Annotated in this window: 50 protein-coding genes (1 of these 50 running past the window's edge); 31 read left to right on the top strand and 19 right to left on the bottom strand. The window is 46.6% G+C overall.

All coding sequences use genetic code 11. The features are described from left to right. From UXZ23_RS13065 to UXZ23_RS13045, 5 genes are all read right to left on the bottom strand, one after another. On the bottom strand, nucleotides 1-600 hold the 5' portion of the coding sequence (locus tag UXZ23_RS13065; protein WP_320820999.1) for a DUF11 domain-containing protein. The gene continues 513 nt to the left of window position 1, outside the view; the window shows 600 of its 1,113 coding nt (coding positions 1-600); the start codon lies at nucleotides 598-600; the stop codon falls past the left edge of the window. 19 nt (nucleotides 601-619) lie between these two features. Continuing rightward, complete coding sequence (locus UXZ23_RS13060; RefSeq protein ID WP_320820998.1) at nucleotides 620-1,078, bottom strand: hypothetical protein; 459 nt, start codon at nucleotides 1,076-1,078, stop codon at nucleotides 620-622. A 14-nt stretch (nucleotides 1,079-1,092) separates the two neighbouring features. Continuing rightward, entirely contained in the window at nucleotides 1,093-2,091 is a 999-nt protein-coding gene (locus UXZ23_RS13055; RefSeq protein ID WP_320820997.1) for a hypothetical protein, read from the bottom strand. Between the two features lie 10 nt (nucleotides 2,092-2,101). Next, entirely contained in the window at nucleotides 2,102-6,715 is a 4,614-nt protein-coding gene (locus UXZ23_RS13050; protein WP_320820996.1) for a hypothetical protein, read from the bottom strand. A gap of 757 nt (nucleotides 6,716-7,472) precedes the next feature. Beyond that, nucleotides 7,473-8,582: a DcaP family trimeric outer membrane transporter gene (locus tag UXZ23_RS13045; protein ID WP_320820995.1), complete on the bottom strand. Its 1,110-nt coding sequence runs from the start codon at nucleotides 8,580-8,582 to the stop codon at nucleotides 7,473-7,475. A 363-nt stretch (nucleotides 8,583-8,945) separates the two neighbouring features. Between UXZ23_RS13045 and acs the strand changes: the two genes are divergently transcribed. Together acs and UXZ23_RS13035 are read left to right on the top strand one after the other, a co-directional pair. Further along, on the top strand, nucleotides 8,946-10,895 hold the full coding sequence (gene acs, locus UXZ23_RS13040) for an acetate--CoA ligase (RefSeq protein WP_320820994.1): 1,950 nt from the start codon (nucleotides 8,946-8,948) through the stop codon (nucleotides 10,893-10,895). Between the two features lie 120 nt (nucleotides 10,896-11,015). Beyond that, nucleotides 11,016-11,705, top strand: a complete 690-nt coding sequence (locus UXZ23_RS13035; RefSeq protein WP_320820993.1) for a response regulator transcription factor — start codon at nucleotides 11,016-11,018, stop codon at nucleotides 11,703-11,705. A gap of 47 nt (nucleotides 11,706-11,752) precedes the next feature. Here the strand turns inward: UXZ23_RS13035 and UXZ23_RS13030 are convergent, their stop codons facing one another. Continuing rightward, nucleotides 11,753-15,199: a PAS domain-containing hybrid sensor histidine kinase/response regulator gene (locus UXZ23_RS13030; RefSeq protein WP_320820992.1), complete on the bottom strand. Its 3,447-nt coding sequence runs from the start codon at nucleotides 15,197-15,199 to the stop codon at nucleotides 11,753-11,755. Nucleotides 15,200-15,448: 249 nt separating this feature from the next. On the opposite strand from UXZ23_RS13030, the gene UXZ23_RS13025 reads away from it, so the two are divergent. The 10 genes from UXZ23_RS13025 to UXZ23_RS12980 all read left to right on the top strand — a co-directional run bounded on the left by UXZ23_RS13025 (nucleotide 15,449) and on the right by UXZ23_RS12980 (nucleotide 26,034). After that, nucleotides 15,449-15,805: a DUF485 domain-containing protein gene (locus UXZ23_RS13025; protein WP_320820991.1), complete on the top strand. Its 357-nt coding sequence runs from the start codon at nucleotides 15,449-15,451 to the stop codon at nucleotides 15,803-15,805. Then, complete coding sequence (locus UXZ23_RS13020) at nucleotides 15,802-17,382, top strand: sodium:solute symporter family transporter (RefSeq protein ID WP_320820990.1); 1,581 nt, start codon at nucleotides 15,802-15,804, stop codon at nucleotides 17,380-17,382. Before UXZ23_RS13025 ends, UXZ23_RS13020 begins: the two co-directional genes overlap by 4 nt. 51 nt (nucleotides 17,383-17,433) lie before the next feature. Beyond that, nucleotides 17,434-19,233: a DUF294 nucleotidyltransferase-like domain-containing protein gene (locus UXZ23_RS13015; RefSeq protein WP_320820989.1), complete on the top strand. Its 1,800-nt coding sequence runs from the start codon at nucleotides 17,434-17,436 to the stop codon at nucleotides 19,231-19,233. Beyond that, nucleotides 19,230-19,853: a 3'-5' exonuclease gene (locus UXZ23_RS13010; protein ID WP_320820988.1), complete on the top strand. Its 624-nt coding sequence runs from the start codon at nucleotides 19,230-19,232 to the stop codon at nucleotides 19,851-19,853. The genes UXZ23_RS13015 and UXZ23_RS13010 overlap by 4 nt, the downstream gene beginning before the upstream one ends. A 90-nt stretch (nucleotides 19,854-19,943) precedes the next feature. Beyond that, on the top strand, nucleotides 19,944-20,636 hold the full coding sequence (locus UXZ23_RS13005; protein ID WP_320820987.1) for a methylamine utilization protein: 693 nt from the start codon (nucleotides 19,944-19,946) through the stop codon (nucleotides 20,634-20,636). A 4-nt stretch (nucleotides 20,637-20,640) separates the two neighbouring features. Beyond that, nucleotides 20,641-23,013 (top strand): putative bifunctional diguanylate cyclase/phosphodiesterase, encoded by a 2,373-nt coding sequence (locus UXZ23_RS13000; RefSeq protein WP_320820986.1) that lies wholly within the window; start codon nucleotides 20,641-20,643, stop codon nucleotides 23,011-23,013. A gap of 3 nt (nucleotides 23,014-23,016) precedes the next feature. Continuing rightward, entirely contained in the window at nucleotides 23,017-23,880 is an 864-nt protein-coding gene (locus tag UXZ23_RS12995) for a DUF3034 family protein (protein WP_320820985.1), read from the top strand. A gap of 31 nt (nucleotides 23,881-23,911) precedes the next feature. Then, nucleotides 23,912-24,334, top strand: coding sequence for a group I truncated hemoglobin (locus UXZ23_RS12990; protein WP_276666401.1), 423 nt, complete (start codon nucleotides 23,912-23,914; stop codon nucleotides 24,332-24,334). A 214-nt stretch (nucleotides 24,335-24,548) separates the two neighbouring features. Further along, nucleotides 24,549-25,043, top strand: coding sequence for a thiol peroxidase (tpx, locus tag UXZ23_RS12985; protein ID WP_320820984.1), 495 nt, complete (start codon nucleotides 24,549-24,551; stop codon nucleotides 25,041-25,043). A 112-nt stretch (nucleotides 25,044-25,155) separates the two neighbouring features. Beyond that, nucleotides 25,156-26,034 (top strand): alpha/beta hydrolase, encoded by an 879-nt coding sequence (locus UXZ23_RS12980; RefSeq protein ID WP_320820983.1) that lies wholly within the window; start codon nucleotides 25,156-25,158, stop codon nucleotides 26,032-26,034. A gap of 72 nt (nucleotides 26,035-26,106) precedes the next feature. Here UXZ23_RS12980 and UXZ23_RS12975 read toward each other — a convergent pair whose 3' ends face one another. The 5 genes from UXZ23_RS12975 to UXZ23_RS12955 form a co-directional block, all read right to left on the bottom strand. Beyond that, on the bottom strand, nucleotides 26,107-27,882 hold the full coding sequence (locus UXZ23_RS12975) for a sodium:solute symporter family protein (protein WP_015486276.1): 1,776 nt from the start codon (nucleotides 27,880-27,882) through the stop codon (nucleotides 26,107-26,109). Nucleotides 27,883-27,896: 14 nt separating this feature from the next. Continuing rightward, nucleotides 27,897-28,166, bottom strand: a complete 270-nt coding sequence (locus tag UXZ23_RS12970; protein ID WP_320820982.1) for a DUF4212 domain-containing protein — start codon at nucleotides 28,164-28,166, stop codon at nucleotides 27,897-27,899. A gap of 216 nt (nucleotides 28,167-28,382) precedes the next feature. Then, a complete protein-coding gene (locus UXZ23_RS12965; RefSeq protein WP_320820981.1) occupies nucleotides 28,383-28,814 on the bottom strand; it encodes a hypothetical protein in 432 nt (143 codons plus the stop codon). Continuing rightward, nucleotides 28,777-29,097, bottom strand: coding sequence for a cytochrome c (locus tag UXZ23_RS12960; protein WP_320820980.1), 321 nt, complete (start codon nucleotides 29,095-29,097; stop codon nucleotides 28,777-28,779). Before UXZ23_RS12960 ends, UXZ23_RS12965 begins: the two co-directional genes overlap by 38 nt. Continuing rightward, a complete protein-coding gene (locus UXZ23_RS12955; RefSeq protein ID WP_320820979.1) occupies nucleotides 29,094-30,236 on the bottom strand; it encodes a hypothetical protein in 1,143 nt (380 codons plus the stop codon). Before UXZ23_RS12955 ends, UXZ23_RS12960 begins: the two co-directional genes overlap by 4 nt. A 219-nt stretch (nucleotides 30,237-30,455) precedes the next feature. On the opposite strand from UXZ23_RS12955, the gene UXZ23_RS12950 reads away from it, so the two are divergent. Further along, nucleotides 30,456-31,088, top strand: coding sequence for a MarC family protein (locus UXZ23_RS12950; RefSeq protein WP_320820978.1), 633 nt, complete (start codon nucleotides 30,456-30,458; stop codon nucleotides 31,086-31,088). A gap of 38 nt (nucleotides 31,089-31,126) precedes the next feature. Here UXZ23_RS12950 and UXZ23_RS12945 read toward each other — a convergent pair whose 3' ends face one another. Beyond that, nucleotides 31,127-33,457 carry an efflux RND transporter permease subunit gene (locus tag UXZ23_RS12945; RefSeq protein ID WP_320820977.1) on the bottom strand — a complete coding sequence of 777 codons (2,331 nt, stop codon included), beginning with the start codon at nucleotides 33,455-33,457 and terminating at the stop codon, nucleotides 31,127-31,129. A 174-nt stretch (nucleotides 33,458-33,631) separates the two neighbouring features. Between UXZ23_RS12945 and UXZ23_RS12940 the strand changes: the two genes are divergently transcribed. Beyond that, nucleotides 33,632-34,981 (top strand): deoxyguanosinetriphosphate triphosphohydrolase, encoded by a 1,350-nt coding sequence (locus UXZ23_RS12940; RefSeq protein WP_320820976.1) that lies wholly within the window; start codon nucleotides 33,632-33,634, stop codon nucleotides 34,979-34,981. A gap of 120 nt (nucleotides 34,982-35,101) precedes the next feature. Beyond that, nucleotides 35,102-36,418 (top strand): hemolysin family protein, encoded by a 1,317-nt coding sequence (locus UXZ23_RS12935; protein WP_320820975.1) that lies wholly within the window; start codon nucleotides 35,102-35,104, stop codon nucleotides 36,416-36,418. 37 nt (nucleotides 36,419-36,455) lie between these two features. On the opposite strand, the gene UXZ23_RS12930 is transcribed toward UXZ23_RS12935, so the two are convergent. Further along, on the bottom strand, nucleotides 36,456-37,559 hold the full coding sequence (locus UXZ23_RS12930) for an alpha/beta hydrolase (RefSeq protein WP_320820974.1): 1,104 nt from the start codon (nucleotides 37,557-37,559) through the stop codon (nucleotides 36,456-36,458). Between the two features lie 29 nt (nucleotides 37,560-37,588). Between UXZ23_RS12930 and lepB the strand changes: the two genes are divergently transcribed. The 7 genes from lepB to UXZ23_RS12895 all read left to right on the top strand — a co-directional run bounded on the left by lepB (nucleotide 37,589) and on the right by UXZ23_RS12895 (nucleotide 43,559). Next, nucleotides 37,589-38,419, top strand: coding sequence for a signal peptidase I (lepB, locus tag UXZ23_RS12925; RefSeq protein ID WP_320820973.1), 831 nt, complete (start codon nucleotides 37,589-37,591; stop codon nucleotides 38,417-38,419). Between the two features lie 22 nt (nucleotides 38,420-38,441). Further along, on the top strand, nucleotides 38,442-38,570 hold the full coding sequence (locus tag UXZ23_RS12920; protein ID WP_320820972.1) for a hypothetical protein: 129 nt from the start codon (nucleotides 38,442-38,444) through the stop codon (nucleotides 38,568-38,570). 138 nt (nucleotides 38,571-38,708) lie between these two features. Then, nucleotides 38,709-39,074 carry a glutaredoxin family protein gene (locus UXZ23_RS12915; RefSeq protein WP_320820971.1) on the top strand — a complete coding sequence of 122 codons (366 nt, stop codon included), beginning with the start codon at nucleotides 38,709-38,711 and terminating at the stop codon, nucleotides 39,072-39,074. Between the two features lie 115 nt (nucleotides 39,075-39,189). Further along, the gene (locus tag UXZ23_RS12910; RefSeq protein WP_320820970.1) at nucleotides 39,190-40,194 is read left to right on the top strand and encodes a YheT family hydrolase; all 1,005 of its coding nucleotides are present in this window, start codon (nucleotides 39,190-39,192) and stop codon (nucleotides 40,192-40,194) included. Between the two features lie 136 nt (nucleotides 40,195-40,330). Further along, nucleotides 40,331-42,412, top strand: coding sequence for a M6 family metalloprotease domain-containing protein (locus UXZ23_RS12905; protein ID WP_320820969.1), 2,082 nt, complete (start codon nucleotides 40,331-40,333; stop codon nucleotides 42,410-42,412). 102 nt (nucleotides 42,413-42,514) lie between these two features. Beyond that, nucleotides 42,515-43,021 (top strand): rhombosortase, encoded by a 507-nt coding sequence (gene rrtA / locus UXZ23_RS12900; protein WP_320820968.1) that lies wholly within the window; start codon nucleotides 42,515-42,517, stop codon nucleotides 43,019-43,021. Then, nucleotides 43,002-43,559, top strand: a complete 558-nt coding sequence (locus UXZ23_RS12895; protein ID WP_320820967.1) for an NUDIX hydrolase — start codon at nucleotides 43,002-43,004, stop codon at nucleotides 43,557-43,559. The genes rrtA and UXZ23_RS12895 overlap by 20 nt, the downstream gene beginning before the upstream one ends. Nucleotides 43,560-43,617: 58 nt before the next feature. Here UXZ23_RS12895 and UXZ23_RS12890 read toward each other — a convergent pair whose 3' ends face one another. Both UXZ23_RS12890 and UXZ23_RS12885 read right to left on the bottom strand, forming a co-directional pair. After that, on the bottom strand, nucleotides 43,618-44,664 hold the full coding sequence (locus tag UXZ23_RS12890; protein ID WP_320820966.1) for an AraC family transcriptional regulator: 1,047 nt from the start codon (nucleotides 44,662-44,664) through the stop codon (nucleotides 43,618-43,620). A 304-nt stretch (nucleotides 44,665-44,968) separates the two neighbouring features. Further along, nucleotides 44,969-45,649: a hypothetical protein gene (locus tag UXZ23_RS12885; protein WP_320820965.1), complete on the bottom strand. Its 681-nt coding sequence runs from the start codon at nucleotides 45,647-45,649 to the stop codon at nucleotides 44,969-44,971. Nucleotides 45,650-45,991: 342 nt separating this feature from the next. On the opposite strand from UXZ23_RS12885, the gene UXZ23_RS12880 reads away from it, so the two are divergent. Continuing rightward, the gene (locus tag UXZ23_RS12880) at nucleotides 45,992-46,402 is read left to right on the top strand and encodes a hypothetical protein (RefSeq protein ID WP_320820964.1); all 411 of its coding nucleotides are present in this window, start codon (nucleotides 45,992-45,994) and stop codon (nucleotides 46,400-46,402) included. Between the two features lie 27 nt (nucleotides 46,403-46,429). On the opposite strand, the gene UXZ23_RS12875 is transcribed toward UXZ23_RS12880, so the two are convergent. Then, nucleotides 46,430-47,308, bottom strand: coding sequence for a MaoC family dehydratase (locus UXZ23_RS12875; RefSeq protein WP_320820963.1), 879 nt, complete (start codon nucleotides 47,306-47,308; stop codon nucleotides 46,430-46,432). 183 nt (nucleotides 47,309-47,491) lie between these two features. Here UXZ23_RS12875 and UXZ23_RS12870 point away from each other — a divergent pair, with 183 nt between their 5' ends. The 5 genes from UXZ23_RS12870 to UXZ23_RS12850 all read left to right on the top strand — a co-directional run bounded on the left by UXZ23_RS12870 (nucleotide 47,492) and on the right by UXZ23_RS12850 (nucleotide 51,211). Then, nucleotides 47,492-48,508, top strand: coding sequence for an AraC family transcriptional regulator (locus UXZ23_RS12870; protein ID WP_414491473.1), 1,017 nt, complete (start codon nucleotides 47,492-47,494; stop codon nucleotides 48,506-48,508). Between the two features lie 159 nt (nucleotides 48,509-48,667). Next, nucleotides 48,668-48,955, top strand: coding sequence for a hypothetical protein (locus UXZ23_RS12865; RefSeq protein WP_320820962.1), 288 nt, complete (start codon nucleotides 48,668-48,670; stop codon nucleotides 48,953-48,955). A gap of 116 nt (nucleotides 48,956-49,071) precedes the next feature. After that, complete coding sequence (locus UXZ23_RS12860; protein ID WP_320820961.1) at nucleotides 49,072-50,166, top strand: DUF5610 domain-containing protein; 1,095 nt, start codon at nucleotides 49,072-49,074, stop codon at nucleotides 50,164-50,166. A gap of 67 nt (nucleotides 50,167-50,233) precedes the next feature. Next, nucleotides 50,234-50,485 (top strand): glutaredoxin family protein, encoded by a 252-nt coding sequence (locus tag UXZ23_RS12855; protein ID WP_320820960.1) that lies wholly within the window; start codon nucleotides 50,234-50,236, stop codon nucleotides 50,483-50,485. Nucleotides 50,486-50,488: 3 nt separating this feature from the next. Next, nucleotides 50,489-51,211, top strand: a complete 723-nt coding sequence (locus UXZ23_RS12850; RefSeq protein WP_320820959.1) for a hypothetical protein — start codon at nucleotides 50,489-50,491, stop codon at nucleotides 51,209-51,211. 54 nt (nucleotides 51,212-51,265) lie between these two features. Here the strand turns inward: UXZ23_RS12850 and UXZ23_RS12845 are convergent, their stop codons facing one another. Next, nucleotides 51,266-51,553 carry a ComEA family DNA-binding protein gene (locus UXZ23_RS12845; RefSeq protein WP_414491472.1) on the bottom strand — a complete coding sequence of 96 codons (288 nt, stop codon included), beginning with the start codon at nucleotides 51,551-51,553 and terminating at the stop codon, nucleotides 51,266-51,268. Between the two features lie 156 nt (nucleotides 51,554-51,709). Then, nucleotides 51,710-54,391: a type I DNA topoisomerase gene (gene topA, locus UXZ23_RS12840; protein WP_320820958.1), complete on the bottom strand. Its 2,682-nt coding sequence runs from the start codon at nucleotides 54,389-54,391 to the stop codon at nucleotides 51,710-51,712. Between the two features lie 251 nt (nucleotides 54,392-54,642). Here topA and UXZ23_RS12835 point away from each other — a divergent pair, with 251 nt between their 5' ends. Together UXZ23_RS12835 and UXZ23_RS12830 are read left to right on the top strand one after the other, a co-directional pair. Then, nucleotides 54,643-55,431, top strand: a complete 789-nt coding sequence (locus UXZ23_RS12835) for a hypothetical protein (RefSeq protein WP_320820957.1) — start codon at nucleotides 54,643-54,645, stop codon at nucleotides 55,429-55,431. A gap of 12 nt (nucleotides 55,432-55,443) precedes the next feature. Further along, complete coding sequence (locus UXZ23_RS12830; protein WP_320820956.1) at nucleotides 55,444-56,364, top strand: 1-aminocyclopropane-1-carboxylate deaminase/D-cysteine desulfhydrase; 921 nt, start codon at nucleotides 55,444-55,446, stop codon at nucleotides 56,362-56,364. Here UXZ23_RS12830 and UXZ23_RS12825 read toward each other — a convergent pair. Then, on the bottom strand, nucleotides 56,330-57,199 hold the full coding sequence (locus UXZ23_RS12825) for a DUF1853 family protein (RefSeq protein ID WP_320820955.1): 870 nt from the start codon (nucleotides 57,197-57,199) through the stop codon (nucleotides 56,330-56,332). The two genes, UXZ23_RS12830 and UXZ23_RS12825, sit on opposite strands and share 35 nt — an antisense overlap. A gap of 138 nt (nucleotides 57,200-57,337) precedes the next feature. On the opposite strand from UXZ23_RS12825, the gene UXZ23_RS12820 reads away from it, so the two are divergent. After that, on the top strand, nucleotides 57,338-57,671 hold a 334-nt coding region (locus tag UXZ23_RS12820), incomplete at its 3' end, for an NAD(+)/NADH kinase (RefSeq protein ID WP_320820954.1).

Genomic DNA, 57,671 nt, shown 5'->3' with positions numbered 1-57,671 from the left:
GTTGTACGTTGTTCCATTAATTGTGGATGCAACGCCGTTAACCGTTAGATCGGTTACCGCAACATCACCATCAACACCGGTGATATTTTCTTTTGGTAAAACAACGAAAATAGTGACTGAATCGTCCGCAGGGATTTCATCTGTCACTGTGATCGCCGTGTCGCCGGCATCAAGTTGACCATCACCATTCACATCAACGTAATAGGTGTAGGTACCTGTTAGGTCGATCGTATCGGTGTAGTCAGTACCATTGGCATTAACCGTTGTTCCAGTTGCGTTTGCCGCTGCAACTGCAAAGGATGTTGGCGCGTTACCTGTGTTGTTGACCACGAAAGCGGCAACGATAACTTCGTCAGTTTCCAATGATGTTTGGTTTGCGTCGGTATTTAGACGCGCCAAATCGAAGTCGACTTTAATATCGACATTAAATTTATCTTCAGCCGTGACCGCAGTTTGGTCAATGCCGTTGATTTGGTAGTTAAGGGTTGCCGTGTTAGTAACTTCAGTACCCGCAGCAGTTCCTGCCGCATGTACATTCACTGCTAATCCACTTAACGTCCCCAGTAGTACTGGGGCAATCAGTTTTGAATATTTATTCATAAGTAGCTCCCACTAGGTATTAATTAACGCGAACCTTGAATTCAACCGAACCACTTTTTCCGGCAGCAACTGCTTGCTGTAGGACCCAACGGATTTGGTTGATATCTTGGGCTCGAGCCGGGCGTAATTGCCCATCCTCATCCACTTTCAAATCTTGCATACGAGCGAACAGCTCACCGTAAACCGAGTAGGTAACCGTTGCTGCTTGACCGTTTGCACTATTTGCCACGTACGTGGTGTTTTCGGGCACAGGGTTATTAATCACTACGCCACTAACGGCTTCACTGCCTGTGTTGGTGTAAGTGATCCGGTAGCCGATTTTATCGCCAGGGGCGATGGTTCCAGCGTCCTGCCATTCTTCCACAACACTGCCATCGGCTTGAGTCACAGGTGCAACCAGAAACACTTCAGTGTTCAAGTTAACCTGAGCAAAAACGGATAACGGCAGTAGTAACAGCAAAGTCGTTAATAAGCGCATGTTGTGCCTCTTTGTTATTTGATTTCAGCTTGTAACTGGATCACATAAGACGTGCCGCTAGTGACAGTACCGAGTGTTACGGTGACTGCACCTGCTGTTACATTGCTATTATCTGTAACATCATCAGCGTCTGTCTGTGATGCTGCATCCAAAGTCAACGTGCCTGCAACGTAGGTCATGTTGGTTGGGATAGCATCGGTGATAACTAGGTTATCAACGTCGCCACCAACGACTTCAACGTCGATTTGGTACGTTACGATGGTGCCTGGAACGTCAGTTGTGCCACCGAATGGATCAACGCGACCTGCGATTGTTTTAGAGATATTCACGCTAGCGGTCGTTGGCTCTGCACCAATAGTGAAGGTTGCTGAAGCAGTATCCGTTACGCTGTTACCAACTACGGCATCGCTAACACCAGTGCCTTCGCCTACTAATAAATCACCCGGTGCAGCAGTTGATGCTCCTGGGGTATCTGACATCGCTTCCAATTGAATTTTGGCAGTATCACCAATGGTGGTTGCGCCAGCAGGAATATCAACAACCACAAAAATAGTTTTTGCTGGGTTAGATGAGTTCGCATCTAGGTTGATCGAGCTACCAGATGTTAGCAGTTGGTCGCCAGCGCTGAATACGCCGTCACCGTCGGTATCAACGTAAACTTTGATATTTTCTGCATCGAATTGGTCGCCCGCCAAGTTAGTGGCATCGAGTGCAAATGCTTCACTACCGTTACCAGTGTTGGTTACGGTGTACGTTAATACCTGCGCGGTATCGCCTGCATTCGTCGTTACCGGAGTAACGTTTTCAGCAGTTACGTTAACGCTGATCAGTTCTAATACTATTAATTCAGCAGCATCACTGGTCGTTACGCCTGTTGTACCGGTCGCTGGATCATCAAAGGTCGCAACGGCGGTGTTAGTGATTTTAGTACCGGCTGGTGTGCCGATCGCCCATGTGGCCGAAGCCGATATAATCCCTGCGAATAGCAAGGCGCCTTTTACGATGGTCTTCATGGAATGCTCCTTATTGGACCTTTACTTTATAAATGAGAGTGAATTGCGGCGAGCCGCCTCCGGTACTGCCGGGCATAGTGCCTTTCGGAGTAATACGTATGTCCGTTACTAGTGGATCGAATCCATCGGCATCGGGATTAGGTACATAGGTAAAACTGGTGCCGCCGTCATTGGAGAAATCAATGTCATCGGAAGCAGAATCTAAACTTGTAAACGTCAACGTAAGAGTTGACGGCGGTGTACCATCGGCTAACTCAATAGGACTACCGTTCGCGAAATCTCCAACAAATAACGGGGTATTTGCGGCAAGGTGATCAATTAACTGAATGCTATCGGGATCACTTTCGCCTTCGCCTTGATTGACGACATTCAGTTGATAAGCCACTTCAGCACCCGGAATCGCTTTTGGATTGGTGCTGCCATTTAATGGGTCGGATAATACGTTCATAGTTTTCGTCAGAATTAATTCTGGCGGTAAACGTAGGCTGATCGTTTGGGTGCGATTATGGAATACCGTACCTTCGAAGCCTTCGTTGGCTTCTACAGTAATGGTCCACTCGCCACCATTAGCAGTCGTTGGTACTAAATATGGGTATTCGTAGGTATTAATTGCACCGCTACTGGCAACTGCAGATAGCGTCGCTGCAGAAATAGGCAGGTCGCCAGCGGTATTGGCGACGGTGAGTGTCGCTCCATTGATATCGTAGAAGCCGAACGGATCCGATACCTGGCTACGGAAATAAACTTGCTGGCCACGATCAATGCTGGTCAGCACATTGCCAGCCGGATACGGCGCGTCGAAGACGGAAATCGAGTTAACGTTAATGACTGTATTAGAAGTTAGTAGTACTGCGGCAGGAGTGCCGCTATGCGACGAATAAACATTCAAGTTGCGATACGTCGTAAATGCCTGAGAACCACCGTTACGTGATTGGCTGATAACGAGTTCAAGTAAATCGCCAGCTTCCAAGGTAACGGGATTGCTAATGGCTAAATCGAATTGGAAACTACGAATAGTATCTTGCCCCGAATTATTCCCCGCACCGATTAAATCAATGGCTTGAGACGCTGATGCAATGTTCGTAGTAGCGCCGGAGCGATTTCTACGAAGAGTCGCCGTGACCGTATGATTAAATGTGTTGTTTACAAACGTTCCACCAGTCGCTGAGTTTTCTAGAAACAGCTGTACCGGAATAGCTGAGTTATAGTTCAGGTTTACTAAAGTCTGTAAGGCTGGGTTAATTACCCAAGTATTACTCTGACCATCGTTGATAGTAACGAAGTTTTCATCAGTGCTTGCGATACGTGTAAGCGAACTATTGCTATGCAAATATAAAGGCTTATTACCTGATCCATCGATGACATTATTCACAGTCAGTGTAGGCGACGAGAATGTATAACTTTGACCATTATTGCCTGCGACTGCGGTGTTGGTAACGCTGTTACCGTTCTGAGCACCGCTAGACAAGATGGCTTCAATAAGGACTGTCACGCTACTCGCAGCACTAATACTGATATTGTCGATTTGAACGAGTCCACTGCTATTACTTCCTGCCGGCGCAATAGCACTGTTGTTGATACTTCCTGCAGGGATTGTTACTAACGTGTAGCTGCTAATCAACGCTGGCATATTGTCGGTTAACGACAAGTTGGTTGCATTGAAGTTACTGCTGTTTTTCAAAGTGATGGTGTAGCGCAGGGTATCGCCAGGTTCAACTAAGCCGCCATTCACATCAACAACTGATTTAGTGCTCGTTGATAGGTTGGCGTCTTGCAAAATAACCGCTAAATCATCACTGTTATCACTAGAGTCATTGTCAAAGTTACTACCACTTAACGTCGCAGAGCCAACGGTGGTTGCTTGGGTTGTACTAGCCGTGCCAATTTGCACAGACAGTGGAGTAGAGGATGCACCGTTATTGATACTTTGTGCATAAGTACAAACCACTTCAGTGAGTGTTGATGTGCAAGTCCAGTCCGTGCCACTAGCGCCGATGAACGTAGCGCCATCATTTAGGGGGATACGAATTTCGCTGCCAATAGGTGCTGTCGATGGACCATCGTTGCGCGCAGTAAAGGTGTAGTCAATCGTTGCACCACGAGATACTTTCGCCGGTGCAGTTGTAAGCAGGTGTAGATCGGACACTAACTCGTTAGGAACACTGATGATCTCGGCGGTCAAAAATACTTTGTCCTGACCAGATGAGTAAGTCGTTGATACTGACGTTGCACCGGGAGTTAGATAACTACCAATTTGGTAAGTGTCGATATCGACACCACTAGTGGCCGCGCTCACAGCGTTTGAATACGAGTTTAATTGATTGTCTGCGGGGTTGTTGGCGTCGGTTAAGTTGTTGCCTTCAAAGATCAAGGCTTCGCTGAATCCATTAGTGCTTTGTGAGTTCCCGGCATCACCTTCCCAAGTAATATGGGCATGCTGACCACCTAAAGAGGCAGCATTTTGCGCAATAACAAAATTATTCGGCGATAAGGTAATAGAACTTCCGGTAAAGCTCTTGAAACCGTCATATAAGTTTACAACGCGCAGAGGTTCTGAAGGGTTTTCGTAAATCGCCAGTATCGACCAACCACCGTATACGACAGCGTTATTACAATAAGTATTACTAGTATCGAAAGTGAGACCGGTAACCGTATAGGTGCCGCCTGTGCCGGTAATCCGGCTAGTAATATCAGCGCGTGCACTATAGAAAGTTTGGCTTCCTGAGCTTTCGTTATAGGTATAGCCTGCGGTGACTGTAGAGCCATTTAAGTTAACGGAATTATCAGTAGAGCCGGAACCTGACCAATATAAATAAGCCGCTTTAATAGTGCTACCCGACGGTATACTTAAGCTCGCACTTGAACTGGTCAGTGCATTACATTCGTTGCTGCTGGAACGCATTGAGTTGCCGGTTAATTTAAACGACAAATTTCCTGCTAAGCTCGAGCGCAAGACGATTTCACCATTGGATGCAGTGCTAGCTACAGACACGGTTGGCGCCGTAATCGTATAGGTGGTTGTGCTGTTACCAATAATTGCGCTGTTAGTAATATTGGTCCCTTGGGCTGCAGAACTTGAAACAATAGCGTCAATAACGACTTCTTCCGTCCCTTGAGCCGCAATCATTAAGTTATCAATAATGACGACACCCGCACTATTGGTGCCGGTAGGTGCTGCAGTACTGTTATTAATACTATCGACAGGTTGACGAACAACCTCGAAACTACTGATAGCTGCTGGCATATTGTCGGTTAAACGAATGCCTTCAGCGTTGAAGTTACTCGTATTATTGATATCAATTGTAAAGCGCAGCTTATCCCCTGGCTGAACAGTGCCGCCGTTGACGTCCAGCACACTCTTTACTGAGGTCGATAAATTAGGATCAGCAAGCGTTACAGCCATGCTGACACTATTGTCACCTTCGTTGTTATCGAAGTTGGAGCCTGCGGTCACGGCCGTTCCTGAAATTGTGTTGGTCGTAGCATTGCTGGTGCCAACAACAAGAGTGAGCACTGGTGCTGTTACGTTGTCGGTAAGTGCTTTGTTGTATGTACACAGCACTTGGCTGGTGGTGTTGGTGCATGACCAATCAGTTCCCGTGGCACTGATAAAGGTAACGCCATTATTTAATGGAATCGTTAACGTTGTACCAGTAGGTTCGTCAATCGGACCGTCGTTCTTCACTGAAAATTGATAGCTAACATTGCTACCGCGAGCGACAGCCGTCGTTGGGGCGGTAACCGTTAGTGACAGATCGCTGACCGGTTCATTTGGAATACTAATAATTTCAGCCGAAAGGAAAACTTGGTCTTGGCCGGACGAATACGTCGTCGTAACCGAACGAGATCCTGCCGTTAAAAAACTGCCAATGTTATAGACGTCGAGATCAACCCCAGATGTCGTGGCGCCAACAGCATTAGAGTATGAGTTAAATTGGTTACCACTTGGATTGTTCGTGCTGGTTAAACTGGTTCCGTTAAAAACTAACGACTCGCTAATACCGTTACGAGAATCAGAGTTGCCGGAATCACCTTCCCAAGTGATATGAGCGTGCTTGCCGCCAAGAGATGCAGGGTTTGGGGCTACCACGAAGTTATTTGGTGTCAGGGTAATTGAACTGCCCCAGTACACGCGGAAACCATCAAACAGGTTAACAACTCGTAATGGTTCCGAATTATTTTCGTATACCGCTAGTAGAGCCCAGCCACCGTATGCTCCTTCAGTGGAGCAATAGGCGTCTGCCGTACTAAAGGTCAAACCGGTAACTGTATAAGTAGAGGTAGAAGCTGATATTCGGCTGGTAACGTCAGCTTTAGCGCTGTAATAGACTTCGTTGTTACCTGTTTCGGTATAGCTAACGCCGGCACTAACGGATGAACCGTTTAAGCTCACGCTAGTATCAGGGGAACCCGAACCTGACCAATAGAGATAAGCTGCTTTTAAGGTACTGCCGGTTGGTATCGTTAGTGTTGCGCTTGAACTCGTCAGTACGCCACAGCCGTTAGTGCCATTGCGCATCGTGTTGCCGGTTAAGGCGAATGATAAATTACCGGCGAAGCTTTTGCGTAGCACTATGTCTTGGGCGTGAGAGATCGGCGTGACTAAAAAGCACAGCAACAGCACAAGCCCAGTGCAAAATCCGTTTCTAGGCAGGTTGTTTAGGTGATGTAAAATTTTGGAATTCCGTGTTTTCAAAAAATTAACCTGAACTTATATCGATAAAAAAAGTCATGTCTTGTTCATTGGCAGTGATCATAGGGTTTGTAACATCTTGCGTCAATTTACAGCCAGTATGTAGCCAAGGTTTTTCATCATGTGGTAAGCGCTTGATTTAGCAATGAATATCAGTTGCTCGCCGTTTGTGTTAATAAAACTACCGTACATCTGTTCATTCATCGTTTTTAAGCAACAAAAGAGGGTGTAGTGCTCCTTTGAGTTGGCGATCTGGACATAAAGTGACAAAAAAAGTCACTATGTAAATCTTGTGCAAGTCATGGCCAACCTTGGCTATTTTCGTTATTGACTCACATGTTAGTAACACTTTGTGTTCTGCGTTGTGATCAAGTAATTATCCGTTAACTTGGTGTATACGTTGTTAACATCGCGTTGGATGCGTTTAGTGCAATTATTTTTGACGAGGGGAGGGTGCCCTTGAAAGGTTGCAGATATGTGAATAGGGACGTTTTTGTAGGGAGTCATAGTGTGCTTGATGCTGAGGGTTTTTAGTTAAGCCTTATGTTAGCGCAATAGGGGCTAAGAGGATGAAGTCTCATTAAGAGCGATATGCATTGGCAAGACCTTGTAACCATCCAACAAAAATGCCGCTGAGCAAACAGCTCAGCGGCATCGATCTTTAAACGTGTTTAATGATTTAAAACGATTAGAACGCGTACTTGGTCGTGAAGTAGACGCGGTTCATGGTGACATCATCCCCACCCACACGCTCAACATTCGCTGTGCTGAGTTCTGCACCGTAGGTCAATTGCTTAACCGGTGAGTGCATAATGTTAACGCGCATACTAGTCGCATCGGTAACACCGCTGGTCACAGAATCATCGTAGTCGGCAGATAACATGCCGTATACAGCGGTTGAGCGCCATTGGCTGCTCCAGTGATGGCGATAAGCAATAAAAGCGGCGGTGGTATCGCTGGCTTCTAAGTCCTCACCTACCAGGGCGACATCCGCAACCGCACCTAAGCCCACGTAACGGCCAACACCTTTACCGTAAGTCGCACTGAATTTTAAGTCATCCTTACCGACCATCAACTTACCGGCGACGTTTACGCCGTAACCCATGGTATTAGCGTCGTCATCTTCCGCTGGGCCGTCATAACTCAATTGACGTAGCAACAATGCAGCGGTCATATCGAGATTGTCGGCTTTGATTTTGTAGCTGGCCGTTAAGTCTGGCAGCATACCATTGTCACCGCTATCGCCAGCCCCTGTGGTTTGCGGATTTTCTAAAGACACGGATAGGTCGCCGGAGGTATAGCGTACTTGTGGCTGACGAATAAAGACGGTGGATTCGCTCGGGCCAATAAAGTCAGCGACTTCTGGCAGAGCACCCACGTTCATAAAGTTAGACCAAGTTTGACCCACCAATAACTTGTCGTACTGAACATAGGCGTGACGTATACGTGGCACGTAAGAGTTGGATACGACTTCATTACCGCCGGCCGTTGTCGAGAAATCTAGCTCTATAAAGCTAGTGATGGTTTTACCATCTTCAACTTGAGTTACTGTTTTAAAATTGAAGCGGGAGTTGCGAACGCTGAAATCAAGCTCAGCCGTATCAGGTTCAGTGCCCGGGACGATTTGCGATGGCGCATAATAGTCGCGTCCATAGCCATCGACGATATCGCCATCAGAATACGTACTCAGCATGGCATCCATTTTAATGAAGCCGCCGAAGCTGAACTCGGTATTGGCAGCGTTGACCGCCATTGGCAGTGCCGCAGTGGCCAGTAAAACCATAGGTAATTTGCGCATGCTTGTTCTCCTAATTTTTGTATTGTGCAGAGCCACTATGGTGCACAAATTCTGTGCAATGAAATTAGCCAAAGGTCGAAGCAAGTGTCCCTACTGCCCAAGTCCTCTCGCTCTGGTTAAATGAAGCACCCGTTCAGATTGTCATTTTCGAATAAAAACGACGGTGAATTGCCCCTAATGACAGTACTTTCCTGACTTTGTAGTATTCTCTGACTAGCAACTCACTGCGTAATCTCTATTTGCGCTGAATAGACCATTGTCTAATTCAGCCTTGGTCCTAGTGCGACCAATATGGAGGTAGAACATTAAACGACGCCTGCTGTCGAGCTGGTTGAGCGTGATACGAATGACGGGAGAACAATAATGAGTGACGACAAGATGTATGAGGTTAAGCCTGAGTTTGCCAATTCAGCTTGGATCGACAATGAAAAGTATCTGCAGATGTACCAACAGTCGGTCATTAATCCTGATGGCTTCTGGCGCGAAGAGGCCAGCAAGCGTATTGATTGGATTAAACCTTTCACTAAAGTGCGCAACGTGTCTTTTGATGATCACAATGTTGATATTCGTTGGTTTGAAGACGGTACGCTCAACGCCTCTGCTAACTGTCTAGATCGCCATCTTGCAACACGCGCAGATCAAACCGCCATTATTTGGGAAGGTGACGACCCAAGTGAGAGTAAAAACATCACCTATCGCGAATTGCATGAGCAAGTATCGCGCTTTGCCAACGCGCTACGCGGGCAGGGTGTACGTAAGGGCGACGTGGTTTGTATCTATATGCCGATGATTCCTGAAGCGGCCGTCGCTATGTTGGCTTGCACACGTATTGGTGCAATCCACTCGGTGGTATTTGGTGGTTTTTCACCAGATGCATTGGCGGGTCGTATTGAAGACAGTCATTCAAAAATTGTGATTACCGCTGACGAAGGCGTACGTGCAGGTAAAAAAGTTGCGCTTAAGGCCAATGTCGATGAAGCACTAACGCATCCAGCGATTAAATCGTTAGAAAAAGTGATTGTGGTAAAGCGCACCGGCAGCCCAGTGGCTTGGCATGCTGCGCGCGATGTCTGGTACGAAGACTTAATGGCATTGGCGTCACCTAATTGCCCGCCAGAAGAAATGAATGCCGAAGACCCGCTCTTTATTTTGTATACATCAGGTTCGACAGGCAAACCAAAGGGTGTATTGCACACCACGGGCGGTTACATGGTGTGGGCATCCATAACCCATCAGTACGTATTTGATTATCACGATGGTGATGTCTACTGGTGTACCGCGGATGTCGGCTGGGTAACTGGCCACACTTACTTGCTGTACGGGCCATTGGCCAATGGCGGTATTACTTTGATGTCGGAAGGCGTACCGAATTATCCGAGCATCAATCGCATTTCGCAGATCATCGATAAGCATCAGGTGAACATTCTGTACACCGCGCCGACCGCTATTCGCTCTTTGATGGCCGAAGGCACCGCTGCAGTCGACAACACTAGCCGCAAGAGCCTGCGTTTGTTAGGTTCCGTTGGTGAACCGATCAACCCAGAAGCATGGGAATGGTACTACCGCACAAGGGGAGATGAGCGTGGCCCTGTGGTGGATACTTGGTGGCAAACCGAAACAGGCGGCATCATGATTACACCACTGCCGGGCGCTACTGATACTAAACCGGGTTCTGCAACTCGGCCATTCTTTGGTGTACAGCCAGCGTTAGTGGATAGTGGCGGTATGATATTAGATGGTACTACCGACGGTAACTTAGTGATTGTTGATAGCTGGCCTGGCCAAGCACGCAGTGTTTATGGCGATCATGAACGTTTTGTTCAGACCTATTTCTCGACCTTCCGTGGTATGTATTTTACCGGTGACGGAGCGCGTCGTGATGCGGATGGTTATTACTGGATTACTGGTCGCGTAGACGATGTGATCAACGTATCTGGTCACCGTATGGGTACCGCTGAAGTTGAGAGTTCGTTAGTGGCGCATCCTAAGGTTGCTGAGGCCGCTGTGGTGGGTTACCCCCACGACATCAAAGGCCAAGGTATTTATGTTTATGTCACATTAAATTCTGGTGAAGAAGCCAGTGATGAATTGGTGAAGGAATTGCGTAATTGGGTACGTGCTGAAATTGGCCCAGTGGCGACACCTGATTTAATTCAGATTACGCCGGGATTACCAAAAACGCGTTCAGGCAAAATCATGCGTCGAATTTTGCGCAAAATAGCGGCCAACGAACATGATGCGCTGGGTGATATTTCAACGCTGGCAGATCCTGCTGTTGTTGAAACTTTGATTGAAGAGCGGCTAAACCGTTAAGGTTTGGTTACTAACGCCGTCGAGCTTGCTCGGCGGCTTTAGTGTTTCTAGACTAAAGTGATAGAAGACAGTAAGACACAACAATAACAAGGCGATGGAACAGCCAAACAGGAGGCAGTGATGCAACTGGCCCAAAAAATTATTATTGCGGATGACCATCCGTTATTTCGCACCGCTATGCAGCAGGCTGTAAAACAGTTGTTGCCCGATGTGCTGATTGAACAGGCAGAATCGCTACCTGAGTTACAGCACTTAATTGAACTGCATAAAGATGCAGACTTGGTGCTGCTGGATTTGCAAATGCCTGGCGCTCATGGCTATTCAGGGCTGGTCTATATGCGCTCTCATTATCCTGAAATCCCTGTCATCGTTGTGTCGGCTTGTGAAGATCCTGCCATCATGTGTCAAGCCATTGACCACGAAGCCGCTGGTTATATTGCTAAGTCTTCGTCACTTGATGAAATTTCTCGGGCAATTGGTTTGGTGTTGCAAGGTGATATTTATTTACCTGAGAAAGCACGCCGTCATCAGCATCACCCGAATCCATTAGCGATGGACTTAGCCGTGCGTTTGGCGACGTTAACTCCGCAGCAATTCCGTGTGTTAACTATGATGGCTGACGGTATGCTGAATAAGCAGATTGCTTATGATTTAGAAGTCAGTGAAGCGACCATTAAAGCTCATGTGACCGCTATTTTCCGTAAGCTTGGTGTACGTACGCGTACGCAAGCAGTTATTGCCGTACAAAGTTTAGATATCGAAAAACCAGAAGGACGTATGGCGGCGTCGGCATCACAAGTCGATGCCTGATTCGCATTGATGAATTATTGCTATCTTTCCCAAGCACGCTTGCTGAGTTAACTCAGTAAGCGTCGCATCAAGGCTCGTAATGCCGCAGGGCGAACGGGTTTGCTTAAAAAATAGAAGCCTAATGCCTTTGCTTGATCTGCTATTTCTGGGCGAGGATCTGCGGTAATTAAAATTCCAGGAATGTCCGGGTTATTCATTCTTTCACGTATGCCCGTCATGACATCTAATCCCGTTAATACGTGGTCGAGTTGATAATCTGCCAACATAATTCTCGGTTCGAATGGGATGTTTTGCGCTTCAGTTTCGTTCTGACATGGATACAAATCGCATTGCCAGCTAGTTAACAAAGCAGTCATACCCGCCAAAACGGCCTCATCATTATCAATACAGAACGTTGGTATGCCACTAAAGTTGCCGGTGTTATTCAGTACGACATCGCTTTTATCAACTTTTTGTTCTTGAGCTGGAGTTAGAGGTAATTCAATGCGGAAACAGGTGCCGCGTCCAACTCGGGATGACACGCTGACTGAATGCTCCATTCTGCGCGACATACGATCAACAATAGCGAGTCCTAGCCCTAGTCCTTTAGTATCTTGGCGTCCTTGATTGAGGCGTTTAAATTCGCCGAATATTTCAATTAATTTGTCTTGTGGTATGCCAAGACCAGTATCCCAAACCTCTAATAAAAGATGCTCTCCACGTACTCTGCAGCCTAATAAGATGCCACCCTTGTTGGTATAGCGCACGGCATTACTTAAAAAGTTCTGAATAATTCTGCGCAGCCAATGCGCGTCACTAATCACCCAATGCTTGCATTCGCGCACATGCAGCTTTAAGCCTTGATCGGCAGCAAGCGCAGTGAACTCATCGCGCAATGGACGTAATACGGCGGCTAAACTTATCGGCTTTAAGTTAGGTTCCATTGCCCCTGAATCGAGTTTTGATATTTCAACCAGTAATGACAGAACGTCCTCGGCAGATTGCAAAGCACCTTCTAAATGTTTTAGCAGGCATTGTTGTTCTGTCGTTAAACTTTGCTGCGACAGCGTCGATGCAAACAGCTTAGCGGCATTTAATGGCTGCATTAAATCGTGGCCTGTCGCCGCTAAGAAACGTGTTTTGCTTTGGTTTGCATCAATTAATTGTGAGGTTAAATCGTCTAATTCTTGCGTTCGTTTCTCAACACGTCTTTCTAAGGTAATGTTGGTTTCACGCAACGCCTGCTCCGCTTTTCGATGAGCAGTGATATCGGTAAAACTGGTAACGAAACCGCCATCAGGCATGGGGTGCCCTTGCATAGAAACAACGATGCCGTGAGGTAGCGAACGTTCAAAATGATGGGCTGATAATGATTTTAAATAGTCCATTCGCCGCTTAACTTGCTCGGTAACCGCGCCTTCACCGCAAAAGCCTCGCATTGCGTTGTAGGCGATGACTTCTTCGATGGGTTTGCCAACTTGAATAAAGCCCTTCGGGTATTCAAATAATTCTAAATAGCGGCGATTCCAAGCGACTAAATTAAGGTTGCGGTCAATAACGCTGACCCCCTGGTGGAGGTTTTCTAACGCAGCCTGCAATTGTTCACGGCTGAGTGTAAATGCCTGACTGGCTTCACTGGCTAAAAAAGCCAAATCGCGAATTTGAATTTGCTCTCCGCCTAGTAGAGTCGAAAAAATAACCCGCGCCGATGATGAGCCAACAACCGAAGCGAGTAATTCTTCAGCATCATGGAGAAGGTCATCGGATGCCATTGCATGGTCATATTGAATACCATGGCGAGCTTGATACAGGGTGAAAAATCCATCGGTTTTTTGATACCCCAAAATTCGTTCAAGTACCACGCGGACGTCATCTACTTTACAATTAAACGAAGATGTATGTTTGCGTTGATTCGAGCTGCGTACGCTGGTGAAATCGCTGGCCAGCATGCGTTCGCGGACCGAAGCATTGGTAACAACTGAGAAGAAAACAAACAGCGTGCAATTAACCAGTAAGCTTAGAATAACGGTAAAACTGAAGTCATCCATGTCGATGCCAAACACATTGTTAGGCACGATAGAGTCGATTCCGCTAGGAGCAAATAACTGTTGGCTTAATACTGGCCACAGCAACATTTGAAACCAAATAAAAGTGCCGCCGAGTAGTCCTGCTATTGCGCCTTGGCGGTTGGCCCCTTGCCATATCAAACCGCCGAATAGAGCAGGCGCAAATTGTGCGATGGCAGCGAACGACAACAAGCCAATCGCTGCGAGTGACTCAAACTCTCCGGCGATTCGATAAAATAAGTACGAAACCCCGATTAGGCCGATGATTACGACGCGGCGCACAGTCAGTACTAATCGTTGTACGCCAGCAGGTTGTTGGTTTTCTTGCTGTTGCCCATGGCGAAAGAAGGCGGGTAGCACCAGCTCGTTTGATACCATGGTGCTGACCGCAATTGTGGCAACAATAATCATGCCGCTAGCAGCACTGCCGCCGCCGATAAACGCTATAATTGCCAGTGCATCTTGGCCCATTGAAACGGGTAGACTGAGCACATAGGTATCCGGTGAAAAGCCTAAGTCTTGCATAAATAAATGCCCCGTTAACGCAATCGGGGCAACAAATAACATCATGATGGCTAAATAAAGCGGGAACAGCCAACGTGCAGTTTGGATGTGATTAGTGTCTTCGTTTTCTACTACCGCGACTTGAAATTGCCGCGGTAAACACACAATGGCAAACCCGGCGAGCACGCTCTGTAAGATAAAGGACACTGACACCATGTTGCTTTGTAGCAAAGGGTGATCGCTGGCCGTTTCTCGAGTTAATTTCAATATCTCCTCTGGGCTTTCGAATACCGAGGTCATAACCCAAATGCCAACCCCAACAAAGGCCAGTAATTTGACCAGAGACTCAAATGCCACGGCTAAAATCATTCCCGGATGTTGCTCACTGGCATCAATATCGCGGGTACCAAATATAATGACGAACAGGGCCATGACGACACTGATATAGAAACCGGTGTCTTGCCAAATAGAGCCTGGAATACCGTAATCCAGCCCCAAAGGCTGGGTGAGTAATTCAAACGTCGTGGAAATCGCTTTTAGCTGCAGCGCGATATAAGGAACGACCCCCATAACGGCGACGAGTGTGACGATGACAGCGAGGGTGTGATCGCGGCCATAGCGCGTGGCGATAAAGTCAGCAATGGAAGTCAGACGTTTTTCTTTAGTGATACGCACTATGCGTTCAAGTAAATTCCAAAAAAGCAGTAAAAAAACAATTGGCCCGACGTAAATCGCTAAAAAGATCCAGCCACTGGACGCCGCTTGTCCGACTGCTCCATAGAAAGTCCATGAAGTGCAATACACCGCCAGTGATAAGCTATAAACCAAGCCACTGCCATGTAAGGGTTTACCTTGATGGGCGCGCCGGTCACCGTACCAAGCAATCAGAAAGAGCACGGCAATATAACAAATGGAGATTGTAATTAGCTGACTAACGGGAATCATGTCGGTCCTTAATGAATATGCATAAGACGGAGTGACGCATCGGCAGCATATTAACTCGTTCTTTTTATTGTCTTTCTTATGCCACAGAGATTACCACGCGCGCTCGCGTTGTGTCCGTACAGGCCTAACTCATATTAGATGAAAGTTGTAAGGCGTGCGTTCCAACGCCGACATTATTGGGTCTGCGACTATGGTCGATCTGTGGTCTAATCAAGCTGTTCGATACACTGAAGACACGGAGGTGATGTAATGCAAACAGTGGACAGTGAATCGAACAGCTTGATTAGCCAACATCCCGACTATGCAGCTTGGGTTGCAGGGCAACGTCTATATCGTCGGCGCATGGCTGTGGTACTGGGTGGCAGCTATGCTGTATTTCTACTCAGTGTCGTGTTTTTATCCTGTATATTACTAACGCCTGTGAGTGTCAGTAATCCCACCCCTTGGTTAGTGCCCTTTGCTGCATTTTTCATATTGTTGCAGTTCTTACTTACCGGTATTTATGTTAAGCATGCCAATACGGTAGGCGACGAAGAGCGTGAACGCATGCGCTCGGAGTGTTTGCGCCTTAATAACGCCAATAATTCTGCCGCGGTGAAGTCATGAAGTGGCTGCTCAGCTTATTGCTTTTATCATCCACCTCCCAAGGTTTTGCTGACAATAGTAGTGTAGCTATTTTGACAGCGCCGGATCCTCGCTACTTCGTTTTTTTCTTAATCCCATTAGGACTCTTATTATTGTGGAGCGGTCGCCGAATCCGCACTGCTGCCGAATTTTATGCCTCTGGACGCGATAACGGCGGTGTTCGCAATGGCCTAGCGATTACCGGCGATTATTTGTCGGCTGCTTCGTTTTTAGGCATTGCCGGCATGATAGCTTTAAGTGGTTATCATGGTTTGTTGTATGCCGTCGGTTTCTTTGCTGGCTGGCCTCTGATTTTAGTCTTATTTGCCGAGCGCTTACGACGGCTTGGGCGTTTCACTCTTACTGATATTTTAGCGGTAAGGTTGCAGCGCTCAGCGGTTGCTCGTGTCGCAATGGCTGCGAGTGTGCCGGTTGTAGTGCTGTATTTAGCGGCGCAGTTGGTAGCCGCCGGACATCTAGCTGCGTATTTATTTTCGTTGCCTTACATTGGTAGCGTAGTCGTGATTGGGATATTGACTGCGCTGTTAGGTATTGCTGGTGGCTTGTTATTTTCTACTCGCGCCCAAGTGGTTAAAGCTGTCGTCATGCTATTAACGACTTTGTTATTGGTAATTATGGGGTTATTGCAAACGGATGTAGATATCACCACATTATTTGCCAGTGATCATCACCAACAGCCTTTACTGTTAGCCTCCTCGGCATTACAAGAGCAAGGGGCTTTATCACAACTGAGTTTAGGGGTCGCTTTGCTTTTTGGTACGGCAGGCCTGCCGCATGTATTAACGCGGTTTTTTTCGGTTGCTGATCCTCGCCGCGCCAGAATGTCGGTATTTTATGCCATCGGATTTATTGGTGGATTCTATTTACTGACATTCGTTGTTGGCTTCGCGGCTTTACGTTTGTTGGATTTACATCCAGAAATGAACATATCGGTGGCGAATAACGGAGGGAATTTAGTCGCATTACAATTGGCATTAGGGGTCGGAGGTCCGATCTTAACCGGCCTTTTAGCGGCGGTGTTATTTGTGGTGCTCATATCGGTGATGACCGCATTACTTCTCTCGGGGGCATCGGCTATTTCTCATGACTGGTATGCGGTAACGGTCAATCCCGGTCGAAGTTACGACAAGCAACGATTAATTCACAGTAGCTCTGTGGTTGGTTTGATATTGCTTGCCGCTTTAGTGGCCATACTGATGCGTGGGCAAAATGTTGCTTATATTGTCGGTTTGGCCTTCGCCATCGCCGCCAGTGTGAGTTTTCCTTTGTTAACCTTAGCCTTGTATTGGCAGGGGTTGACGACAAGAGGCGCTGTAATAGGGGGCGGGTTAAGTTTGTCTGTGGTTTTACTGTGTATTGTTTTTGGCCCAGCGATTTGGGTCGATGGATTTGGTTTTAGTGAGCCAATCTTTGCTTGGTCGAACCCTGCCTTGCTATCGGTCACGATTGGCTTTGTGGTTATCGTGTATTTTTCACTTAGTGACCGTTCTGAATTAGGTGCTCATGAGCGCCAGCAGGAATTTCCACAGCTTGATTAATCGCTTTAACAAAGCACTATTGCTGTCATAAATGATCGCTTAGGGAATAATATGAGTATTCAAATCAATCTAGATCAACCTCCATTTAGCTTTTTAGCCGAAGAGCAACTGCAATGGTTGATCAGCCGTTTGGATTTAGTATTTTTCCCTACAGGTGCTGCAATTTTAGATATTGGTCAGGCTTCTCCCGGTTTATTCATTGTATATAAAGGTGTCGTCGAAGAAACCGATGACGACGGACAAGTATTTTCTCAGTACGGTAAAGAAGACTTGTTTGATGTTCGGGCAATACTTGAATCTGCCTGTAAGCATCGCTATGTCGCGGTGGAAGAAACTCTCTGTTACCTATTAAAAACAGCCGATTTCGTACAGCTGTTAAATACTTCTAGTGATTTTTCAATTTATTTTAAAACGGACTTAGGTACTCAGCAATCGCTGGTTGAACAACAGGATGGCGATGTATCTGAGTTTATTTTATCGCGTATTGATGGCGATACTATGCGCGCTCCAGTCTATGTTACTGGTCAAACCAGTCTTGCTCGTGTAGCCGCAATGATGGATGAACAAAAATACGATGCAGTCTTAGTTAAAACGACTGAGGGTGTCGGAATTGTCACCGGTACGGATTTATTACGTGCAGTGCTGCTCGGCGATTCTGATCGTAACGACAAAGTGGGGGATATCGCTCAATTTGGTTTAATTACCGTGGAACAGGGCGATTTTCTGTTCAACGCCTTAATCAAAATGACGCAGCACCATATTGAACGTGTGGTGGTGATGCACGATGACGTGATAGTCGGCACCCTTGAATTGATGGACATGCTTAGCGCATTTTCGACCCATTCTCATGTGATTGCTATGCGCATAGAGCAAGCAAAGAACGTTCAAGATTTGGTTGTAGCGGCCGGGCGACTCGATGTTTTGATTCGCAGTTTATCGGGGCAAGGGGTGAAGATCATCGCTATCATGTCGTTGATTACAACCTTGAATCGCCGTTTAATCCAGCGGGCTTTTGAATTGGTCGTGCCGGAGCGATTACAATCACGTTTTTGTATTCTGGTATTGGGCAGTGAAGGGCGTGGCGAACAAATTTTAAAAACAGATCAAGACAATGCTGTGATTTTAAAGGACGACCACGACCGTGAAGCGGTGATGCCGATACTGCATAAACTTCATCAAATACTATTGGATTTTGGTTATCCGCCTTGTCCTGGCGGCGTCATGTTTATTAACGACGCATGGATTCATACTGTAGAGGGTTGGCAGCAGCGAGTGGCCCGCTGGCTACAAGCATCAACACCTGAGCCGATGATGAATATGGCTATTTTCATTGATGCCGAGGTGGTATGTGGCAATTCAGATCTCTTTCGCGGGCTTAAATCGCATTGGCAAACCCCTGCACTGCGTTCTAGCGTGACATCGGCATGGTTCGCTCGTCCTGCATTGCAGTTTGAAACACCATTAACCTTGTTAGGGAAAATTCGCGAAGACCATGGCACGATTGATATCAAAAAAGGGGGCATTTTCCCCTTGGTACATGGTGTTAGAGCATTAGCGTTTGAATACGGAATTTCTGACACAGGAACCTTGGATCGCATAGATCGCCTCTTAGCACTAAATGTATTGGATGCTGAAGTTGCCCAAGGACTTAAAGATGCGCTGATTTTATTTTTACGCATTCGCCTGCGTCAACAGCTTGAGCGTGAGGTAGAAAACCCTGGGCTAACGCAGAAGTTACAACTCGAGCCACTACGCAGTGTCGACCGCAGTTTATTGCGTCATGGTTTGCACCGTGTGAAAAAATTCAAACAGCTATTAGTGAGTCATTATCACTTGGAAAACTTCGGATGATTCCGCACTGGCTGGGTCGCCGGATGCCTTGGTACTCGCCACCACCTGAGCGTTGGTCGATCATGGAGGAGCCGTACAAGGGCGACGAGATAGTGGTACTCGATTGCGAGACCAGCATGTTCGATCGTAAGAAAGGCGAGCTTCTGAGTGTTGCGGCAGTGGTGGTAAAGGGTCAGCATATCCAGTTGTCGGATGCCTTAGATCTAATGATTAACTCCAACGCGGTCACCGATCCTAATGCTGTCAAAGTTCATTATCTGCGCCGCGAGGATCGGCTGAATGGTGTGGCAGCAGCTGAAGCCATTGAGAGGTTATTGGATTTCATTGGGAACCGTCCAATTTGCGGTTTTTATATCGAATACGATAGGGCAATACTTAATCGATATATTCGGGAGCTATATCATTTTCAACTACCCAATCGATTTATCGAGGTTTCAGAACTCTATGTTCGCCAGAAACGGCGCTATATCCCTGAGCTAGCGTTAGATCTCACCTTTGAAGGACTCGCGAAAGACTTGAATGTGCCTATTATCGACCGTCATACCGCACTTGGTGACGTTATATCCACGGCATTAATGTGGATAAAGCTGACCAAATTTAAAGTCAAACGTGATCCCTAATCAGCTTGATTTAGTTCCGTTCTCACTTTGCTAAAACCCTGATCTATTACTAGAGTTATGTGACTCGTTGTAACTTTTTAGGAATCGGGTGTGACCTTACTTAAAAGCGCGCAGTACTTAGTCCGCTTCCTGGTTAGCTTGGTTTGTGCAACCGCTACCTGTCTTGTTCTTGCACAGCCTATTACCTTCACCATTGTTGATGAAAGTGGCAAAGCGGTCGAAGGCGCTGTGGTATCTATTCTTGGTTTATCCGATTCCTCGCCGCAACCGAATGCGGAGAACGCCATCATGGACCAAGTGGAGCGTCAGTTTAAACCGCATGTTTTACTGGTACAGCAAGGGCAAAATGTTAGCTTTCCCAACAGCGATAATATTCGCCACCATGTTTACTCGTTTTCAAAACCAAAGCCATTTGAAATCAAACTGTATGCGAATAAACCCGATGAGCCTGTCTTGTTCGACAATGCGGGTGTCGTTGTTCTCGGCTGTAATATTCATGACGATATGCTTGGGTATATCTACGTAGCGGATAGTGCATATGCTCGTATGACCGATAACCAAGGCACTGTGTCTTTTAATCTCTCTGCTAAATTCAAACAAATTTCCCTATGGCATCAACGCTATTCCTTTGATGAGTCCGCTAGAATGGTATTGGGTAGTGACGAATTTCAGACCACTAAAAGTGATGATTCTCATTACACCATAGTTCTGCCACTCGCTGTTTCTGCTCCAGAGCCGGTGGCCCCTGCCGCCAAAGGCTTTGGTAATTCGTTGCGCAGGTAACAGAGTGCCAATATTTTTTAATAGTCTTCGAAGTCAAATACTCGCATTCGCTGCGGGCTTAACCTCGTTAACGCTTAGTGCAATATTATTGGTTGTTTTGGTCAGCACAGGCAATGCCACTAAGCTGAGCGTTAATGAAGATATTGATATGGCCGTGGAAGCTTTTCAGGGCACTATTGATGTGCGTCGAGAGCAATTGCTAGGTGCGGCGCAAATCTTAGTATCTGATTTTGGCTTCAAACAAGCAGTGGCCAGTAATGATGCTGGCACTGTTGGAAGTATGCTCGAAAATCACGGTGCAAGGATTAATTCTGATCTGATGTTTCTTAGTGATCTTGACGGAAACATTCTTGCAAGTAGCAATATCGATATTCTTAAAGGCTCTAAGTTTGCTTACAAAGCGCCCTTTATGGATGCTTTGCAGGGAGAAATGCGAGCAGATTTTTATGTTCTCGGTGAGCATATTTATCAATTGTTATTGATTCCAGTAAAAGCCCCCAGAGTGGTTGCTATTGCCGGTGTCGGCTTTGAAATGAATGAAGATTTAGCCCGAGTGTTAGGCAAAGGCTCGGGTGTTGATGTCACGTTCATAGAAAAAGCCGATACCGAAGCTAATGGTCAACAGTCGTGGGCATATGCGACAACTCTCCCTTCATTGGAAGCCGTCGGAGCTGCCCTAAGAGCACCCGAAACGGTTCAAAGTCTTATCCGTTTACCGTTCGAGACTAGCCAACGATACGCCAGTCGAATGTTGGACATCTCGTCAAATAGCGAGTCGGCGGTACAGGTTGTTTTAACCGAAGACTTAACACGTTTTTACGACGAGTATGAACACCTGCGTAATCGAATATTACAGATCGCTATTGTTATTGTTGTTTTAGCCATTCTCGGCAGCGGCTTAATTGCCAATGGATTAACTGTACCGCTTAAAAACTTAGTGACAGCAGCGCAATCCATTGCTAAAGGGGATTATCAGTTGGTGGCGCCGCCAAAACGTGGCAGTTATGAAATTCAAACATTGATATCGGCTTTTAGAACCATGAACGTCGACCTAGCGGAGCGTGAGAAAAAAATCGTTTATCAGGCGACCCATGACAGTCTAACTGGCCTATTAAATCGTGACAGTATGTTGGCATCAATTGAGCGTTTTGTCGAAATAAATAAACCCTTCGTGCTAATGGGCATTAATCTACGTGGTTTCAAGAGTATTAATGATTCACTAGGTATTGAAGTAGGGGATACTTGTCTAATCAATATTGCTCAACGTATTAAGGCGACAGCTTTAGATGGTGCTGCTGCGCGTTTATCCGCCGATGAATTTTGTTTGATTTTAGCTGCAAGAGCAGATCAAACAGAAAATGACACACGGTTAATGTGCATGCAGATTCTCAATGCATTATCAGCTCCGATGCAAATCAATGGCATAAGCCTAAATATTGATGCTCGTGCTGGCGCTATTGCTTATCCGCAGCAGGCGGATACAGCTGGCTTGTTAGTGAGGCGGGGTAATATTGCCAATGAACATGCGATTACGATTAACGAGCGTCTTTACGTTTATCAAGAAGGGCAGGATAAAGTTCATTTGCGTAAGCTGAAAATACTTCGTTCTTTGAAAGAAGCATTGCAAAAAGATGACGGCCAATTGCAAATGTACTATCAGCCAAAGATGAATCTGCGCACGGGTGAGGTAGAGAAATCAGAGGCACTGATACGCTGGTTCCATCCAGATGATGGTTTTATTCCGCCTGATTTGTTTATTGATTTGGCTGAACAAACTGGATTAATTAGCTTAGTAACGGCGTGGGTGGTTAGTCGAGTACTGGATGATCAGGCACGTCTGAAAAGTACTGGTATCAATATGCAAGTGTCGATCAACTTGTCGGCTCAAGATCTCAGTGATGATGGGCTAAAGTTTTTAATTGAACAGAAGTTACAACAAAATAATCTTGAAGCGCATGATGTTTGCTTAGAAATTACCGAGCGCGACATGATGACGGATGTAGATAAATCACTTGCACTTCTAAATTATTTTCGCGAACGTGGCTTCCAAATATCTATGGATGACTACGGTATCGGTTATTCAGCCTTGTCGAAACTTGCACAAATGCCTCTGAATGAACTAAAAATAGATAAATTTTTTATTTTGAAATTAGCAACGCAAAAAGACGATCAAATTATTGTACGCAATACTATAGCAATGGCACACGAACTTGGCCTTTCGGTAATCGCTGAGGGGGTTGAGGATTTCGCATCCCAAGAATGGTTAAGAGAAGCTGGCTGCGATTATATTCAAGGTTATTATCTAGCACGCCCAATGGCTTTTGATGCTTTGGTTAAGTGGTTAGACGAGTTTAAGACTGCAGAGAAAGCGGAGTAAATTATGAAAAATTCATCATATTTAACCAGTGTTCGCACGATGACTAGTGTTGCTGCAGGGTTAATGATGGCGCTATCTACACATGCAGATGGACGTTTGATTGCAACCTCGGGAGTAACCCAAGTTGAAGGTAGTGCGGGCGGCGGATTGGTGCCGTGGGCGCTAATGACCGGTTACAGTGAAGAGAATCAAACCAGCGTGAGTGCGTTTCATACGCTAACGGATGTTCAAGATTTTCGCATGACTGTTGACGGTATAGGCTTCAGCTATGGTAACCGTTTTGAGCTAACCGCAGCTCAGCAACGTTTTGAACTAAAAGGTACAGCGGTCGATATTAGGCAAGAGATTTACGGTGCTAAGTATAAAATTGCTGGGGATGCTATTTACAGCAGCATGCCACAGCTAGCAGCTGGTATTCAGTACAAGCGCCTCATTGACGGCGAAATTGCAGATGCCATTGGCGCTAAAGACAGTGACACTGGTACCGATTTTTATGTTTCGGCCACAAAAGTGCATTTAGCAGCATTAGGGGGTTATCACCTGCTGTGGAACGCTACATTAAGAGCTACTAAAGCCAATCAAATGGGGCTGCTCGGATATGGTGGTGACGACAATAATAGTTATAAATTGATGCCTGAATTATCGGCTTTGGTATTACTGGACGAAGGCTTAGCGGTTGGTGCTGAATATCGATATAAACCGGATAATTTGTCGGCGTTCAAAGAAGATAGATTTGCCGATGTATTTGTTGCTTACTTCCCTAATAAAAATCTTAATTTGACCATTGCGTGGGCGGATTTAGGCAGCATAGCAGGGTCAGAAGATCAAAGCGGACTGTATGCTTCTATTACTGGTTATTTTAAATAAGGCTGGAGCCTTTCTGTTTAAGGAGTTCATTATGACAATAATCATAAAACAGATGCTTGCTGTTGCAGCCTTGAGTGCGATGGTCTCTTTTGCCCAAGCTGATACCTTGTATGATGATTTAGGTGGTCAGCAGGGAGTTGCTAATATAGTCGACGATTTTATTACGGAAATTTCTTTCGACAAAAATATCTATCCTTTCTTTAAGAATACGGATATCGAGCGGCTGCGGACTAAACTTCAAGAGCAGTTTTGTATGGTGAGTAATGGGCCGTGTGAATACACCGGCGATACCATGGAAGCTGTCCATGCTGGCATGCAGATTGATAAGAGCCAGTTCAACCGCGTAGTTGAACTCTTGCAAAATGCGATGACCAGCCAAGGTGTATCGTATGCGGATCAAAATCGTCTTATTCAGCGTTTAGCACCAATGCGCCCAGCGATTATTCATCGCTAACCCCTAATACTGTTCACCGATTCTACTTATCTTGAGCCGTTGCGTGGTCGCAACGGCTTTTTTGTAGATTATTGGCGGGTAGGTGACGGTGACCGATATTTATTAGATTGTTCCGATAAAAATCCATACTGTTTTACTCAGGTATCTTGCCCTTAGCGGCATATCGTTTCATAGTAGTGCCCATCTGTTTATGTTTCTTTATTAGGAGTTAGTCATGGCTACAGTTACTTTGAAAGGCAATCCATTCGAAACCGTCGGCACATTACCAGCGGTTGGATCAGTTGCTCCTGAGTTTAATCTCAGTGCTGGCGATCTATCAGATTTAACGTCGGCGAGCTTAGCGGGTAAGCGCGTTGTGTTGAATATTTTCCCATCGATTGATACACCAACCTGTGCGACTTCGGTGCGCAAATTTAACGAGCAAGCGGCATCCTTAGATAACGTCGCCGTGGTATGCGTTTCTGCGGATTTGCCGTTCGCATTAGGACGCTTTTGCGGTGCTGAGGGTATTGATAACGTCAAGGTTGGCTCTGCCTTCCGTTCAAGTTTCGGCGACGATTATGGTGTAAATTTCGCTACAGGTCCGTTGACCAAGTTGTTGTCTCGTTCGGTTGTGGTTTTGGATACTGACGGCAAGGTTCTGCATACTGAGCAAGTGGCAGAAACCGCTGATGAGCCGAACTACAGTGCGGCACTTGCCGTGCTTTAAGCGTAAGTGACAATATGGCTTTGAAAACAGCGCTTCGGCGCTGTTTTTTTTGCTATTTCGAAGAAATAGCTTAATTTAGCTAAAGTTTTTCTTGGTTTGGGCTGTTTCACTTATGCGTTTTAAACAATTGATCGTAATTCCTGTGCTAACGGTTCTTACTGCTTGCTCACCGCAAGGAATAGTGAACGGTATCTCTAAAGTTTACTCCGCTGATGTGGTCCGCGATTTACCTTATGGCCAACTTGAACGGCAGAAATACGATTTATATCTGCCTTCAGGGAACGAATCGGATTCACCCACACCCGTTATCGTGTTCTTCTACGGCGGTAGTTGGAATAGTGGCGAGAAGTCGGGTTATGAATTTGTCGCTCGGCGTTTAACCGCACAGGGTTATATTGTTGCGGTACCCAATTATCGGCTTTATCCCGAAGTAACGTATCCGGATTTTTTGGTTGATTGTGCCGCTGCAGTGAAAGTGATCCATGACGAGTTACAAAGTGCTAAATATCGCGCTTTTAACCCTGAACAAAAATTGATTTTAATGGGGCATAGCGCAGGGGCATACAATGCCGCTATGTTGGCTATGGATGATCGTTGGCTGAGTGCTGAAGGTCTTGATCGCATGGATATACTGCGCGGTTGGGTTGGGTTAGCAGGGCCTTATGACTTATATCCGATCGTGCTAGAAGATGTGAAGCCGGTGTTCTTTTACCCAAATTACCCACCCAATTCGAACCCGATCGAGTTTGTTGAATCGTCTGATTTACCAGCGTTAATTTTAGCCCCAGAGAACGACGAACTGATCAGTACCGAGCGGCATAGTTATTCATTTGCCAAAGCCCTAGATCGATTAAATAAACCACATACATTGGTTACGGTTAAAGGAACGGGGCATACCAGTTTGATAGGAGCTTTTTCACCTGTGTTGTTTTTTAAAGGCAGTGCTATAGAACCGATTAATCGTTTTATTAAAACAACTCAGCCACATTAGGGCGTTTTATAAACGTAAGTGGCAATAAAAAACCCAGCCGAGGCTGGGTTTTTTATTACTCATCACACTGAATTAGTGATCTTGAGCAGATCCTGCACCTTTAGGTACACGGATATCTTCCACTATCTGACGAATATCATCAGGCACTGGTGCTGTCATGCTAGAGACTACAAATGCAGTCACGACGTTGAGTAATGCACCTAGAGCACCAAAGGCTTCTGGTGATATACCCAAGAACCAGTTGTCTGGCGTATTGGCAAACATCTCGGTACCCGCAACGAAGAACCAGCCTTTGTATGCAAAGATGTAAACCAAGGTGCTTACTAAGCCGACCAACATACCTGCTACCGCACCATGGTTGTTAATGCGAGTACTAAAGATACCCATCATTAACGCAGGGAAGATGGAGGACGCCGCCAAACCGAATGCAAGTGCCACAACCTGAGCTGCGAAGCCCGGAGGATTCAAGCCTAGGTAACCGGCCACTAAAATCGCACCAGCCATCGCAATACGTGCAGACATGAGCTCATTTTTCTCACTGATATCGGGCATAAAGGTACGCTTCAATAAGTCGTGAGAAATCGCAGTCGACATCGCCAGCAATAAACCAGCTGCTGTTGATAGTGCAGCGGCTAAGCCACCTGCCGCCACCAGTGCGATTACCCAATTTGGTAGGTTCGCAATCTCTGGGTTGGCCAGTACCATAATGTCACGGTCAACTTTCACCATTTCGTTACCTTTCCAGCCATAAGATTCAGCTTTAGCGGCAAACTCTGGGTTCTTGTCGTCGTAATATTGGATTCGACCATCGCCATTTTTATCTTCAAACGCTAGCAAGCCAGTATTTTCCCAGTTTTTAAACCAGTCAGGACGTGCTGCGTATTCCAAGTTACCGTCGACACTGCCGACTTCACCCATCTGAATGGTATTGGTCAAGTTCAAGCGAGCCATTGAACCTACTGCAGGTGCAGTGGTGTATAGAATCGCGATGAAGAACAACGCCCAGCCCGCTGAAGAACGCGCGTCTGATACTTTTGGTACGGTGAAGAAGCGGATAATAACGTGCGGTAAGCCAGCAGTACCCATCATGAGTGACAGTGTGTACATCATCATGTTGAGCGTGCCGCCTTTTTGTGCGGTATATTCAGCAAAGCCTAAGTCGACCAAGGTTTGATCCAGCTTCACTAGTAGAGGCGTGCCGTCGGCGGTATCGCTGAGGAAGCCTAACTGTGGAATTGGGTTGTTGGTCAGATTAAGAGAGATAAAGATGGCGGGTACGGTGTAAGCAAAGATGAGTACACAGTATTGAGCGATCTGAGTGTAGGTTACGCCTTTCATACCGCCGAGTACGGCGTAGAAGAATACGATCCCCATACCTGCGTATAGGCCAGTGGCGTAATCAACATCGAGGAAGCGGGAGAAGGCCACGCCAATCCCTTTCATCTGACCAATTACGTAGGTCAGTGATGCAACGATTAAACAGATAACGGCCACGATACGTGCGGTACGTGAGTAGTAACGATCACCGATGAAATCAGGCACGGTGAATTTACCGAACTTACGTAAGTAAGGAGCCAAGCACAGTGCCAGTAGCACATAGCCACCCGTCCAGCCCATCAGGAATATTGAAGCATCATAGCCTTGGAAAGCGATTAAACCTGCCATAGAAATAAATGATGCAGCAGACATCCAGTCGGCGGCGGTTGCCATACCGTTGGCGACTGGATGTACACCGCGACCGGCGGCATAGTATTCACCGGTTGTTCCGGCACGAGCCCAAATGGCGATACCAAAGTAGAGGGCGAAAGTTAGGCCCACTACGATATAGGTTAATGTTTGCAGATCCATAGTCAGCTCCTCTCTTATTCGTCGTCGTCAACGCCAAACTCACGATCGAGTTCGCGCATTTTTTTTGCGTAAATCACTACAATAGCGAGAAACACATAAATGGAACCTTGTTGGGCAAACCAAAAACCAAGCCCCACACCGCCGACGGGAATCATGTCCATCAATGGACGCAAAACTATGCCAAATCCGTAAGAAACTAATGCCCAGATAGCCAGTAAAGTGAACATTAAATTCAAATTTCTGCGCCAGTAAGCTTTTTTATCGTCGTCAGACCTGAAAGCCATAACCCCATCCTCTTTTTATTTAATACCTATCCAAACTAGCAGTAGGTTGGGGGCTGGCGACAGCTAGACCTTGGTAGTACCACGCTGATTTCAGGCGGTTTTTTGCGAAAATGAGGGAGAAATGCACGTACTTTGCGGGATTGAGTGGGAGTGAGCACTCTCGTAGCGTTAGTCACGAGAGTGCTGGGTCGAGCCTTATTAATCTGTAAGGTTGGCCTACAGAGTCAATAGATATTGCACGAGATCTTGTACTTCAGTGGTACTACTTGCACACCAAGGATGGGGCGCATCCGGCATACCGATAGCATCGTCACTACCTAATTCACTTGGGCCGTAGGCAGCGCGCATGCCTTGATAATCCCAGTAGTAGTTGTCTTTATCCCACGGCACTTCTACGAAGTATTTGTGGCGCTTGATAAAGCGGTTACGCTGCTTACCAATTGGCTTGAGCCAGCTTTCCTTCGACTTAGGCACCCGGAATACATCGCCTTTACGGTTGAGATCTGGATAGGTCACTTGATGATCTGGGCCACCAAGTTCAGGACGCACGGGTTCATGCAAGGTGTAATACTGGTTGTAGAGCGTTGATCCTGTGGTGCAACGTTCAGGGTTAACTAAGTCTTCTAGGTTGCGGACATGGCCGCCCACGGTGTTCGGTCCAGTAGAGATCACGCAGATAGGCAACGCGGATCGACTGAGTCTCTTTCTGATAGATAGTCGGTGCAAAGAAACGACCCACTTGATCTAGCGGTATCATTTGCTCGGTTGTGTGGCTTTCCAACGCGTCGGTATGGCAGCTGCCACAATTGCGTGCGTAGGTCTCTTGTCCACGAGCGACATCTTCATTACCCGGCGCCCAGATCGGACCTTCTTCTTTGTCGTAAATCGCATCAAACGTCTTAGTGCTGGTTTGTAATACCGACCACTTCATTGACCATTGTGGATTCGGTAACCCAGGAATGACCTTATTAACATGGTTGCCCGGTGCTTTGTCATAGCTGACGCGGTAGCCATGACAAGACGCGCAGTTTTAAAGCCGATCCATTCGCCATTACCGGCATAAGGATTGGTGGCTTCGGCATAGCGATAGCCAACATAACCGGAGCTCTTGGTATTGCCCTCTTTTTTACCTTCGCTACCGGCTAAAAAACCGGGGATCGGAGTTGGCATCGGGTATTCGTTGAAATACACATCGTCGATGGCTTCGTCGGGGACTTCACCACGAACTTCTGGCACAGCACCAAAAAGCAATTTAGGGTCAGCGATACCGCCAGAAATAGGGTCGGTAGCTTTACCTTGCATAATGGCCGTCCAGTCGAGATTACGCAGATTATGCGCCAGACCGACGTTGTAATCCCAAGACCAGAAGGCTTCGCTACCGGCTTGTGCAAGTGCATCAAAGCCAGCGTTGTCGACAGTGACGCCGATTGGTGTCGTGGACTTAACCGCACTAACATCAGATACCACATCGCAATTGTGGACAAAGTTATCGTCGATAACGCGCGACGTTTGCGCATCAATCACTAAGTGCGCTTCACCGTCTTGAGTTAATGATTGATTAAATCCGGTACGTTTTTGAATTTGTACGATTAAATCGCCGCTCAATGTGTGATCGGGCACGCGGAAGCGAATTTCGGTATCTGTCCAGCCTAATACGTTTTTTGGCCACTCATCGACGACTTCGGTGGTTTCAAAGTTTACCTGAGCGCTCAGAGCCAACTCTTGTTTATACATAATAAGATCGGTTTCGAGAATACGGGTATTACCAATCATGATTTTGGAAAAATCAAGCTCAGTGCCTGCCCCAAAGCCGGTACCAACCAGTGTGATCTCGTCCCCTGGCACCAGTTGCGGCGCTGTCGACTGGCCACTGCTCCAGCGCTCGTTACCATTGACTAGCAAGCGTTGAATTTGTGGGGTTGGGAAATTGGCAGCGGAAGTCGCGCGTTCATCTTCGCGTGCTTGATCAAATTCGCATACCTCGTCTTGCTCGGGAAAGTCCCCCGGCAAGTCTAAAACACAACCACTGAGTAACAGTGGCAATGCCAGAATACTGGTTGAATGCTTCATGAGTTATCGTCCGTTATCATTATTTTAATTATGGGTTTTCATTGGCCAGTGTTCGATTTGGCTGGCAGACTACACTCCATAGACATTTATTTCGTTATGCTTGGCAACTGGAGTCAATCGCCTGACTACAGAAGTCATGGCCTAAATGATCCTAATTAAGTTAAGACTTCTTACGCCATTTTTTGCGGTGTACATAACTCAACGAGAAAGGATGATTTCATGGGTGAGATCGCAGCGGTTACCTTAGCGACACTATTTGCGACGGTGAGCCCCATCGATATTTCAGCTATTTTCGCCGCCTTAACTGCCGAAGAGACAGCGAAAGAGCGTCGCCGTATTGCTCGTCGGGCGGTTACGATTGCCACCGTCGTCTTGCTTACCTTTGCTTTAGTTGGCGATAGTTTGTTGACGGCTTTGGGAATTTCAATGGCGGCCTTGCGCACTGGTGGCGGTATTATTTTGCTCTTAATCGGCATTGATATGGTGTTTGCGCGTAGTTCAGGAGCAAATAGGACGACCGAAACTGAAGATGCAGAAGCACTCGAGCGGCGAGATGTATCGGTATTTCCAATGGCACTGCCGTTAATTGCCGGCCCTGGCAGCATGGGCGCTATTATCTTGATGATGGCTCACGCCAAGGGCGATGTGTCGGAGCAAATCGTCGTGGTGAGCTGCATACTCGTGATTATGTTAATTACGCTTGGATGCTTATTAGCGGCAACGCAATTACACCGAATATTGGGCCTAACCGGTGTTCAGGTCATTACGCGAGTGATGGGCGTATTGCTGTGCGCTTTGGCTGTGCAGTTTATGTTTGATGGTATCGCCGAGAGTGGTTTATTAAACCACTAACGGCGTGCCTGATGTGGTGGGCTTCGAGCTGATAAATCTCATGGGGTGGCGTTGTTGGTATCACCTAACGACTGGGGGATTTCTCGCTTATCGGTGAGTAACAGTAATGGCGGTAGCAGCAAGAAATCGACCAGTAAGGCAACCGCTATGGTAATTGCGAGCAGGGTCCCCATGGCTCGGCTTGGGTTGAAGTGTGAAAACTCCATGACCATAAAACCACCGACCAAAATTGCTGAGGTAATAAGTAGCGCAACCCCTACGGTATGAAATGCATAGCGAATGGCATCGGCAGGAGAATGCTTTAGCTGCAATCGCGCGTAATTGTATTTACTTAAAAAGTGCACCGTATCATCGACGACGATCCCCAAACTCAAGCAGGCAACGACGGATGTTGCTGTATCTACTTTACCGTATAGCAAGCCCCATAAGCCGTAGGCTAATATCGCCGGAAAGACGTTCGGTACCATGCTGATAAGTCCCAGACGCCACGAGCGCAACGCGGCAATCATCAGCAGTGAAATAATAATAAGTGCGAATCCTGTGCCTTCTAACATAGCGGTTACGTTGCGAAAGGTAAGATTGGCAAAGACAATATCTAACCCTGTTGCCTCGCGAATATGAAGTAAAGGCGCATGTACTTCCGTCCAAGCGACAATGTCTTTTTCCATTGCCAAAATATGGCGTGAATCAGATCGCTCTAAACTGACCTGAATACGAGTTGCAGAACGATCACTGGTTAAGTTGTTATCTAATCCCAACCCGAGGGGTAACGATAGTTCGTATAGTAGTAAATATTGTGCCGCTGCTTCGTTGCTTTCTGGGGTGCGATACCACTCAGGATCGTCGCCATGTAAATTCTGATTTAAGCGTTTAAGCGTATCGCTAATACTGGTGACTTGCACGACGCCCGGCTGTTTATGTAACCACTGTACTAAATTATCTAACTGTTGCAGAAACTCAACATCGTTAATACCGTTGTCGCGTTCGCTATCGGTAATGAAATACAGAGCATGCAAACCGCCTAAGGATTTTTCTATGTGATCAATGGTGCGTCGTACTTCAAAACTGGTGTCAAAAAATTCATGCCAGCGCTCAGTAATGGTGTTGCGACCGGCAAAGGTAGCGCTTGCAGCAACGAGAGTCACCATAATGATAAATAGCGCTTTATGGTGGTGAATAATGGTATCGGCTAACCGATCCATGAATACCGATTGCTGCTGACTCGCACGACCTTTTGGTGTTGGCAATAACGCTAACACGGCGGGTAAGAAGGTAATGGTCAGGAGCCAAGCAACCAAGACCCCAACGGCAATCATATTGCCCATATCACGATATGGCGGTGAATCACTGGTGTTTAAACATAAAACACCAATCATAGTGGTAATACTGGTAATAAATACCGGTGAAAAATTAATGCCAAGGCTTGTAATCAGTGCTTTTTGCTTGTCGTATCCCTGACGCAGGTAATAGTAATACGACACTAAAATGTGAATAGTATCAGCTACCGCAATCGTCATAATGGCAGTAGGTACGAAACCAGTGGGTGGGGTGAGTGTATAATTCAACCAACCAAAAACTCCCATAGTCACGATCACCGACATGCCGATTACTGCGGTCACGAGTAACATACCGGTGACGGTACGCAGTAATAACAACATAATGGCGAGCATGATGAGGTAAGAAATAACCAGTAGTGACTCGATATCTTGTTTAATCGCTTCGCCCATTGTCACGTTAGAAGTGACTGAACCTGCTACTTCAATGGAAAAATTCGGATATTGTTTACGCAATAATTCTGCTAGTTCACGGGCTTTTTCAACGGTTTCTAGAGACGCGGATGCAGTATTATTTTCGGGTAAAAATAACTGCACGCTTATGCCTGTAACTCGTCCATCTGGAGACAAAATTCTCGGTACGATATCGCGATCATTCTTCGCGCGTTGAGCGAGTAGGGCAAGATCCTGTGGTAAATCATCAAGGGTATAAAATTCTGCAATTAAGAGGTCGTCGCCATCGACTTGGGTGTACTGGAAATTTTGTAGTGAGTCGACACGCTGAGAATAGGGGAGCTTCCAACCTGCTTGCGTTAATGCTTCGATGAGCGCTAATGCGTCTTGCTGAAATAACGTTTGGTCGGGTTGATTATTCGGCACTGAGACTAAAAAGAATACATTGTCTTGACGTGAGAAGCGCTGCTCCATTTCTTCAAAGGCTTTTAATTGCGGATTTTCAGGGCCGAAATACATGCGAAAGTCGCTAGTAAATCCTAAGCGTGGAATTCCTGCCAGACTAACCAATATTACGATGGCGATAGCAATGATGACTAGCCAAGGATGGGCAATAACCCAATTTAAAAAACGGTCTCTCATTGAGCTTAACTCACATAAATACACCACTCTATGCTATGCGACTTTTTGGTATTCACAAGGTCCGATTCGGCGATGCTGGTGGCTCCCAGAGTGCTGCGATTTGTTTGCCCCACTATGGTAGGCGCACAGGACCGACACCGCTATACTCTGAGCATCTATAAATAAGGTGGTTTTATGACGACGAAAACGATGCGTTGGGACAAGTTACTCTCATCAGCGCGCTTCGGTGAACAGCAAGGTACGTTGGCTATGGATCTTGGCCGCACGCCGTTTCACAAAGATTACGATCGTATTATTTTTTCGTCTGCTTTTCGTCGTCTTGATCGTAAGACCCAAGTGCATCCGCTATCCGAAAATGATCATGTGCACAGTCGTCTGACTCATAGTTTAGAAGTCGCTTGCGTTGGTCGCTCTCTGGGGACGCGAGTAGGGCAAGCGTTGGGAAAGGCTTTACCTGATTTTGTTGATGCCAGCGATATTGGCGCATTAGTGCAAGCGGCGTGCTTGGCTCACGATATTGGCAATCCGCCGTACGGTCATACCGGGGAGGACGCGATCCGTCACTGGTTTCTTGATCGAGACAATGCCCACTTTCTAGAAGGTTTGAGTGAGCTAGAACAAGCGGATTTGCAGACCTTCGAGGGCAATGCCCAAGGTCTACGCATAGTTACGCAGGTAGAGTCGCATCGTTTCGACGGCGGTATGCGCTTAACTTATGGCACCTTGGGGGCATTTTTAAAGTATCCATGGACGGTGGATTATGTGACCCGAGGAGAGCGGAAAAAATTTGGTTGTTATCAAACCGAATTGCCATTAATGCGCGAAGTAGCAACCGCGCTTGGTCTTATCCAAACCGGTGAAAATGCTTGGTGCCGCCATCCTCTCGTGTATTTACTCGAAGCCGCTGATGATATTTGTTACGGCTTGATTGACCTTGAAGATGGAATAGAAATGGGGCTGTTAAATTATCAAGAGGTCGAAGATTTACTACAGCCTTTGTTAGCCGAACAGTGGCACGAAGCCTTGCAAGAATTAGATAAAGCGGACAACACACGTCGTCGTTTGCAAATGTTACGCGGCCAAGCAATGGAAGCCATGGTCAGTGCCGTAAGTTCGGCTTTTGTGCATCAGCACGATACTTTGCTGGCAGGTCAGCTTAAGGGCGATATTATTGATTACTGCCCGGAAAATGTGAAGCAAGTGGTTCATGGTGCTAAAAAATTAGCGCGTGAGCGCATCTTCAATGACAGTCGCAAGCTTGCGGTTGAAGTCGGTTCTTATGCTACGTTATCGATTCTTTTGGATGCATTTTTACGCGCGGTACGAGAATGCGTACTGGATGGACAAGCTACCTTTCGTAATAAACGTGTACTAGAGTTAATGGGACGTTCGGCGCCAAAGCCAGATTGGACTCTGTACGAAGCTTACATGCGCGCATTGGATTTTATCGCTGGTATGACCGACAACTATGCGGCAGAGATTGCGCGCCAGTTTTCTGGATATCAGCCGCCTAATCGCAACTAAGTTTTAGTCATATTATTTAGCGTGCGCTGTCTTGCTGAATCTTGAGCTTAGGCAGATACTCCGCGGATAAATTTCGATGGGCTAGTTTCCCGAGTGTCGACAATTTTTGGAGCTAGATTCGTGAGTGACGCATTTATTATTCTTATTTTAATTCTGATGAGTGGTGTCTTTGCTATCTCAGAGATATCGCTGGCTGCTGCCCGTAAAATTAAGCTGCGCGTGATGGTCGAAGAAGGAAATGTGCGCGCTGGAGAAGTGCTTGCATTACAAGAGCATCCCGGTGCATTTTTCGCCATGATTCAAATCGCTTTGAACGCGATAGCGATTCTAGGTGGCATCGTTGGCGAGGCGACCCTCACTCCTTATATGGTGCAGTTTGTTGGTGTTTTTTACAGCGGCCCCATGCTTGACCAATTAGGATTCATACTGTCGTTCACGGTGGTAACGTCACTCTTTATTCTGTTCGCTGATTTGTTACCTAAGCGGGTTGGTATGACGATTCCTGAGACGGTGGCTATTCGTGTTATTCGTCCTATGCGTTTGATGATGTCGCTATTACGGCCTCTAGTGGCATTTTTTAATGGCTTAACAAATATTGTTCTGAAATTACTTAAACTGCCGTTACAGCGTGAAGATACCGTTACCACCGATGATATCGTGGCGATGATGGATGCTGGTGCGGAGCACGGTAGTTTGCAAGAACAGGAATACCATCTTTTAGGCAACGTGTTCGAGCTTGAAGGCCGCACTGTGCCAACGGCGATGACCACCCGCGAGCATCTAGTTTATTTTGATATTAGCGATAGCAGTGCAGAGATCAGCGCTAAAATTGTTGAGCATCCACACAATTGGTTTTTAGTCTGCGATGGCTCGTTGGATAAAGTTGTCGGTGCCATTGAGTCGAAGGAAATTCTGCGTCAGGTATTAAAAGGTGAGGCAGCCTCGATCAGCAACGATTTTATTGAGCGTGATTTGCTGTTCTTACCTGATACGCTAACCCTTGCAGAAGGACTAAACGCGTTTAAAACAACGGCGAAACCGTTTGCTGTGGTGCTGAATGAATATGCATTAGTGGTTGGTATCCTAACGGTAAAAGATTTAATGAACAGTTTTATGGGTAATTTAGTTGTGCCTTCCGGTGAGGATCAAATTATTCAGCGAGACTCAAACTCCTGGCTAGTGGATGGCAGTACACCGGTTGTCGATCTTGCCCGTGCACTAGAGCTAGATACCGATGTGTTTTTTGACAATAACCAATACGAAACGGTTGCTGGATTTTTAATTTACCATCTTAAACGTATTCCAAAACGCGCTGATTTTATTGTCTTTATGGGAATTAAATTCGAAGCAGTCGATATCGATAATTTGCGAGTAGATCAGCTGTTAGTAACTCGTTTGGATCTCGTCAAACAAGGTGAATCAGGAAGTAAATCCTAGAGTAATCTACAAGGCTTAGTTAATTCAAAGCCTTGTTTTAGAGTTGCGGTTGCGCTCGAATATTCACCACATTTAATAAGTTTTTTGCTTCGGAACTATCATTCAGAGCGGGTAAAGCCAAAACATGATGTTCATCTTGTTCTAGTAACTTTAAACGTTTCTTTTCTATCTTACGTTGCCAGCGTTTCTCTGCTTTTTTTACATGCTTGCTGAGTAATTTACTTAACTGTGGCACTAAGCCGCTAGGTAAGTCGTGCCCCATGCCATGAATAACGCGCATTTTTGATTTACGAATGCCCGCTGCAGTAGCTAACCCCATGCGTACTGGTATGAGCGGATCGTCGGAACCATGTATCACTAACGTCGGTACTTTTATTTTTCGCAATAAGTGACTGCGATCACCGGCGGCAGTAATGGCGACCAACTGGCGCTTAAATCCGCTGGGTGTTGAGGTGCGCTCAAAACTGGTTTCGGCCAGTTGCCTTAATTCTAATTCGTCCATCGGATAGGCTGGGCTACCAATTAAGCGATTCATACGCATGGTATAACGAATGGACGCCTCACGATTAAAAGGAGTTGGGCGCCTTGCCAGTTGCAGCAGTACCTGTAATTTTGGCCCAGGTAAGCTAGGACTGGTGGCTGACGACATAATTGAAGTAAGGCTGCGCACTCGTCGTTTTTGTTTGGCTGCGAGAATCTGAGCAATCATCCCCCCCATCGATGCACCGACGAGATGAGCACTATCTATTTTTAGTGTATCCATTAAGGCAATGACATCGCGGCTCATATCTCTAAGGGTGTAGGGTATTTGCGCTTTACGTTTGAATTGGGTTGATAGCCACGTTTTTACTAAGCTCGGGGTGCCATGATGATCAAGTGCCGTTGAGTCACCGGTGTCGCGGTTATCAAAGCGGATAACACGAAAACCTTTTTTAACTAGAGCATGGCAGAGTGAGTCGGGCCAAACCCGCATTTGTGCTCCTAGTCCCATAATCAAAATAATGCAGGGATCATCATCGCTGCCAATGCTTTCGTAGGCCAGTTCAATGCCATCATCGGTTAGTATTCGGCTCATTTCTTGACTCTCATATACAGTGCTGCGCTCGCGTTGCAGTCTGTCGGCGGTTAGAATGCAGTTCATTATAGAATGTCTGGAATAAGTGACGATTTATGGATATCGATTTTCCCCTGATTTTAATGATAGCGACCGCCGCTACCGGTGTTGTTGCTTTAGCTGATAGGTTTTGGTTGCGGAAGCAGCGCGAAGCAAAAGCAGAGCGTTTGCAGCAAGAGGGGGCTAATGGCGATGACATCGATGCGGCAAAGGAGGAATCCTTCGTTGTTGAACAGTCAAAGTCCTTCTTTCCCGTGTTAGCCATTGTTTTTGTTTTACGTTCCTTTGTTGCTGAACCTTTCCAAATACCGTCTGGCTCAATGGAGCCGGGACTGATTACTGGAGACTTTATTCTAGTGAGTAAGTTTCACTACGGCTTACGGATGCCGGTATTCGGTAACAGCTTAGTGCCTATTAGTGAACCCGAGCGCGGAGATGTGATGGTGTTTTTCCCTCCTAATGATCCACGCTATTTTATTAAGCGGGTGATTGGCAAGCCTGGTGATCATATCGAATACAAAAATCGCCGTTTGACCATCAATGGCGAAAGTGTACCAACTACTGAGCTGGGTGGTGAGCCGTCTTATCGACCGACTAAGTATATAGGGGAAGAAGTTCACCCATCCTCAATCGCCACAGTACAGTGGATTCTCGCCCGAGATACGCGCACTCAACAGCCTATTATTTGGGCGGGTCCTGAAGGTGAGTGGGATGTACCTGAGGGGCATTACTTTATGATGGGCGATAACCGCGGCAATAGCGGCGATAGCCGTATGTGGGGATTTGTTCCTGAGAAGAATATTGTGGGTAAAGCAGTAGCGGTTTGGATGCACTGGGAAGGTTGGTCAGATTTGCCGTCGTTCGGGCGTAATCACATTATTCAATAACAACAAGGCAGGTGCCGTTGCTATGGTCGATTCAGTAACAAAGCCAAAACAAAAGGCACCTTGTACCTTTTGCCAGCGCAGCCGTTGGTTGATGGTGGCGACCATTCTTGTCGTCATGATGTCGGTGATGTTTCTGAATCTAGGTGGATGACGCTTTTTGCTTTCGTGTAGAAAAACTGTCAAAACGCGCCTCTGGCGCAAAATATTACAAATAGTTCAATTTGCTACTGGATATTTGAAATTAGGCGAATACAATGCCGACCATCCAAAGCCAACGGCATGCTGAAGTATGAATCTTACGAGACAACTAAAAGGCAAAACACTGGATCTTGTTGACCGCTTTCTACCGGTCAAACCCATCGCGCGTTCTGCCGATGAGCAATGTGTGCTTGATCGCGAATCTCGCCGTATGCATCTCTATTTTTGTCGCAGTTGTCCGTCTTCTATTGCTGTAAAACGTTACTGCGAACGTTTGGGTTTGCGGGTTGTTGAAAAAGACGTCGAGCGCGTTAATGCCTACCGCAATGAGTTGGTGAACGGCGGTGGTGAACCAAGGGTGCCTTGTCTGCGTATCGATGGTAACGAATGCAATGACTGGCTTTATAACCCTGACACCATATTGCAGTATTTGCAGCAGCGTTTTTCCTCTCAATAGATTTATTGATCTGATCGATCATTCTTGAACCCAGAGTAGGGTTGAGCGTCTTACGTTACTATCATCTTGTTTGTTTTTACATGCGATGTAACGCAAGCCACTTTTTGGATATGCCATGCCCCTGCTTGATTCGAGCTATAGCCCGCCTTTTGGCTTCTCTAATGGTTTTGTTCAAACCATCTTTCCTACTTTATTTCGCCGTCTACGCGATGATTTTTTACTCCGTGAACGCATACCTACGCCGGATCAAGACTTTTTAGATTTAGATTGGAGCCGAGTGGGGTCCGAGACACTTGTTATTGTGAGTCATGGCTTGACCGGCAGTTCTCGCGGTCATTATGTACTCGGCACTGTGCTTGAAGCTAATCGTCATGGATGGGATGCACTTGCTTGGAATTATCGCGGCTGTAGCGGCGAAGTGAATACTCAGCTGCGTTTGTACCATAGTGGCGCTACGGATGACCTCGATGTTGTTGTCCAGCATGCATTGGCGCAAGGTTATAGCCGGATTCATTTGGTTGGCTTTTCTATGGGTGGCAATCTAAGTCTTTTGTATGCGGGTCGTTCAGCGAATTCGCTTCCAAGCGAGATAGAGTCGGTGAGTGCGTTTTCTGTTCCTTGTGATTTAGAAGCGTGTGCATATGAATTGGCAAAGCCATCCAATCGGATTTTTATGTCGCGGTTTTTAAAGGAATTGGGTGAAAATCTAAGAGCCAAGGCATCGCAATATCCGACCCACGTTGATCTCAATGGCTTCGCTAAAATTCGCACATTTGCGGAATACGACGAACGGTATACCGCGCCCATACACGGTTTTCGTAGTGCAGTGGATTACTGGAATAAGAGCAGTTGTCTTAGCTATTTAGCCGATATTCGTATTCCGGCTCTTATGGTTAATGCGCAAAATGATCCCTTTCTTCCTGAGCAATGCTACCCGCGTGCTATTGCACGCAGTCATGCCAATTTTTACTTTGAAGAACCTACCAGTGGCGGACATGTTGGTTTTATTCAGCGAAACCCTGATCACGTGTATTGGATGGAAGGACGCGCGATGGCGTTTATTCGAGAGCAGGGTGGAAACCTTCCGATAGCTGTTCCATTAGCAGAAGAAAGTGCGTAGTCCGTTGGAAATTTGGCACTTATATAGCTGAATAGTGCCAGTATTAAGAAGAATTGTAGGGACTTGTTACTTGACCTTATCCGCTCGCTGACTTTTGGCTAGAGTTGATATAGATGTCCACCAGATTCTTATTCTCATGCCGATATTACGCCTCGTTATCTTAATGCTTTGCAGTATGTCGGCATGGGCCAATATGCCTGCCGCCTTGCAACAAACGTCGATTGAGTTGGCGTCGGGCGCAGTGTATTCCGTTTCACTGATGGGCAGCCGCGATGAACCCTACATGCGGCTGGATGACGGCCGTTTACTGGTCGAGGTCAACAGCACGCTCTTTCTGGCTAAGGTAGATCGCAACGGCAAAGTTATCGCTTTACCAACGGAATTTGGCCGTTTGGCGTCCGCTCCTGAGGTTTCTGACAGCCCACAAATTTCTGTCACTCCCAAAGCCAATGCCACTATCAGTGCGGCAGCTCCGCAACATCAACCCTATCGTTATGCTGGGGGCACTCATAAGCAGCCGTTAGTGATAGTTCGCGTTAACTTTGCTGACCAGAATTCGACATATACTGATGCAGCGTTTGCTTCGCGCGTATTTGGTAGCAACACCAACAGTGTCCGTGATTACTTTTTAGAGAACTCCTACGGTCAATTTGATATTGAACCGGTGGCGGAGCAGTCGGGTACGCGCGATGACGGTATTATTACGATGACACTAACTACAGATCATCCCGATTTCGGTAATCAATATGGAGCGAGTAGTCAGGCGTTAGTCGCAACCGCCTTGTCTTATGTCGCAAGCGTAGTCAATTTAAGTGCTTATGATTTGAACGGCGATACTTGGATTGATCCTAACGAAGTGGCTGTCGTGCTCTTGGTTTCAGGCTTTGAGCAGGCCTATGCGGGAACTGCATCCACGCATCCACGCATATGGGCGCACAAGTCTTCGGTTACGGCAGTCAATTCGGGTGGGGTGTGGCTGAGTGAATACGCCATGTTTGGCGAGCAGCATGAACGCCATATGGCGACAACCGGTTTAATTTCTCATGAGTTAGGTCATTTACTCTTCGACCTACCAGACTTATACGACTACTTAGGGATTGGTGAGGGAATAGGTCGGTGGGGATTGATGAGCTACGGCGGTTGGAATAGCGGTGGTGGCGACGCGGGTGATTTCCCATCTCACATGATGGCGTGGAATAAACTATTGGCGGGCTTTGCCGAAGAGACTGTGTTGACCACCGGTGGCGGGATACTCGAAGCGTTAGCGACATCTCCAAATATTATTGAAATTCCCTTAGATGCCTATCGTCATGGTAAACGGTTATTGCTTGAACATCGCTATCAAACGGGCTTTGATGTGAGTGTGCCTGATGAAGGTTTACTGATTTCGCAGATTGATGACAATTTTGGATTTGGTCCCCTCGCGTCGTTAACAACCGATGCTGCTGAGCAGTTAGTGCTATTGCCGACTTTTGAGCAAAGTGACAGCCTTGTACTAGGTAGTTCAAAGCAGGTAATGAAATCTGCTTCAGGCTATCAGCTTTATAGCGACAGTCGCGGAGCTGTAACGCTTGCCAGTTTGTCGACTAACACCAGTGCATCTGTCTCAGTGACCAGTAGTATCGATATTCACGGCGACAATATTGGTTATGACGAGCTTCCTCCAAACGGTTTGTGGGGCTCGTATGGCGGTTCTGGCTCAATGGCAATGCCGATAGCCTTATCTTCCAGCGTTACCTCTGTTGATGGTGTCGACTGGTTTGCGCACGGGCCTGGTGAGGTTACCGTGGGCTTATATCGGAATTTCGACGTATGGTCGCCGGATGGTGAAGTTGCTCGACAGAATTACACCGTGAAGGCAGGTTGGAACCGGTTATTGTTCTCAAGTGCAAAAAAAGTCAGTGCAGGAACTCTGTACCTACAAGTTGATAGCGTTACTAATGGCTCTCACGCCCCGATACTTGCTGACACTCAGGGTATGGCAAGTGGCCTAACCTATGTGCGCAATAACTCTTCTAGTCCATTTACGGTTGCGCCGTTTGATGTCAGCGTTCGTGTCTTGGTTAGTGTCAGTGATCTCGGTGCTGATGCGATGGCTCCAAATCTACCTGTAATTGACGCCAGCAGTTCTTCCTCTGGATCATCCGGTGGCGGCGCTTGGGTTTGGTTGTTGTTGATCGTCTTTTTGCCACGGCAAAGGTTATACTGCCGCGCATAGTCTCAGCGTAGGGTCTCTGTTTTGAGATCAGTATTCATATTTATAGGGTTAGCCCTTGTTTGCCTTTTAATTCAATTCTCTAGTGTAAGCTTTGCTGGTGGGTTGCAATTTGACCGCGCGGCAATTGAAGCCGGGCAGTGGTGGCGAATTATTACCGGCCATCTGGTTCATCTCTCTCTCTATCATCTTCTGCTCAATCTTTGCGGTTTGGCTTTAGTTGCCTACATCGCGGATCATCGCTATCCACTGTTGACGTTAATCGCCGTGTTTTGGCTATTATTGGCCGATGGCTTGAGCTTGTACTGGTTTGCTCCCGATTTGCTTATATACGTCGGGCTTTCAGGAGCTTTGCACGGCGCTTTATTGATCGCCATCTGGTATTCGCCGTTCTACAGTCGTCGCGTGGTGTGGGCGACTGTTGCGATTGTGATCGGCAAGGTGTTGTGGGAGCAGTCGCCTATGTATGACGACTTAGCTATGGCTTCGTGGCTGGGAGGGCGCGTTGAAACTAGGGCACATTTATTTGGTGTTCTAGCGGGTATACTTTGGATTGCAGTCGCTAGCATCCAGCAAGCGTTAAGGAAAAAGCATGAATCAGAAACAAGATGACATCAGTCCTTGGCAGATAACATCGTCAAAAACGCATTACCAAAATCCGTGGATTAAGATCGACGAATATCAGGTGATTAATCCTGCTGGTAATCCTGGTATTTATGGCACCGTATCATTTAAAAATAGAGCCGTAGGTGTCGTACCTTTGGCTGAAAATGGTGATACCTGGTTAGTTGGTCAATATCGTTTCCCATTGAGTCAGTATCATTGGGAAATCCCGATGGGAGGTTGCCCATTAGACGAGGATCCAGCAGCCTGTGCATTGCGAGAGCTAAAAGAAGAAACTGGCTTGATCGCGAGTGAACTGATGCCTTGCGGCCATGTACACATGAGTAACTGCATTACCAATGAAGAAGGATTCGTATTTGTTGCGCGCGGCCTGAAACAAGGGGAAACTGAAATGGAAGAAACGGAGGTGCTAGCGATCCAACGTCTGCCATTTGATGAGGTTTTTGCGATGGCGATGGATGGTCAGATTACCGATGCGTTGTCCGTGCTTGCGATTCAACGTATACGGTTATTGGGGATTGCTTAAACAGCTGGCTCGATAGTGACGCTACGATGAGTCGCACTATCGAGCTCAGCAGTTATTGTCAGTGACCGACCGCCATTGCATGGTGGCGATTGTTCTGACGGAACTGAGCTGGACTTTGATTCACTTCTTTAATAAATATTCGATCCAGCGTACGACGACCCGATAAACCAATTTGCAAAGCGATCTGTTCAATACTGTCTTCAGAAGCAATGAGCATCTGCTTAGCTGTTTCTAATCGAACTTGCGTAACGATTTGCTTCAGTGACGTATTTTCACGATGCAAATGACGATTGAGAGTGCGGGCACTGATATGGAAGTAGTTAGCAACTTCTTGCTGGTTCGCGTTTAAGCGAATTTTATCTTGCATGAGCGCTTTGCGAATTCTTTCCGCCAAAGAGCCTGAGCGTGCTAGTTTGCGATACTGCTCTTCAACTTCACGCTTCATCATACTAAGGATGTGAGGGTTTGTTTTGTGCAGACCTTCATCTAGCCACTTGCTATGCAATTGAATGCTGCATTCATCAGCATTGTATTGCACTGTGGTTCGCCACTGCTGGCTATGCTGCTGCTGATATTGTGTTGCCGGGAAAGGCACATTAATACCAACAATTTCTAACTCTGCTCCGCACAGCTGACGCATCCAGTTGAGCATGATGCTGATAATGATTTCCGTGCGATGGCGTTGACTCGCAAGAAATGCATTGTCGTGAACTGGGAATTTGATTTTAATGATGTTGTCGCGAGTACGGGTGACGTTAACTTCAAGGAGGTCGCTCAGTAAGGGTGAGAACTTCTCCATGTAGTAGAGCGCTTCACGCAATGTGTTACTGCACAGGAATAAATGCTGTAACTGACAACTACTGTGCGTATTGAATTTGTGGGGGGGTTGCACACACAAAGCTTCATTGCCTGTTGTTTGGATCAACTGGCCAATGAGTTCATCTGCGTCTTCAATACTAATGCGACTGTCCGGGTCCTTGAGCTGTTTCAAAACACGCTGGATTCCTTCCGAGGCATCCGGCATCTCTTCAAAAGAGCGCGCTCCGGCATTTTCCAGCAGAGGCCGGATCAGTGCAGTTGATACGTAACCTTTTTCCATGTTCATAGTGGCAATGTCTGATCAGTGAGTTTGTTGTTATTTTTCTAACTATTCCGTTAGCAAAAACCAGTCCAGCAAATTTAGGCGTCTTAAACCAAGCTTTATGGTAACCCTAGGTGCCCATTTTTGTCACCTGTTACCAAAGGTAGCACAGCTTTGACTCATTTGTGAGAAAGTATGACACTAATTGCTGACAGAAGTTTTCAATTGAAAGAAAAGATGGAAAAGTGGCAAGAAAGCGCCCAAGCAAACCGAAATAAGGTGTTTTCTTGCTTTGGGCTTTCATATTTCTAATGAATAGGTATTGCTTTTAGAACTCGTATTGCATTCCAAGAGTCAGAAGCTGGAAGCGAGCTCGTGGAAATATCTGGCTATCCAGCGCCGTAGTCTCTAGCTCGGCGCGAATTGTCATATTCTTGTAGGCATTCCATAAGAAACCACCACCGGTAATAAGATCAACCGCTGACGTTTCGCTCGTTTTTGAGATACGGCGTGAAGTAGTACCATCTTCATAGGCAACGATTTCTACTTCATCATACTTAGCGACCCAAGCATTCGCTCCGCCTTTGATAAAAAAGTCAATGGTGTCGGTAAGGCCAAAACGATAGCGCATCGTGATTAGAAAGCTGCGCGGGTGGACCGTGCTCAGTCCAGTGTAGGTTGCTGACGCTAGAATATCATCAGTCCCTGAGACCCGATCAACACTTCCCGATTGAACATTATTAAAACGTGGCGCAATACCATCGCCTGCTGAGCTGAAATCGGCTTTAGGATCGTCGAAACCCGCTTCTCCCATATCGACTAAACCCAGTTCCATCGATAGGTTTTCAGTAATGTTAGGGCCAATAATAATACGAAAGTTTTCACTAAATTGATCCATGTCTTGCGAATCAGTAATACCAGCGGTGACGCCGACAAAGCCTTCGCCTGCCAATGCTAGCGACGGGATCATGAGAGCAGCAAAGGCTCCAAGGGTAGCGGTTAAGCGCATGAGAGAATCCATTTTTGTTATTGTTAATGTCGGTCAGCTGGTTGCTTTATGATCGTTTATACTGACTATGACTTCGATGGTCATGATACCAGCAGGCTAGCCAAGATAAAGCCAATCTTTTTAATATGTCGGCAATTGGCTTCACGATGAGGTCTCAATATTTACAAGCAATGCTTTCCTCTTAATTAGGTTATAAAATGTGCAGCGCTCCCGATGGGCCAATATTCAGGTTATATCGTGTCATATTGTCGCCGATTGACCTTCATACGTTGAATCCCTGTTTCTTTTATAAAATAAATTAGATAGCGTGCCAAATCACGTGCTCTTATAACTGAAGGCAATATGTCAATTCGAGACACCGATCTATTACCTAAGCCGATTACTCGGCTTGGTGATGACGGCATTGTGTACCACGACCTGACGGACTTAAGTCATTTAAGTGTTGATTTGATGCGCTTTCTTTATGCGCAGCGTTTGCGTTTAACGGGAAATACAAGGCGTCCCGTTGTGATGTTAGCGAACCACATACTAACGGTGGATTTTGAAGTCCAGTTATTTGCGTCTCATCCACAGATATTAGAATCAACAGAAGCAGTTGCCATCGTGGGCACTTCTTTTATGTTGCGTCATTTAACGTCTATGTTTCTGTCTTATCACGCACCTGGGTATCCAGTAGCGTTATTTGATAATGCAGGGGAGGCTAAGGAATGGGTTTTACTTGGAGTTAAAAGAGAAGTAAAACCACAGGCCTGAGGTATCTGGCCTGTGGTAGATTTCAGGTTATAGCTTAGTGATTTTCCCTTTCATGTGTACTTTTTGGCCTTTGTCATCGCGCAGGTCAAAGTTAATACCATCGCTACCTTCAGTGTAGTTAAACTCCACTTTCGATGGTAAAAATACTGGCAGCTTAAATTCAACGCTAATGGAGCATGCTTCTGAATTCACTTTTTTATACAAGGCCGCTGCAGCGCGAGCTTTGCTCCACATTCCATGAGCAATATGACCTTTAAAGCCAAATAATTTTGCTGGAATTGAATGTAAGTGAATAGGATTCGTATCACCAGATACTCGGGCATAACGACGGCCTAAGTCAGTGGCTAACATCCAACGTTCTTTCATTTCGAATTCAGGCAATGCCGGACGAGGTGCATTGCTTTTCGCTTTCTTGGGTGCGTTTGGCACAGTAATACGGGCCAAGTTAGTGCTTGAGCCCTCCCAAACTAATTCACCAGCAATGCGAACTTCTGTCTTGATGTCGAATTCTAAACCTTTGCTGGTACGTTCGCTATCAGCAAAAAAACAACGAATATCCATCTTCTCATCGACACGAATCGCACGATGTTGAGTAATGCTGTTGCGTATGTGAACCATCCCCATTGGTGTAACAGGGAAAGATTTGTGTAGCATCATCTCCATATGCAATGGGAACGCCAGCGTGTGTGCGAAGGTTATTGGCAATATGTTGGCGTTGTCTTCGAAGCCACAAACGCGTGCATAGGCAGAAATGCGGTCTTGGGTGGTGCGAACATTGTTTTGCACCGCTTCAACTTTGGGTAGATCGGCTTTGCCATTCTTGGTCACTTTCTGGATAACACAGCGAGCGTACTGACTCAGGTTGCCAGGGGTCGCATTAAATTGCATGTGCGTAGCTTGATTCATAGTGAACAGTCCTTGCGGCGATACAGGCCAAATTATAACAAGGGGAACAGTTTACAATGAACTTGTCTCTGGCCTCATTGGCGCTTAGCCTATGTCGTTTGCGTCACTTTGGTCAATAAGGCTTGCAGCCTTTGCGCTATGTGGCAGAATTCCAACAATACTCGCAAGGAATATCAATAACTTATGTCTGGCGGAATGGCAGAATTGAGAGACTCAGGCATTATGATTCAGTTAGCTCACCAAGCGATGCTGAAAATGGGCTTGGATGTTTCTGAAGTGTGTAAACGATTGGGGATTACTCCAGAGTTGTTGACTGACCGCAATTTGCGCACGCCGCATGAAGCTCAGGGTTTGTTCTGGAGCGTTATGGAGGAAGTTAGCCAAGATTCAAACATTGGCTTGCATCTTGGTGAACACATGCCGGTTTACAAAGGCCAGGTGTTGCAATATCTGTTTCTTTCCAGCCCGACGTTTGGCGATGGATTAGCTCGTGTGCTTAATTATCAGCGCCTTTTAAGCGATGCATCGCAGGCGAGTGTCGAAGTTCAAGACGGTTTAGCTTGTATTGTTGTTGATAGTGCTAGTGAGCTATTGGGTTCGCTGCGACATTTAAATGAATGCATGGTACTCGGCCTAATCGGTTTTTTCCGTTATGTTACCGACGGTGCTTTTCGTCCCTCAGCTATTGATTTTTCTCATGCGGCGCCGAGTAATGTTGGCGAACATGAACGTATCTATGGATGTCCCGTTCACTTTTCTGAGCCGGAAACGCGCATCCATTTTGATATTCAGTTGCTTGACTTACCTTCGTTACACGCTGAACCCGAGTTGCTGCAGTTGCACGAAAAACTCGCCAGTGAGCATGTTGCCAAGCTGGAGCGGCAAGATGTGGTCACTCGGGTGTACAAAGTATTTGGCGAGGTATTAGAAACCGGCCAATTGAATTTAGAAGACGTAGCGTCAAGGCTGAATATTAAGTCGCGAACGCTGCGCACTCGATTGGCTGAAGCCGGCACTAATTTTAACCAATTACTGGCTGACTATCGGTGTAACTTGGCAAAGAAGTTATTGTCGGGAACGGATGAGAGCATCGACGAAATCGTTTACCTCACTGGCTTTTCTGAGCCCAGCACATTTTATCGAGCGTTTAAGCGCTGGACCAATCAAACCCCTGTCGAATATCGCAATAGCCGCCGCTGATTTTAGGTTGTGGTTGTTGCTCTAAATTTATCTATTTTGTCTCAATATGTCTGATTGTTGATTTTAATTCACGGAAGCGTTCAAAAAATGAACTGGTAGTTTGCGGAATGTGAGTTCATTGTGGTGATCTACCCAATGGCAAATTCGCAGGTTGATGTTATGAACAGCTCAAATCAGAACTCGCTCATTAATCCTCTAGTTGATCATGAACTCGCTTTACGAGACTACACGCAATGGCGCAAGTCGTTAGTTGAAGAAGAGATCATGACCCTAGAAGCAACACTTCAGCTAACAGAGCAAGCGTTAACCGCGGCTTACCAAACCTTGTTGGTCATGCGCTACCGTCAATTCAATTCGCAGCAATTGTTAGACGCTATCGACGAGCAAGCGATCACTTGGTCGGTCGAATTGCCCCATGAGTATCAACAAGGCGCAATTTGTTACTAGTTTAAGTTGCATAGGCCACTTAATTTGTATTAGGTAGCCTTTTTGAATAATTTTTGCTCAAGTTTTGCATTTTCTGGTCGATAGACTAACCACAATGCAAGGCCCGGGAGATACCCATGAGCATACAGTTTAACAATTCATTGAATTCCTACCATTCACTAACGTCAGGCCATAAGTATTCCGGGCATTCTGCGGATGGCGCTGCGCGTAAATCTACAACAGAAACGAGCACTGATTCGACAGAAGCTACACAAGCGACTGCGAAAGCGGCTCCAACGGTTGTGCAAGGTCCAAAACAGAGTGCGCAAGATACGGCTGCTAATATTTTGGCTCACGTCACGGCAGGTATTGAGTCGTTACGTGACCAAGGGGCTGGCGAAGAGCGTATTCAGCAGCGTATTGATGCGGCTCGATCTGGAATATCCAAAGGCTATGCTGATGCAGAGGATATGCTTGATAGCATGGGTTTGCTCGATGACGAGATGAAAGCGCAAATTAGCGCGAGTCGTAAACTGGTCGATGACGGTCTTGATGCCTTGGCGAATCCAGACCAGTCGACACCCGCAGAAGATGCTGCTGCCAATACTGAGACAGATTCTGTTCTTACTAATCAGGCAGTTACATCTGAACGCAGTGTGAGAGGTAGTTCAAATACCTTGTCGATGCAGGTTGTTACGCGAGATGGCGATAAAGTCACGGTTAATTTCAAACATCAGCAAGGCCAATTTAGTGTAAGCAATGGCTCGAATAGTTTGTCAGGCTCTACGTTTTCACAAAACTTCGAATTAGAAGTCGAAGGCTCGCTAGATCAAGGTGAATTAGATGCGCTTTCTGCCTTGTTTGATGATGTTAAATCGCTAAGTGATAAGTTTTTTGGTGGCGACCTCGGCGCAGCATTGGGAGAGGCGATGAATTTAGGCTTTGATGGTAATGAGCTTGCATCGATGAGCTTAGATTTACGTCAGCGCTCATTTTCGTCAGTCAGTCGTGCTTATGCCGCCGGAGCTCCTTCATTACCAACGCCGAAATTGGATTCGCTGCAATCGCCATTAGCGCAATATGTCGACGAATACATCAAAGCGTTAGATAAAGCGAGTCCGTTGGCAGAGCCACGCACAACATTGCAAGACATGATGCAACAATGGTTACCGGAAAAACCGGGTTACCATATATTGCAAAGCTTTAATGAAGGCCTAAATCGCCTACTCTGATTAAGCTTTACCTAATAGTCAGCCCCTTTGCGCAGCGGTATACTCGTACCAGTTGTGGAGGGGTTTGATGACATTTGTATTATTCGGTACTGATGGGTGCCATCTGTGTGATATTGCTGCTCAAGTAGTGGTCGTTGCCGCAGAAGGTATAGAATTAAATATCTATCAGGAAGATATTGCTGAGTCAGACCTTCTTGTTGAGCGTTACGGCACAAGAATCCCCGTCATTTTGAACGAACTCACCGAACAAGAATTAAACTGGCCGTTTTCTGCAGAACAGGCGCGAGAATTTTTGCTCAACAATAACAAGAGGAACTGACCCGTGAAATTACGTTTCATTCTGGCTGTAATGGCCGCGCTCATTATTCAAGGTTGTGCACAGACACCGTTATCGCCAAAAGGCGAGGCGGTATTCTACGCATTGCAAGCCGATACTATGCTGCGTACTTGGGTTTCTCAATGTCGCGACGTCAGCCCTCGTGCGCGTCAAGCTGGGTTAACGGCCCGTAATAACTGGTGGGAGCGCAATGGTCCATTTGTTGAGGGTGCTGATTTTGGTTTGGCCTACAATATTGTCACCGTGACCGACACTCGAGTTGAAACCGGTGCTCGTTTAGCCATGGCGATGACATGGGAAGTCACCGAGCGTGCTGAAGAAACTGTCACTAAGTTGATGAACAAAGCCGGTGATGAAGAAGGGCGCGAAGAGTTGTGTATTAAGATTCTTGGCCAATACAATCAAGGTAAGTGGGATCTACACGGTTCTGACGAAACCTATAATGAATTAGTAACGTTACAGCGTCGTTCAGTAAATGACGCCGAAACACTGGATTTGCGTCGTGGTATGGTGGAGTTAAAGACTCAGCGTCAATATGGTCGTTCATTATATGTGGTTGAAAAGTTATCGAAGCGAGAGGGATGCCCAAATGCCGAAGTGCAGTTATTGAAAGGCGAATGGCCGTATGAAATTTATGATGTCGCTTGTCCTGGTGCGAATCATCTATTGATGCGCTGTGAGTGGGGAAATTGCTTGGTTTTACAATAAATAATTGTTAAAAAACCGCTCACAACTGTGTTGTGAGCGGTTTTTTTGTATCTGTTATTCGAGAGCTAACAGAGCTTTATTCTTTTCTATTGTAGCTGCGCCAATTCCTTTTACGGCCGTTAACTCCTCGAAAGAAGAGAATTTTCCGTGTGCTTCGCGATAGGCGACAATGGCTTCAGCCTTGGCCTTGCCGATGCCTTTTAGTTCACTTAATTGTTCAACGCTGGCGTTGTTAATATTAATTAAACTCTGGCTTGGTTCGCCAGCAAGGGTAGGAATAGCAATCGTCATTAAGCAGCTGAGGAGAAAGGTTTTTAAGACTGATTTTAAGTGGTTTTGCATAACATGCTCCATATGTCATTGGGTTGAGATATAACCCTAAAACCTTAATTGTTATTTGAAAATCGGACATAAGAATGAAAAAAAAGCCGGCAATGCCGGCTTTTTTTACCACTTTTTCATGATTTGATTCTGAGTCTCAAATCTCCTGTTTGTGATTCAGGTCTTCTTTTTGGCTGGTGCTTTTTTCGCAGCTGCTTTCGGTTTTGCTGCTGCTTTTTTCTCAGTAATATCCCAGCGACCTTTATCGAAATAGGCACTCCAACCGGTCGCTTTACCTTCGACTTCAGTCATTACGTATTGCTCTTTGGTTTTACGACTGTAACGGATAATCGCGGGATTACTTTCGCTATCGGTGCGCGGAGCATCGAGTAAATAGTGATATTTTTCCGGTATTTGCGCTTGGTACGGTATTAATTCGGTAACTAAAGGTGCGCGAGTTTCGCGATTTTTTGGAAACTGACTTGCCGCCAAAAACAGGCCTGCAGCGCCATCGCGTAGAACATAACTGTCATCAACTTTTAGACAGCGTAACTCTGGCATTGGAATCGGATCCATTTTTGGTGGCGCCGCTTCACCATTTTTCAACAACTTACGCGTGTTATTACATTCGTTGTTGGTGCAGCCAAAATACTTACCAAAGCGGCCAGACTTTAGCTGCATTTCAGATCCGCAACGATCACATTCCAGACGCGGACCATCATAGCCTTTAATCTTAAATTGACCGTTTTCGACTTCGAAGCCATTGCAATCAGGATTATTACCACAAATATGTACTTTGCGATTTTCATCCAGTAAATAGCTGTCCATCGCCGTGTCGCAAATCTTGCAACGACGCTTGTTCATTAAGCGACGGCTTTCGGCTTCTTCATCTTCTTCTGCGGTGATAGCTTCTTCACCAGGAATTAGATTAAGCGTTTGCGTGCAGCGTTCTTTAGGTGGTAAACCATAGCCGGAACAACCTAAGAACACGCCGGTGCTGCCGGTACGAATTTGCATGTGACGGCCGCAATTAGGGCAGTCGATATCGGTATCAACAGGGGCGTTTAAGCGCATCCCGTTTTCGCCGCTAGCGGTATCCAGCTGAACGCGGAAACCTTGATAAAACTCATCGAGTACAGAGGTCCAGTTCACATCACCATCGGCGATGTCATCTAGCTTTTCTTCCATGCTGGCGGTGAAACCAAAATCCATTAACCCATCAAAGTTTTCGACCAAACGACTGGTAACGATATCGCCCATTTTTTCAGCATAGAAACGACGAGCCTTGAGGCTGACGTATCCTCGCTCTTGAATCGTCGAGATAATCGAAGCGTAGGTCGAAGGGCGACCAATACCGCGTTTTTCTAGCTCTTTAACTAGCGCCGCTTCCGAGAAACGCGGAGATGGTTTAGTGAAGTGTTGCTTAGGTTCTAGCTTATCTAAGCGCAGAACATCGCCTTCGGATACGTCCGGCAGCAAGATATCTTCTTCGCCTTTACCACCTTGCGATGGCATCGCTTTTAAATGACCGTCAAAGCGAATAATGCGACCGCGAGTTTTTAATTCAAACTCGCCAGAAGTCACAGTAACGCTGGTGCTGGTAAAACGCGCATCAGCCGTTTGACAGGCAACAAAACGTCGCCAAATTAAATCGTATAGGCGCTGAGCATCAGGCTCCATCGAAGCTAATACACTGGCTTTTGCCGTAACATCTGACGGTCGGATAGCTTCGTGAGCCTCTTGAGCGCCTTCTTTGCTGCTATAAATACGCGGCTGTTCCGGTAAGTATTCGTCACCAAAATGCTTTTGAATATAATCGCGCGCACTGGCAACGGCATCTTGGCTTAAATTGGTTGAGTCAGTACGCATGTAGGTAATAAAACCAGCTTCGTATAAGCGCTGCGCCAGTGTCATTGTTTTCTTTACGCTGAAGCCTAAGCGCGTACTCGCCGCTTGTTGCAGGGTCGAGGTAATGAAAGGTGCTGCTGGTTTCGAACTAGTTGGCTTATCTTCGCGTTTACTAACGACAAATGGGCCTTTACGGATAAGCTCTAAAGCACTCAGCGTGTCGGCTTCATTACTCGGACGAAATTCACTGTTAGCACGACGTGCCACTTGAGTACGTAATATTTCGCCTGAATTGGTATTTAGATCTGCGAAAGCTTCCCAGTATTCTTCTGGTACGAAGGCACGAATTTCACGTTCGCGCTCTACGATTAAACGTACCGCAACCGATTGCACGCGACCCGCAGATAAGCCACGAGCTACTTTAGCCCAAAGCAACGGCGATACCATAAAGCCCACGACGCGATCGAGAAAACGGCGTGCTTGCTGGGCATTAACACGATTCATGTTCAGCTCTGATGGTTTTTCAAATGCCGCTTGAATCGCTTTTTTCGTAATTTCGTTGAATACCACGCGACGGTATTGCTTGTCTTTCTCGCCGATAATTTCCCGCAGGTGCCAAGCGATGGCTTCCCCTTCGCGGTCCAAATCCGTTGCGAGATAGATTTGATCAGCATCTTTTGCGAGGCGTTTTAGTTCTTCCACGACTTTTTCTTTGCCGGGAAGGATTTCATAAGACGCCTTCCAACCGTGCTCGGGATCAATACCCATGCGGTTAATAAGTTGGTCTTGTGCCTTTTGCTTTTTGTAAATTTCTTTTTCATCAGGCGACATTTTACGAGTAAGCGCTGCTTGACGAGCACGCTCCTTCGGATCGCTCTTGCTAGCAGAGCCTGATGTTGGCAGGTCGCGCACGTGGCCGACACTGGACTTCACAATGAAATCATTGCCCAGGTACTTATTAATCGTTTTAGCCTTTGCTGGCGATTCCACGATGACCAGAGATTTGCCCATAGTCCTTTGATTAACCCTTATTCTGATGATTCAGCGAGCCTAAGAGGCGACACTTTAAAGGCACACCCCTGGGTGCGGTCAAGTCCGGATGTATATTTCCGATGTTGCAACTTGACCGGCAGTGTGCGGAAAAGTTGCTAAACTTTCACTCAGTAGCGACATCTATATGCCCGATTATGGTCTTGATCGGCTACATTTTTTTATCGCTGACTTGCTAGGAATAGCACATTATTCACGGAGAGGCTTAATCTATGTCGGCAATTGGATTGGTAATCGCTATCGCGGTACCCATCAGTTTAGTCTTGTTTGCCTTCGTATTTTTGGGGCGCAAGCAGCAAGCAAGTAATGCTAAGCGGGAGCAAGCGCGGCTAGTAAAACAAAAGGCTGATGACTTACTGGAAGCGCTCGAATTTTTGATCGTGGTCGATAACCATCAAGAAATTCAGCAAGTCGTTTTGGATCGTGTGGTGCAGCTATACGAGCGAGCGGAGAGTGCGATGCCTAAAGCGGGCAAAGATGGACCGGCCACGCAATCGTTCGATGTTGAAGAGTATCGTCAGAAGATTAGCCAAAATCAAAATTTGCGTAAGGTGTTCAAAAGTGATCGGGAGTTACGTTACGGGCGTCGGCAGTTAACGCGTATCTTAAAGACGCTGGGGCCGTTAGCGAAAGGTCGGGTAATATCTGAAACGGCGATGTTGGAATATCGTCGCTACCTGCGTATGACCATGCTGGAGCGCGAGGTCGACACTTATACGGCCCAAGGTGATGTTGCTGGGCAGCGCGGAGATGTGCTGACGGCTTCTAATTACTACAAGGCGGCGAAGAAATTACTGATAGAGTTTGATCTACAGTATCCAGAAAAGACAGAACGCATTCGTGAATTAGCTCAGCGCACTGCGGCGTTGTACAACAGCAAAGACAATCTTAATTCAAATGATGCGTTGTCGCGTGCATTGTCGAAAGAGGAAGCTTCGGAAGCCAATGATCAGTTCGGAATCCCCAGCAATCCATCAGCGCAGTCTAAAAAGAAATTTTAATTTGATCCTAAGATGACCTGTATTTCGCCCAATGAATTAGTCCTTTCGATTGCCGCCAAAGCAGCCCCCATCCATGCATTGCCCGAATGGGCCGGTGAGGGACGTTGCGATGTTTTACGTTTGGATAAACTGGATTCAGTTATTAGCGGTAATAAAATATTTAAGCTAATTGGCCATTTACGGGCTTGGCAAGCTTCTGGCCGCACTCGATTATTGAGTTTTGGTGGTGTTTATTCGAATCATCTTCACGCGTTAGCGGCTGTTTGTGCACAGGCGAATGTGCCGCTGATTATAATGGTGCGAGGCTTTGCTGAATTGCCACTGACGCCAACGTTAGTCGATTGTCAGCGTTGGGGAGCGCAGTTGCAGTTCTGTAATCGACAACAGTATGCATTACGCTACGACGAAGCTTACCGGCAGGAGTTAGCTCAGCAATGGGATGCATGGGTTATTCCTGAAGGCGGCGATGGGGCTGAGGGTCGCCAGGGCTGTGCTTTAATCGCCGAACGAGCGTCAGGCTATGACGAAGTATGGCTGGCGCTAGGAACTGGCACTACGGCGCTAGGAATGGCTGCAAATCTAGCACCCCAGACAAAGCTTGTTGGTGTTAATTGCGTAGCGGATCAAGGCGAGCAACAAAGACGTTGGCAACGAGAGCTTGGCTCTGGCAAAGGCTGGCAGGTGCTCGATGAGTATCATAGTGGTGGCTTTGGACGTTTCTCTGAGTCAGTAAAGCGTGTAATTCAGCGCTACGATACGCTTGAATTGCCGCTTGATCCGGTTTACACGGCCAAGGTTATTTGGGCCTTAGAGCAAGAGCAGGCGGCGGGCCGATTGGCGAATGTGCGTCGTTTGATTGTTCATACCGGCGGTTTGCAAGGGCGAAGGGGGATGGATCTCACTCCAGCCCCTGCGGCCAGTTATCAGGCATGATTAGCCAACGTTGTTGTTCGACCCAGCCATGACTGCCTTGAACTGCAACGACGGCACAAACCGCAACCGTCAAATGCTCAAAGTGGGCCGTTAAATATCGAATGAGTTCTACGCGCTCCACTGTTAGCGGGCAAAGTGCAGGACTAATCCAATCTGGTTTGGACAATACGTACCAAGGACCTTCGGGCAATACCGCTTCGGCATCTCGAAAGTGACACCAGCGCCCGCGCCAGTGGCTTGCAGATACCTCTTCAGGAAGGCTTCCGTTAAATTCTGGTTTGGCGGGATGAAATAAGCAGCCGCGCATGAGTGCTTGGGGCTCAGGATTATGCCAGCCAGCAATTTCGAGTGCTTGTTGACCTTCGGGCTGTTGCGATAACGCTAGTTGATGAGATTGGGTATGGGTCAGTTTGTCGGTGAGTCGATCTCGACGATTAGGTCCAATCCACTCGTTGCGATAACCCAAGTAAAACTTAAGCGCTAGCTCTAGGTGCCACTCTTTATCTCCTTGTTTTAGGAGTAAATCTAGCTCGCCTAGTGTTCGCTCTGGACTGCTTATTTGCAAATTTGCTTGCCATTTCAGCGCTGCGAGCGACAGGGCATGCTGCCATAGTTGCTCGAACATAAGACCAAGGCGAGTACTGGAAAACTCTGGGGTAAACTCAGCATGCACATGACTGAGTAGTTGCCAATCGGCTTGCAGCCAGCTGGGCTGCTGCGGAGCCCATAAGCAATCGAGTATGGATGGTCCGAGTACGCTCCACACCATATCGCGCTGAGCTTTACACCCGATCGCAAAAAATGGATGCTCTGGACTAAGCGGGGAGGTCAACAAGTGTTTTTCACTCCTGTATGGTATAAAGCGACTAACGTTTCTATGGCAATGCTTTGCCATATTTTTGCAGCAGTGCCTAACAAATATAGCGCGCACAGTAACATAGCTGCGCCCAAATTGAGGTGATCAGGTTTCGTAATGGAAGAATTTCGCAATATCGGCATTATCGGTCGATTAAATAGTAATAAAGTAATTGAAACGATTCGCCGTTTGTCGCGTTACATGGTCGATGAAGGTTATCACGTCATTTTGGATGACCGTATTGCTGAAGTGATGCCTGGACATGGTATGCAAGTGTCCAACGTTAACCTGTTGGGCGAAATTTGCGATCTCGTGATCGTTGTTGGCGGTGATGGCAGTTTGCTAGGTGCAGCGCGTGCGCTGGCGCGCTTCAATACACCAGTGTTGGGCATTAACCGTGGTCGCTTAGGCTTCTTAACCGATATCAGTCCGGATGAAGGTATGTGTGACG

Source organism: Thalassolituus sp. (genome assembly GCF_034111725.1).
Classification (GTDB): Bacteria; Pseudomonadota; Gammaproteobacteria; order Pseudomonadales; family Oceanobacteraceae; genus Thalassolituus.
Note: the sequence above shows the minus strand (reverse complement) of the source record. Positions and strands in the feature narration are given on the sequence as shown.

Excerpts from the sequence above, each read along its gene's own strand:
- UXZ23_RS13055 (WP_320820997.1), bottom strand. The coding sequence starts at position 2,091 with ATGAAGACCATCGTAAAAGGCGCCTTGCTATTCGCAGGGATTATATCG.
- UXZ23_RS12940 (WP_320820976.1), top strand. The coding sequence starts at position 33,632 with ATGACGACGAAAACGATGCGTTGGGACAAGTTACTCTCATCAGCGCGC.
- UXZ23_RS12945 (WP_320820977.1), bottom strand. The coding sequence starts at position 33,457 with ATGAGAGACCGTTTTTTAAATTGGGTTATTGCCCATCCTTGGCTAGTC.
- UXZ23_RS12970 (WP_320820982.1), bottom strand. The coding sequence starts at position 28,166 with ATGGCTTTCAGGTCTGACGACGATAAAAAAGCTTACTGGCGCAGAAAT.
- acs (WP_320820994.1), top strand. The coding sequence starts at position 8,946 with ATGAGTGACGACAAGATGTATGAGGTTAAGCCTGAGTTTGCCAATTCA.
- UXZ23_RS12910 (WP_320820970.1), top strand. The coding sequence starts at position 39,190 with ATGCCCCTGCTTGATTCGAGCTATAGCCCGCCTTTTGGCTTCTCTAAT.
- UXZ23_RS13035 (WP_320820993.1), top strand. The coding sequence starts at position 11,016 with ATGCAACTGGCCCAAAAAATTATTATTGCGGATGACCATCCGTTATTT.
- UXZ23_RS12835 (WP_320820957.1), top strand. The coding sequence starts at position 54,643 with ATGTCGGCAATTGGATTGGTAATCGCTATCGCGGTACCCATCAGTTTA.
- UXZ23_RS12895 (WP_320820967.1), top strand. The coding sequence starts at position 43,002 with ATGAATCAGAAACAAGATGACATCAGTCCTTGGCAGATAACATCGTCA.
- UXZ23_RS13010 (WP_320820988.1), top strand. The coding sequence starts at position 19,230 with ATGATTCCGCACTGGCTGGGTCGCCGGATGCCTTGGTACTCGCCACCA.
- UXZ23_RS12905 (WP_320820969.1), top strand. The coding sequence starts at position 40,331 with ATGCCGATATTACGCCTCGTTATCTTAATGCTTTGCAGTATGTCGGCA.
- UXZ23_RS12875 (WP_320820963.1), bottom strand. The coding sequence starts at position 47,308 with ATGAATCAAGCTACGCACATGCAATTTAATGCGACCCCTGGCAACCTG.
- UXZ23_RS12865 (WP_320820962.1), top strand. The coding sequence starts at position 48,668 with ATGAACAGCTCAAATCAGAACTCGCTCATTAATCCTCTAGTTGATCAT.
- UXZ23_RS12975 (WP_015486276.1), bottom strand. The coding sequence starts at position 27,882 with ATGGATCTGCAAACATTAACCTATATCGTAGTGGGCCTAACTTTCGCC.
- UXZ23_RS12990 (WP_276666401.1), top strand. The coding sequence starts at position 23,912 with ATGACAATAATCATAAAACAGATGCTTGCTGTTGCAGCCTTGAGTGCG.
- UXZ23_RS13045 (WP_320820995.1), bottom strand. The coding sequence starts at position 8,582 with ATGCGCAAATTACCTATGGTTTTACTGGCCACTGCGGCACTGCCAATG.
- tpx (WP_320820984.1), top strand. The coding sequence starts at position 24,549 with ATGGCTACAGTTACTTTGAAAGGCAATCCATTCGAAACCGTCGGCACA.
- UXZ23_RS12880 (WP_320820964.1), top strand. The coding sequence starts at position 45,992 with ATGTCAATTCGAGACACCGATCTATTACCTAAGCCGATTACTCGGCTT.
- UXZ23_RS12980 (WP_320820983.1), top strand. The coding sequence starts at position 25,156 with ATGCGTTTTAAACAATTGATCGTAATTCCTGTGCTAACGGTTCTTACT.
- UXZ23_RS12830 (WP_320820956.1), top strand. The coding sequence starts at position 55,444 with ATGACCTGTATTTCGCCCAATGAATTAGTCCTTTCGATTGCCGCCAAA.
- UXZ23_RS12885 (WP_320820965.1), bottom strand. The coding sequence starts at position 45,649 with ATGCGCTTAACCGCTACCCTTGGAGCCTTTGCTGCTCTCATGATCCCG.
- UXZ23_RS12890 (WP_320820966.1), bottom strand. The coding sequence starts at position 44,664 with ATGAACATGGAAAAAGGTTACGTATCAACTGCACTGATCCGGCCTCTG.
- UXZ23_RS12860 (WP_320820961.1), top strand. The coding sequence starts at position 49,072 with ATGAGCATACAGTTTAACAATTCATTGAATTCCTACCATTCACTAACG.
- UXZ23_RS12870 (WP_414491473.1), top strand. The coding sequence starts at position 47,492 with ATGTCTGGCGGAATGGCAGAATTGAGAGACTCAGGCATTATGATTCAG.
- UXZ23_RS13030 (WP_320820992.1), bottom strand. The coding sequence starts at position 15,199 with ATGATTCCCGTTAGTCAGCTAATTACAATCTCCATTTGTTATATTGCC.
- UXZ23_RS12930 (WP_320820974.1), bottom strand. The coding sequence starts at position 37,559 with ATGAACTGCATTCTAACCGCCGACAGACTGCAACGCGAGCGCAGCACT.
- UXZ23_RS12950 (WP_320820978.1), top strand. The coding sequence starts at position 30,456 with ATGGGTGAGATCGCAGCGGTTACCTTAGCGACACTATTTGCGACGGTG.
- UXZ23_RS12955 (WP_320820979.1), bottom strand. The coding sequence starts at position 30,236 with ATGAAGCATTCAACCAGTATTCTGGCATTGCCACTGTTACTCAGTGGT.
- UXZ23_RS13020 (WP_320820990.1), top strand. The coding sequence starts at position 15,802 with ATGAAGTGGCTGCTCAGCTTATTGCTTTTATCATCCACCTCCCAAGGT.
- lepB (WP_320820973.1), top strand. The coding sequence starts at position 37,589 with ATGGATATCGATTTTCCCCTGATTTTAATGATAGCGACCGCCGCTACC.
- UXZ23_RS12845 (WP_414491472.1), bottom strand. The coding sequence starts at position 51,553 with ATGCAAAACCACTTAAAATCAGTCTTAAAAACCTTTCTCCTCAGCTGC.
- UXZ23_RS13015 (WP_320820989.1), top strand. The coding sequence starts at position 17,434 with ATGAGTATTCAAATCAATCTAGATCAACCTCCATTTAGCTTTTTAGCC.
- UXZ23_RS13060 (WP_320820998.1), bottom strand. The coding sequence starts at position 1,078 with ATGCGCTTATTAACGACTTTGCTGTTACTACTGCCGTTATCCGTTTTT.
- UXZ23_RS12960 (WP_320820980.1), bottom strand. The coding sequence starts at position 29,097 with ATGAAGTGGTCGGTATTACAAACCAGCACTAAGACGTTTGATGCGATT.
- UXZ23_RS12915 (WP_320820971.1), top strand. The coding sequence starts at position 38,709 with ATGAATCTTACGAGACAACTAAAAGGCAAAACACTGGATCTTGTTGAC.
- UXZ23_RS12995 (WP_320820985.1), top strand. The coding sequence starts at position 23,017 with ATGAAAAATTCATCATATTTAACCAGTGTTCGCACGATGACTAGTGTT.
- UXZ23_RS12855 (WP_320820960.1), top strand. The coding sequence starts at position 50,234 with ATGACATTTGTATTATTCGGTACTGATGGGTGCCATCTGTGTGATATT.
- UXZ23_RS12920 (WP_320820972.1), top strand. The coding sequence starts at position 38,442 with ATGGTCGATTCAGTAACAAAGCCAAAACAAAAGGCACCTTGTACCTTT.
- UXZ23_RS13025 (WP_320820991.1), top strand. The coding sequence starts at position 15,449 with ATGCAAACAGTGGACAGTGAATCGAACAGCTTGATTAGCCAACATCCC.
- topA (WP_320820958.1), bottom strand. The coding sequence starts at position 54,391 with ATGGGCAAATCTCTGGTCATCGTGGAATCGCCAGCAAAGGCTAAAACG.